The 57,671-nt window shown below is 37.4% G+C and carries 50 protein-coding genes and 2 tRNA genes (1 of these 52 running past the window's edge); 35 read left to right on the forward strand and 17 right to left on the reverse strand.

All coding sequences use genetic code 11. The annotated features are described in order from the left end of the window. Positions 1 to 125: 125 nt before the first annotated feature. From H4J62_RS05845 to H4J62_RS05870, 6 genes are all read right to left on the reverse strand, one after another. Positions 126 to 806 (reverse strand): sugar transferase, encoded by a 681-nt coding sequence (locus H4J62_RS05845; RefSeq protein ID WP_182231046.1) that lies wholly within the window; start codon positions 804 to 806, stop codon positions 126 to 128. Further along, the gene (locus H4J62_RS05850) at positions 806 to 2,101 is read right to left on the reverse strand and encodes a WecB/TagA/CpsF family glycosyltransferase (RefSeq protein WP_182217048.1); all 1,296 of its coding nucleotides are present in this window, start codon (positions 2,099 to 2,101) and stop codon (positions 806 to 808) included. The genes H4J62_RS05845 and H4J62_RS05850 overlap by 1 nt, the downstream gene beginning before the upstream one ends. Before the next feature lie 186 nt (positions 2,102 to 2,287). Then, positions 2,288 to 3,019: a hypothetical protein gene (locus tag H4J62_RS05855; RefSeq protein WP_182217050.1), complete on the reverse strand. Its 732-nt coding sequence runs from the start codon at positions 3,017 to 3,019 to the stop codon at positions 2,288 to 2,290. 297 nt (positions 3,020 to 3,316) lie between these two features. Next, positions 3,317 to 4,267, reverse strand: coding sequence for an ATP-binding protein (locus H4J62_RS20640; protein ID WP_182217051.1), 951 nt, complete (start codon positions 4,265 to 4,267; stop codon positions 3,317 to 3,319). 1 nt (position 4,268) lies between these two features. Continuing rightward, positions 4,269 to 4,814, reverse strand: a complete 546-nt coding sequence (locus H4J62_RS05865) for a heme NO-binding domain-containing protein (RefSeq protein WP_182217053.1) — start codon at positions 4,812 to 4,814, stop codon at positions 4,269 to 4,271. A 15-nt stretch (positions 4,815 to 4,829) separates the two neighbouring features. Then, positions 4,830 to 6,122 (reverse strand): response regulator, encoded by a 1,293-nt coding sequence (locus H4J62_RS05870; protein WP_182217055.1) that lies wholly within the window; start codon positions 6,120 to 6,122, stop codon positions 4,830 to 4,832. Positions 6,123 to 6,428: 306 nt separating this feature from the next. Between H4J62_RS05870 and H4J62_RS05875 the strand changes: the two genes are divergently transcribed. The 4 genes from H4J62_RS05875 to H4J62_RS05890 all read left to right on the forward strand — a co-directional run bounded on the left by H4J62_RS05875 (position 6,429) and on the right by H4J62_RS05890 (position 10,854). Then, on the forward strand, positions 6,429 to 7,895 hold the full coding sequence (locus H4J62_RS05875; RefSeq protein WP_182231315.1) for a sigma-54 dependent transcriptional regulator: 1,467 nt from the start codon (positions 6,429 to 6,431) through the stop codon (positions 7,893 to 7,895). A 192-nt stretch (positions 7,896 to 8,087) separates the two neighbouring features. Continuing rightward, a complete protein-coding gene (locus tag H4J62_RS05880) occupies positions 8,088 to 9,368 on the forward strand; it encodes an oligosaccharide flippase family protein (protein WP_259364827.1) in 1,281 nt (426 codons plus the stop codon). Continuing rightward, positions 9,358 to 10,371: a glycosyltransferase family 2 protein gene (locus H4J62_RS05885; protein ID WP_182217060.1), complete on the forward strand. Its 1,014-nt coding sequence runs from the start codon at positions 9,358 to 9,360 to the stop codon at positions 10,369 to 10,371. Before H4J62_RS05880 ends, H4J62_RS05885 begins: the two co-directional genes overlap by 11 nt. Before the next feature lie 72 nt (positions 10,372 to 10,443). After that, positions 10,444 to 10,854, forward strand: coding sequence for a hypothetical protein (locus H4J62_RS05890; protein WP_182217062.1), 411 nt, complete (start codon positions 10,444 to 10,446; stop codon positions 10,852 to 10,854). A 122-nt stretch (positions 10,855 to 10,976) separates the two neighbouring features. Here H4J62_RS05890 and H4J62_RS05895 read toward each other — a convergent pair whose 3' ends face one another. From H4J62_RS05895 to H4J62_RS05905, 3 genes are all read right to left on the reverse strand, one after another. After that, a complete protein-coding gene (locus tag H4J62_RS05895) occupies positions 10,977 to 11,213 on the reverse strand; it encodes a thioredoxin family protein (protein WP_182217063.1) in 237 nt (78 codons plus the stop codon). A gap of 23 nt (positions 11,214 to 11,236) precedes the next feature. Then, the gene (locus tag H4J62_RS05900; protein ID WP_182217065.1) at positions 11,237 to 12,226 is read right to left on the reverse strand and encodes a permease; all 990 of its coding nucleotides are present in this window, start codon (positions 12,224 to 12,226) and stop codon (positions 11,237 to 11,239) included. Between the two features lie 305 nt (positions 12,227 to 12,531). Further along, positions 12,532 to 13,431, reverse strand: a complete 900-nt coding sequence (locus H4J62_RS05905) for a LysR family transcriptional regulator (protein ID WP_182173488.1) — start codon at positions 13,429 to 13,431, stop codon at positions 12,532 to 12,534. Positions 13,432 to 13,744: 313 nt separating this feature from the next. On the opposite strand from H4J62_RS05905, the gene H4J62_RS05910 reads away from it, so the two are divergent. From H4J62_RS05910 to H4J62_RS06000, 19 genes are all read left to right on the forward strand, one after another. Continuing rightward, a complete protein-coding gene (locus tag H4J62_RS05910) occupies positions 13,745 to 14,470 on the forward strand; it encodes a histidine phosphatase family protein (RefSeq protein ID WP_182217067.1) in 726 nt (241 codons plus the stop codon). A gap of 36 nt (positions 14,471 to 14,506) precedes the next feature. After that, positions 14,507 to 15,277: an SDR family oxidoreductase gene (locus H4J62_RS05915; RefSeq protein WP_070376874.1), complete on the forward strand. Its 771-nt coding sequence runs from the start codon at positions 14,507 to 14,509 to the stop codon at positions 15,275 to 15,277. Positions 15,278 to 15,365: 88 nt separating this feature from the next. Beyond that, positions 15,366 to 16,481, forward strand: coding sequence for an NADH:flavin oxidoreductase (locus H4J62_RS05920; protein ID WP_182217068.1), 1,116 nt, complete (start codon positions 15,366 to 15,368; stop codon positions 16,479 to 16,481). 126 nt (positions 16,482 to 16,607) lie between these two features. Beyond that, the gene (locus H4J62_RS05925; RefSeq protein WP_182217070.1) at positions 16,608 to 17,816 is read left to right on the forward strand and encodes an acyl-CoA dehydrogenase family protein; all 1,209 of its coding nucleotides are present in this window, start codon (positions 16,608 to 16,610) and stop codon (positions 17,814 to 17,816) included. 52 nt (positions 17,817 to 17,868) lie between these two features. Then, positions 17,869 to 18,912: a phosphotransferase family protein gene (locus H4J62_RS05930; RefSeq protein ID WP_182217071.1), complete on the forward strand. Its 1,044-nt coding sequence runs from the start codon at positions 17,869 to 17,871 to the stop codon at positions 18,910 to 18,912. Positions 18,913 to 18,977: 65 nt separating this feature from the next. Next, positions 18,978 to 19,739: an SDR family NAD(P)-dependent oxidoreductase gene (locus H4J62_RS05935; protein ID WP_182217073.1), complete on the forward strand. Its 762-nt coding sequence runs from the start codon at positions 18,978 to 18,980 to the stop codon at positions 19,737 to 19,739. Between the two features lie 49 nt (positions 19,740 to 19,788). Next, positions 19,789 to 21,594: an acyl-CoA dehydrogenase gene (locus H4J62_RS05940; protein ID WP_182217075.1), complete on the forward strand. Its 1,806-nt coding sequence runs from the start codon at positions 19,789 to 19,791 to the stop codon at positions 21,592 to 21,594. Positions 21,595 to 21,638: 44 nt separating this feature from the next. Further along, entirely contained in the window at positions 21,639 to 22,100 is a 462-nt protein-coding gene (locus tag H4J62_RS05945) for a MaoC family dehydratase (protein ID WP_182217076.1), read from the forward strand. Between the two features lie 41 nt (positions 22,101 to 22,141). Continuing rightward, positions 22,142 to 23,065, forward strand: coding sequence for an SDR family NAD(P)-dependent oxidoreductase (locus H4J62_RS05950; RefSeq protein WP_182217078.1), 924 nt, complete (start codon positions 22,142 to 22,144; stop codon positions 23,063 to 23,065). A 48-nt stretch (positions 23,066 to 23,113) separates the two neighbouring features. Next, a complete protein-coding gene (locus H4J62_RS05955; RefSeq protein ID WP_182217080.1) occupies positions 23,114 to 24,295 on the forward strand; it encodes an acetyl-CoA C-acyltransferase in 1,182 nt (393 codons plus the stop codon). Positions 24,296 to 24,377: 82 nt separating this feature from the next. Then, positions 24,378 to 26,045: an AMP-binding protein gene (locus H4J62_RS05960; protein WP_182217082.1), complete on the forward strand. Its 1,668-nt coding sequence runs from the start codon at positions 24,378 to 24,380 to the stop codon at positions 26,043 to 26,045. 135 nt (positions 26,046 to 26,180) lie between these two features. Further along, positions 26,181 to 26,606 carry a DoxX family protein gene (locus H4J62_RS05965; RefSeq protein WP_182217083.1) on the forward strand — a complete coding sequence of 142 codons (426 nt, stop codon included), beginning with the start codon at positions 26,181 to 26,183 and terminating at the stop codon, positions 26,604 to 26,606. A gap of 106 nt (positions 26,607 to 26,712) precedes the next feature. Beyond that, positions 26,713 to 27,834, forward strand: coding sequence for a zinc-binding dehydrogenase (locus tag H4J62_RS05970; protein ID WP_182217085.1), 1,122 nt, complete (start codon positions 26,713 to 26,715; stop codon positions 27,832 to 27,834). 223 nt (positions 27,835 to 28,057) lie between these two features. Next, positions 28,058 to 29,116, forward strand: coding sequence for a patatin-like phospholipase family protein (locus tag H4J62_RS05975; RefSeq protein WP_182217111.1), 1,059 nt, complete (start codon positions 28,058 to 28,060; stop codon positions 29,114 to 29,116). A 54-nt stretch (positions 29,117 to 29,170) separates the two neighbouring features. Next, a complete protein-coding gene (locus H4J62_RS05980) occupies positions 29,171 to 30,169 on the forward strand; it encodes an NADP-dependent oxidoreductase (RefSeq protein ID WP_070377274.1) in 999 nt (332 codons plus the stop codon). Positions 30,170 to 30,259: 90 nt separating this feature from the next. Beyond that, positions 30,260 to 30,931 (forward strand): hypothetical protein, encoded by a 672-nt coding sequence (locus tag H4J62_RS05985; protein WP_259364825.1) that lies wholly within the window; start codon positions 30,260 to 30,262, stop codon positions 30,929 to 30,931. Between the two features lie 87 nt (positions 30,932 to 31,018). After that, on the forward strand, positions 31,019 to 33,121 hold the full coding sequence (locus H4J62_RS05990) for a molybdopterin-dependent oxidoreductase (RefSeq protein WP_182217087.1): 2,103 nt from the start codon (positions 31,019 to 31,021) through the stop codon (positions 33,119 to 33,121). Positions 33,122 to 33,168: 47 nt separating this feature from the next. Then, positions 33,169 to 34,002, forward strand: coding sequence for a MoxR family ATPase (locus H4J62_RS05995; protein WP_182217088.1), 834 nt, complete (start codon positions 33,169 to 33,171; stop codon positions 34,000 to 34,002). A gap of 5 nt (positions 34,003 to 34,007) precedes the next feature. Continuing rightward, the gene (locus tag H4J62_RS06000; protein WP_182217090.1) at positions 34,008 to 35,180 is read left to right on the forward strand and encodes a VWA domain-containing protein; all 1,173 of its coding nucleotides are present in this window, start codon (positions 34,008 to 34,010) and stop codon (positions 35,178 to 35,180) included. Between the two features lie 109 nt (positions 35,181 to 35,289). On the opposite strand, the gene H4J62_RS06005 is transcribed toward H4J62_RS06000, so the two are convergent. From H4J62_RS06005 to H4J62_RS06025, 5 genes are all read right to left on the reverse strand, one after another. After that, positions 35,290 to 36,075 carry an alpha/beta fold hydrolase gene (locus H4J62_RS06005; protein WP_182217092.1) on the reverse strand — a complete coding sequence of 262 codons (786 nt, stop codon included), beginning with the start codon at positions 36,073 to 36,075 and terminating at the stop codon, positions 35,290 to 35,292. 91 nt (positions 36,076 to 36,166) lie between these two features. Beyond that, complete coding sequence (locus H4J62_RS06010) at positions 36,167 to 37,060, reverse strand: alpha/beta hydrolase (protein ID WP_182217094.1); 894 nt, start codon at positions 37,058 to 37,060, stop codon at positions 36,167 to 36,169. A 79-nt stretch (positions 37,061 to 37,139) separates the two neighbouring features. Further along, positions 37,140 to 37,832, reverse strand: a complete 693-nt coding sequence (locus H4J62_RS06015; RefSeq protein ID WP_182217095.1) for a crotonase/enoyl-CoA hydratase family protein — start codon at positions 37,830 to 37,832, stop codon at positions 37,140 to 37,142. Between the two features lie 39 nt (positions 37,833 to 37,871). Beyond that, positions 37,872 to 38,480, reverse strand: coding sequence for a glutathione S-transferase family protein (locus H4J62_RS06020; protein ID WP_182217097.1), 609 nt, complete (start codon positions 38,478 to 38,480; stop codon positions 37,872 to 37,874). Positions 38,481 to 38,957: 477 nt separating this feature from the next. Continuing rightward, positions 38,958 to 39,620: a nitroreductase gene (locus H4J62_RS06025; protein ID WP_182217099.1), complete on the reverse strand. Its 663-nt coding sequence runs from the start codon at positions 39,618 to 39,620 to the stop codon at positions 38,958 to 38,960. A gap of 463 nt (positions 39,621 to 40,083) precedes the next feature. Here H4J62_RS06025 and H4J62_RS06030 point away from each other — a divergent pair, with 463 nt between their 5' ends. The 3 genes from H4J62_RS06030 (at position 40,084) to H4J62_RS06040 (ending at position 43,367) form a co-directional block, all read left to right on the forward strand. Continuing rightward, positions 40,084 to 41,880, forward strand: a complete 1,797-nt coding sequence (locus H4J62_RS06030; RefSeq protein WP_070376895.1) for an acyl-CoA dehydrogenase C-terminal domain-containing protein — start codon at positions 40,084 to 40,086, stop codon at positions 41,878 to 41,880. 487 nt (positions 41,881 to 42,367) lie between these two features. Then, positions 42,368 to 42,637 carry a hypothetical protein gene (locus tag H4J62_RS06035; RefSeq protein ID WP_070376896.1) on the forward strand — a complete coding sequence of 90 codons (270 nt, stop codon included), beginning with the start codon at positions 42,368 to 42,370 and terminating at the stop codon, positions 42,635 to 42,637. Positions 42,638 to 42,839: 202 nt separating this feature from the next. Continuing rightward, positions 42,840 to 43,367: a DUF3750 domain-containing protein gene (locus H4J62_RS06040; RefSeq protein WP_182217101.1), complete on the forward strand. Its 528-nt coding sequence runs from the start codon at positions 42,840 to 42,842 to the stop codon at positions 43,365 to 43,367. A 56-nt stretch (positions 43,368 to 43,423) separates the two neighbouring features. Here the strand turns inward: H4J62_RS06040 and H4J62_RS06045 are convergent, their stop codons facing one another. After that, positions 43,424 to 44,659: an HD domain-containing phosphohydrolase gene (locus H4J62_RS06045; RefSeq protein ID WP_182217103.1), complete on the reverse strand. Its 1,236-nt coding sequence runs from the start codon at positions 44,657 to 44,659 to the stop codon at positions 43,424 to 43,426. Between the two features lie 284 nt (positions 44,660 to 44,943). Between H4J62_RS06045 and H4J62_RS06050 the strand changes: the two genes are divergently transcribed. The 5 genes from H4J62_RS06050 (at position 44,944) to H4J62_RS06070 (ending at position 51,420) form a co-directional block, all read left to right on the forward strand. Next, a complete protein-coding gene (locus H4J62_RS06050) occupies positions 44,944 to 45,621 on the forward strand; it encodes a 2OG-Fe(II) oxygenase (RefSeq protein WP_070376899.1) in 678 nt (225 codons plus the stop codon). A gap of 35 nt (positions 45,622 to 45,656) precedes the next feature. Then, positions 45,657 to 46,130 carry a hypothetical protein gene (locus H4J62_RS06055; protein ID WP_182217106.1) on the forward strand — a complete coding sequence of 158 codons (474 nt, stop codon included), beginning with the start codon at positions 45,657 to 45,659 and terminating at the stop codon, positions 46,128 to 46,130. A gap of 254 nt (positions 46,131 to 46,384) precedes the next feature. Next, positions 46,385 to 48,892: a hypothetical protein gene (locus H4J62_RS06060; RefSeq protein WP_182217107.1), complete on the forward strand. Its 2,508-nt coding sequence runs from the start codon at positions 46,385 to 46,387 to the stop codon at positions 48,890 to 48,892. A gap of 302 nt (positions 48,893 to 49,194) precedes the next feature. Beyond that, positions 49,195 to 50,022 (forward strand): prohibitin family protein, encoded by an 828-nt coding sequence (locus H4J62_RS06065; protein ID WP_395881227.1) that lies wholly within the window; start codon positions 49,195 to 49,197, stop codon positions 50,020 to 50,022. A gap of 333 nt (positions 50,023 to 50,355) precedes the next feature. Next, a complete protein-coding gene (locus H4J62_RS06070; RefSeq protein ID WP_182231316.1) occupies positions 50,356 to 51,420 on the forward strand; it encodes a metal-dependent hydrolase in 1,065 nt (354 codons plus the stop codon). 374 nt (positions 51,421 to 51,794) lie between these two features. Here H4J62_RS06070 and H4J62_RS06075 read toward each other — a convergent pair. Further along, positions 51,795 to 51,871, reverse strand: a tRNA-Met gene (locus tag H4J62_RS06075). A gap of 150 nt (positions 51,872 to 52,021) precedes the next feature. Continuing rightward, positions 52,022 to 52,098 (reverse strand) — tRNA-Met (locus H4J62_RS06080). A 362-nt stretch (positions 52,099 to 52,460) separates the two neighbouring features. Between H4J62_RS06080 and rlmKL the strand changes: the two genes are divergently transcribed. The 4 genes in view from rlmKL to H4J62_RS06100 are tightly spaced (at most 24 nt apart) and all read left to right on the forward strand, a layout consistent with a single transcriptional unit that may run on beyond the window. Further along, positions 52,461 to 54,596, forward strand: a complete 2,136-nt coding sequence (rlmKL, locus tag H4J62_RS06085; RefSeq protein WP_182231317.1) for a bifunctional 23S rRNA (guanine(2069)-N(7))-methyltransferase RlmK/23S rRNA (guanine(2445)-N(2))-methyltransferase RlmL — start codon at positions 52,461 to 52,463, stop codon at positions 54,594 to 54,596. Beyond that, positions 54,596 to 54,841: a glutaredoxin family protein gene (locus H4J62_RS06090; RefSeq protein ID WP_182173404.1), complete on the forward strand. Its 246-nt coding sequence runs from the start codon at positions 54,596 to 54,598 to the stop codon at positions 54,839 to 54,841. Before rlmKL ends, H4J62_RS06090 begins: the two co-directional genes overlap by 1 nt. Before the next feature lie 3 nt (positions 54,842 to 54,844). Further along, a complete protein-coding gene (locus H4J62_RS06095; RefSeq protein WP_182215263.1) occupies positions 54,845 to 56,752 on the forward strand; it encodes an ABC transporter ATP-binding protein in 1,908 nt (635 codons plus the stop codon). Between the two features lie 24 nt (positions 56,753 to 56,776). Next, on the forward strand, positions 56,777 to 57,671 hold the 5' portion of the coding sequence (locus H4J62_RS06100) for a DUF3466 family protein (RefSeq protein ID WP_182215262.1). 902 nt of this gene lie beyond the right edge of the window; 895 of the gene's 1,797 nt are visible here — the first part of the coding sequence; it begins with the start codon at positions 56,777 to 56,779; the stop codon falls past the right edge of the window.

A 57,671-nucleotide genomic window follows, 5' to 3' on the forward strand; every position in this document is an offset into this window, starting at 1 on the left:
AAAAATAAAAAATAAAAAATAAAAAATAAAAAATAAAAAAGTGAATTGATTATGCGTTAATCAATTCACTTTAATGTTATTTTTAAGCCATTTATACTTTAGCTAAATGTTATAGGTTGTTTAAACTAATAAGCACCTTTGGCCATTAATACAGCGGGAATGGTCAAGGCTATTATTTTACAGTCCATTAAAAAACTTTGTTGCTTAATGTAAGATTTGTCTAACTGTAATTGTTCTTCAAAATTAGTGTCTGCGCGGCCAGATACTTGCCATAAACCGGTTAATCCAGGCTTAGTAAATAATCTTGGTTGGATAAAGTTATCATATTCATAAGTTTCAATTGATAATGCGGGTCTTGGACCGACTAAACACATATCCCCTCTAACAATATTAAATAATTGTGGTAACTCATCAATAGAATACTTTCTAATAAATTGGCCAATTTTGGTAATTCTAGGGTCATTAATGTACTTCTTACAAACACCTTCACGCGAGCTTTGCGATGGGTCTGGTTCTTTAAAATGTGGGTCAGATTTTAAATACATTGATCTAAATTTATACATTTTAAAATGTCGACCATTTTCACCCACTCTAGTTTGAGAAAACAATGCACCACCCAGACTTTCTGTTTTAATTAAAATCATCACAATTAGAAGTACTGGGCTAATCAGTATTAAGGCAAGTAGCGCAATACTTTGCTGTAAAATAACTGGAATGCCTTTGTGTTGGTAATTTATAACAATAGCTTTGCGCGTTTTAGTCAATAACGCCTGATTTTTAATTTTATTTAATATTTGAATAGTCATTATTTTGCTCCGGTATTTACTAAGCCAAGTAAAAAGGTTCTATATAAAAAAAGTGGGTTACCAATAACATAACGATTAAATTTTTCACGAGGTTCTTGCATTAAGCGCCAAATCCACTCCATCCCCATTTCTCTTAACCACATCGGTGAACGTGAAATATTGCCAGAATAAAAATCAAATAGCCCACCTACGGCTAATGCTGTTTTACATCGTAATTGGTCTCTGTGCTCGAGTAACCATTGTTCTTGTATAGGTGAACCCATGGCAACTAATAAAACATCACAACCACTATCATTTATTGCGGTGATAATTTTTTGGGTACTCTCAGTGCCGTTATAACCATGTTCGGTACCTGCAATTTGTAGTCCTGGAAATTGAGCGCTTAATTCATTTGCTGCTTGATCTGCAATCCCTGGCTTAGCACCAAAGAAATATAAAGATTGACTACTTTCAACACAGTTTTTACAAAGATGAGGTAACATATCTGTTCCGTTATTGTTGCCATTAAGCAAGAATCCTGCTTTTTTTGCTGCTAATCTCATACCAGAGCCATCAGCGAACAATGCATCGGCTTTTGTTAGCTGATTAAAGAAGGCTGGATTGCTAATCGACAAATTAATGGAGTGCGCATTAATAAAAAAACCTATTTTTGTTTTACTTGCAGGTATATCACTAGATGTTATCCATTCAACAGCTTCCGCCATTGAAGTATTGTTAACATCTAAACCAAATAAAGATAAGTACTTAGATTCTTTAAGTCTTTTAATTTTTTGGCCATAAATAATAATCGAGATAAAACTTTTGCTCATCAGCGCTAGATAATCAGCTAAATTACCATTGAGTTGTTGTTCAAGTAGTTGTTCGGGCGTCATCACCGTTAAACCTGTTTTAAGGTGCAAGTCATAAAGACTAAAAATTCCTGCTTTACAGTTAGTTTTGTTAAGCACACAAAACTGTATGTCGGGTGAAAGTCGATGAGTCAAGGGAATACCGCAAAAAGAAATCTTACCTAAACAAATATCAAACAAAACTGCAGTTTTTACCCAAAGACCACAACTAAAGCGGTGTAATGTTAGCTTTCTGCTTAAGGCATCAGTCTTATATTGTTTTGAAAATAAGTTTCTTCTTGTCGTTATCGCCAAGGTTATATTTAACAGGAAACAGGGAAGCAGTATTAAGATAAGGATCAGGGCTATAGGCTTATCGACAATGTTGCCAGAGTATTGATGCTTAGTAGCATCGTAGTCTGTAGACGATTGAGTTATTGTTTGTAGTGAAAATTTAGTTTTTATCATTTCAGCTAACCTAAATTATTATCAGTTAACGTGTACAGTGCTTAAGTTGTGCCAACTTGGATTTTTATTTTATCTTGCTGTTTTATAATGATTTTATTGTGTCGCGGGCTGTTTGTTCAAAAAAAGAGAAGTACTAAATTGCAAAATAAAAAATTAAATTATCATTTTGCAATATATCTTAAAATACTAACAACAGACTAATTTGGGATAAAGCGATAAGATAATATTTGTTTCACGCGACAGGTCGTCTTCATTACATGCTTTAACTGACGTTAGTTGTTTTCTATTAACAAAGGCTAGTATGCGGGCAGAGAGAGAGAAAACAATTTTATGAAATAGATTATTAATAATGCTGGTGCGCATAGGACCACAATTGCTGTGTCTAATATAGTCACTTAAGTCATAGTCAAAGGTATTATTCCATTTTTGTTCGAGCTCTTTTATAAAATCCACCCCTTTACTTAATTCTATGACATGACCGTTTTCACCCCAGCCAACCTTGTTTATTTTTTGTATGCGAGCAAGTCTGGAATCAATAATACTGGTCAGCCATTCAATGGTTTGTTTATTATTCAAGGCAATGAGAACTCCTGAATTAAAGCGATTAGAATATCCTTTTGCCATATAAATATATTTTTTATCTTCTACTATTGTTTTTAAAGCGGGGCAATTGTCATTTACCACTGTATCAGCATCTAAAAATAAAACGGTGTCATATCCTGAGAGTAAAGCTGTTCGTATTAGCGTTAATTTAAGCCAACAGCACTCTACGCCTAATTTAGAAATATAAGGCCGAGTTACCGCTTGATGGTAGTATCCTTGCTTTATTGCATAGTTTTTGTGTGTTGCTAGTTCTTTGTTATACATTAACTGGTAACCATTTAGGGCAATGCTGAGTACTAATGTTTTATTGGACATAAATGTCCCCTTACTGCAAATGGGTTAATCAACTTCTCTACCTATGAAAAGTACTTAACTAAGTAACCTGCAATAACTACTCCATTATTGATAACCCCCTCTACCAATAGGCTAGCAGCGAGTAAAAGGTTTTATATAGGTATAAATGATGATTTTTTTTTGGTTTTTTTGCAAAATGCGAACTGACGTTGATAAATATTATAAGATACAAAGATTCATGTTTAGGTTAGTAAATAAAGTAAACTAAACCAACGCCTTATAGTTAAAGAGTTGGTTTAGGTAAAAAAGTTTCGCGTGTTAGTTAATCGGTGGGTTTGCAAGCGGTAGGCGTATTTTAAAACATGTACCAACACCTACCTCACTCGTAACTGTAATTGTACCGTGATGCTTTTCAATGATGCCATGTGAAATAGGCAAACCTAAACCCGTACCTTCACCAACAGGTTTGCTGGTATAAAAAGGATCAAATATTTTTAAGATATTTTCTTCACTTATTCCTCTACCATTATCTTGCACGTAAATAATGACGTTATCTTGCTCTTGGGTTGTTGTAATAGTCAATATCCCATTGGTTGAGCAAGCATGTGAAGCATTCATAAATAAGTTAATAAAGACCTGATTTAAATCATATGGCTGCCCCATAACGTCACCACAATCGGAAAGCTCAAGATTAATGGTCATAGAGTATTTTATTTCATTAGCAGATACTTTTATGCATTCTTTAATACAGTCATTAATACTAAAAGCGGTAAAGGCTTCATCTCCTTTATAAGATATTTTCTTTAAATTTTTAACTATCTTTTTTACGCGCTCTACTCCTTCAATGGTATCGGCTAAAAGAGAAGGGATGTCAGTTATTAAATAGTCAGCATCAATTTCTTTACGCATACTTTGATATTGTTGCAACATTGAGTCAACGTTATCTTTGAGAGGTAAATTATCTTGTATAATTTTGTCGAGTTTAAAAAATTCAGTAATGTTTTCAGATAAATAAAAGAGGTTGCTGTATGAGTAAGCAATAGGATTATTAATTTCATGCGCAATACCAGCCGTAAGTTGTCCCAGTGAAGACATCTTTTCTGACTGGATAAGTTGTGCTTGAGTTGTTTTTAATTCAGCAACAACCCCTTCAAGATTTAAAACATTATCGTATAATTGTCGTGTTTTATCTTCAAGTAGCTTTTCTGCCAACTGTCGTGCCTTTTTTTCGCGGATATAGGCTGTTTTATACGCGTCTTCTTCAGTCATATTAATCCTTGAAAGATATTACTAATTTACATTTTTCGGCTCCATCATGCATGCATTCAGGGTGTTCAATTACAATAGCTTGTTCAAAGTGTTGAGCAGCACCCGCAATCAATCCTTCAGAAAGATGGCACAACTTGCGCTTAGATTGATAAAACATAATTAAATCGCCATTAGGTTTTTCATCGTATTTAAAACTGGGTAAGTAAGAATCAGGATAAACACGCTTGACTTCCTTGTGAATAACACCGTCAATACAAATGAGAAAATCTTTTAAATTATCAATATGTGATAAGTTAGCAGGGCTACTATTAAATAAATGAATAAATAAATATTCACCAAAGGTGCGAACTAACGTGGGCGGATCAACTTGGGTTAATGTCGATAGTTCAGCAACAAAAGCCATTATTTCGGAGTCTTCATACTGCATACCGTTAGTATAAATACCTTCAGAATTTGGTTTTACTTTATCTAACAACTCATTCCATACCGACATGCCCATTTTTTCAATGACCATTTCGGAAAATGTGGTGAATATAGAACCTTGCATGTTAATTTCCTTAAATTATGATAATGATAACGGTTCAATAACAATCGTAAATTGGTGTTTTTGATTAATCTCGTATTCAATCAACTTATTAATTGTGTGTTCGGTAAATTCATGACCTTCAGCTAGAATAAGTAAGTTATTTGCAGAAAATAAACCATGTTTTAATACCATGTCGGGTAAAAGTTGTCGTGTCGTTAAGCCCTGTTCAGAAATATTATCTATAACTAATTCGGGGTTGGCCATTAATATATCTAAAACTTCTTTGGCATATTTCATACCTTTCGATTTATTTAACGCGACCAGTACTTGCTTATGATCTAGCCTTTTAACATCAATCTTACCGCAAGAAAATCGCCAATAATCTCTTGCAACACTTATTATTTTACAGGCAAGCAATGTTTTACTATTAACTTTATTTTTTAGTTCTGCTAGTGAATGAAATTGATAGGTTAGTATTGCTTTTACACCATTTAAACGTTGCGCTGGTGAAAGTATTTGTTGAGCAATATCTCCCTGAGTCAAAAAAATCTTTTTTTGTTCGAAATTGAGTAAATCAAAGGGGGTACAAACAATGGTTGAATCAAACCCTAACAATCCAATTTCGTTGAGAAAACCTGATAAGCGAATATCATGCAATGCTTCTTTATCTAGACAGAGCTTTTCTCCTAATCGGCCGGCTAATTGTGCTACATTTTTCGCAAAATCAGCATTAAGATCAGGACTGATCGCAATGAAGTTAAATAACATTTTCTCACAGGCTTTATTGTCTTGTTCATTTCTTGTTAATGACGTTCTAATTTGTTTGGTGCGTAAATTTACTTTTCCTTCTAAGTCATGATTTAAACTTTTAAGTAATTTATTTTTCTTTTCAATTTTACGTTTTAAATTATGGTTTTCCTTTTTTAAATGGGTGATCTCCAAACCTTCTTCAACAGCATTAATTAGCTCATCATTATTCCAGGGTTTATTAATAAAACGATTGATTTTACCTAAATTAATTGCTGCCACGGTTGATTCAAAATCAGCATAACCACTTAATACTATTCGATAAGTATCTGGGTGTGAATTAGCCAGTATTTCTAATAACGCTGCGCCGTCCATTTCAGGCATTCTCATATCAGAAACAACGATGTCTACGGGCGTTTTCTCTAAAATCTCTAGTGCGTTTATAGCACTATTAGCAATAATGACATTATATGACTTGCGGTGAAATAAACGTTGCAAAGTCCTGAGTATAATTCGTTCATCATCAACACATAAAACAGTCATATCTGAATACAAAGCATTTTGGGTACTACTATCTGACATAATCTTTCCCTACAAATTTTACAACTGAAATAAATAGTTTTAATGATGTTAATTATAACGACCACTATATTATCTATTTTTTACTTTATAGTGATAAATAACAAACATATATTATAGTTATAACGGTTATTTATTCAAAAATTATTGATATTATTATAATTAATAAGTCAATTTACCTTAACAACATTTGTAATTGTTAAGGCGATACATTAAGTTTTACATGTGGAATAAAAAATAGTTATAGCTAAATGCAACACTGTTTTATAGAAAATTTATTGGGCTTTAGTGCTTATTTTAAGGGAAGAAATGCAAAATTTGAATAAATCGGTCATTTTATTTGTTGACGATGAACCCGCTATTTTAAGATCGCTTCAACGTATTGCGAGCAAAGTGGATGCTACTATTTTAACGGCTGCTAGCGGCGGTGAAGCACTTGAGGTGATTAAAGAATGTCATGTTGATGTCATTGTTTCTGATATCAACATGCCCAATATGAACGGTAATCAATTACTTGAACAAGTTGCTCAAATTTCACCTGAAACTGTTCGTATTGTTTTAACCGGATGTGACAACATGGATACGGTACTTAATGCGGTTAATTCAGGGCACATTTGGGGGTTTTTACATAAACCTTGGGATAACTTCGAACTTATTGTTAAGTTAAAGCAAGCATTACAGCTCCAGAATATACTTGCTGAACGTACCTTAATGCGAAGAACGATTGATCAATACCAAAAATATCACAAAGCAAAATTTGAAGGCTTTATTGGCGATTCAATTCCGATGCAATTTGTTTATTCTTGTATCGAACAAAGCGCACCTAGCAGTGCCTCTGTATTTATTACTGGGCCTAGTGGCTCAGGAAAAGAAGTTGCTGCACAGGCTATTCATCGTTTAAGTAAAAGAAAAAATGGGCCTTTTATTGCGCTCAACTGTGCCGCTATACCCTCAGAATTGATGGAATCAGAAATTTTTGGTCACATCAAAGGAGCATTTTCTGGTGCTGTTTCTAATCGTGACGGTGCAGCATCATTGGCCAACGGCGGCAGCTTATTTCTTGATGAAATTGGTGAGATGGATATCAGTTTACAGGCTAAATTATTACGTTTTATTCAAACAGGTTGTTTTCAAAAGGTCGGTAGCGGTAAAGAAGAAAAAGTAGACATTCGTTTTATCAGTGCAACCAATCGAGACCCTCAAGTTGCCATTGATGAAAAGAAACTACGTGAAGATCTCTTTTATCGGCTCAATGTTATTTCTATTGCGTTACCCGCACTAAATGAACGTGGTAGTGATATTGTGAAGTTAGCCGAATATTTCTTAAGCCACTTTAGCAAAATGGAAGAAAAAGTTTTTGCGGGTTTCTCAACTAATGCTGAGGCATTAATTACATCGTACTCTTGGCCAGGTAATGTTAGGCAACTGCAAAATATTATTCATAGTGCAACAATTATGTCTGAAGGACCCTTAATTTCTGAACAAGTGATTGTTCAGCAACTTGGTCGGCAGTTTAAGCAAGCTGTTCTTGCAACACCCCCTGCGCAAAAAGCGGTTGTCTCGGCACAAGATGATATTAATATGCAGACACCTATGCCCAATACAGCTAATTTAACACCTTCAATAATTACCTTAGCTGATGTCGAAAAGCATGCCATTGAACAAGCGGTTTCATTGTGTGAAGATAACATCGTCAAAGCGGCCAGAGAACTAGGTGTGAGTCCATCAACGCTTTATCGAAAAATTCAGCAATGGCAAGTACCAGCGCTAGATTAATACCATTTTTAATTTGCAAAAAGTGCTGGTGTTTTTTTTCAAAGTGCAAATTATTATCAGTTCAACACCTAAGTGTAAAATAAAACTTATAATAATCAGTTGATTAAAATAACTTAAATATTGGAACGAAACTTGAAGGTATCATTGTTAACGATTTAACAATGATAATTCAGGAGTGTTCTAGTGCAGTTAATGTCTTTATTAAGAACGCAATTTAATTCGGTAATTGAGCTGTTATCAAATGCTATTTGGTTACTGAGTGCCGAGTTTGTTGCTAAAGTCTCCAGAATTTTCACTATTGTTGTACTTGCCGCGCAATTATCGCCAATCTCTTATGGTACCGCTATGTTAGCGCTGGCCTTTCATGATGTCTTTGCATTAATATTACGAGCCGGTGTAGGTAGTCAAATTATTAACTGCAAACAAGCGCAAGTCGCTAGTTTTGCAAAAAGTGGTATCGTCATCCAATGGGCTATCTGTCTCACTATCGCTGTAGGTCAGTGGAGCTCTGCAGACTTTCTATCGTCACTTTATGACAATGATGACATTGCCTCATTACTCAAAATAATGGCTGTTATTTATCTGCTTTATCCTTGGGTGAGTGTAAAAATATTTTTGTTGCAGCGCGATAATAAAATGCGCTGGTTTAGTATCAGAAATGGTGTTTGTGTCATCATCGAAAATGTATCTATAGCGTTAGCGGCTTTGCTTGGAGCTGACATCTTTGCTGTTGCTTTGGGTAAAATCGCCTTTTCGCTATTTTGGTTGTTGTTATTTTCATTCGCACCGGTTCAATCATATGGCATTGGTTTTGATAAAACTGTAATCAAGCAGATGTTAAGAACATCAGGTAAGCTTTTTAATACAGAATTTTTACGAGGGATTCGAGTTCATGCCGATACTTTTATTGCCGGTAAGTTACTAACCCCCGAGCTTTTTGGTTTTTATAGTTTTGCAAAAAATGCTGGGGTAGGTTTAAGTCAGTCAATTAATCAAGTTTATATGGCTGCTTTATATCCTTATATTTGCAAGTTAGCTCGACAAGGGCAGCTATTAGCACAACAAAAGAAAATATTTGCTCTTTCATTATCTATTGGTTTTTTATTCGTTTTTCAGGCTTTAATCGCTCCTATTTATGTACCGATTCTGTTCGACGATAAATGGTCGTCTGCTGTACCTATCATCACAATATTATGCTTAGTGGCATTACCAAACTTAATTATTGATATTGCTTGTTGTTTTCAACGGGCAACAGAGCAATACCACCTTGAAACCTTTACTCGTTTAGTTTGCCTGTTAGTTTCTTTACTCACGCTCATTATTATGGTGCCAAAAGAGCCAATGGAATTTGCTGTTGTTATCTTTTTTAGCAGTCTATTTTGCTTGATCCCGCTTTACTTAATTAATGTTCTTAAACCCTTAAATTATAACCTACGTACTTTATTTAATAGGAAAAAATCACATGAAATCTAACGCAGTTCCAATAGTATCAGTTATTATTCCAATGTATAACGTTGGAAAATATATTGAACAAAGTATCAATAGCGTTCTTAAGCAAACCTATCATCATTTTGAAATTATTTTAGTGGATGATGGTTGTACTGATGATACCTTAAATAAAGTGAATCAATTTACAGACCCTAGAATTAGAATAATTCATCAAACTAATCGAGGTTTGTCTGGCGCAAGAAATACCGGTATAGATGCGGCTCGTGGTTTATATGTTGCTTTACTCGATGCTGACGATTACTGGGCTAAAGATAAATTAGCTAAGCATATTAAACACCTATCAGCGAACCCTAAGGTAGGAGTAAGTTACTGTCCGTCATTATTTATTAATGAAGAAGGCGTACTTTTAGGCGTTGGTCAATTTCCTAAGCTTAGCAATATAACTAAACAACATGTTTTTTGTCGTAATCCAGTAGGTAATGGCTCATCGCCAGTGATTAGAAGAGCGTTATTAGCAGAAATTGGCTATTTTGGTGTTAAAAGAGATAAATATCGAAAAATGTATTTTGATGAAAGTTTGAGACAATCTGAAGATATCGAATTATGGACTCGAATAGCATTAACCACTACATGGAAATTTGCTGGTATTGCCAAACCTTTAACTTATTATCGTGTTAACGATACTGGCCTTTCAGCAGATGTTGATAAGCAGTATTCAAGTTGGCAACATGCCGTTATGCTAAACCAAGCTTCTGATCCAACTTTTTTCAAACAGTTTTATAGCTTAGCAAGGGCATACCAGCTTCGTTATTTAGCCAGACGGGCGATACAGTCTGAAAGTAAACTGACAGCTTTTAAGCTTATCCATCAAGCAATATTTTGTAATTACAGGATCCTTTTTCAAGAGCCTAGTCGCACGATAATGACGTTAGGCTGTGCTTGGTTAAAGTTTTTACCGAGCAAGCTATATCGACGAATTGAGAAGTTTGCCATGTTAAATTTCGGCAATAGTTCAATTAAACAATAAGGCTAAAATGTAATGAAGACCTATAATCTATATCAGTTCTTGTACTACTCATAATAGTTATTTAGAGGCACTATGGCGCGTATTAATAAATCAGATGATAACTCAAAAGTTAATCAGTTATTAAGTGGCATGGATAAATCTGTTGCAGAAAGTTTCACTTATAAACAACGTAAAGCATTACAAAAAAGCATTAGTACCCAAGACTGGCGAAGTCACAATGTAGATTTTAGACCTACATTAGCATTGCCTTTTCTCCCTTGGAGTTTCTATATTGTTTTTCTAGTGGGTATTAATAGAAGGGGGCTTACACACACTGAACGTTTTATTGCTTTTGCTATGTTTTTATTATTTATATTCGTCTTTGGTTTAGCCATGATTGGTTGTGTGTTTTTGTTAATTTATTTATTAAAATCATGGTTAGGAATAGATTTGTTTCCCAATGAATCTTTAGGTATTTGGGATGCCTTCAAAAGTCTTTTCTAGCGAATTTCAGGCAAAGTAAATGCTTTATCAGGCATAATGAAAGATTTTTAAATAACATTGCTTACAGCTTGATAACGCTATCTGTTAGTTATCAAGCTGTAAGTATCACTTGCCAGATACTCTTAGTTGATTAACCATGACTGAATAGTATCTCTGTCTGGGATCGAGCCGCTATGCACATTAACATCATTAATTAAAACTGCTGGGGTAGTCATTACGCCATATTCCATAATAACTTCAGGGTCTGTTTCTTTTATTACCTGAACATTAATATTCAATTCTTTGGCTATTTTAGAAATTTTTTCAACAGTCTTTATACATTTAGTACAGCCAGTACCCAGTACCTTTATTTCTTTCATAATATTTTCTCTTTAGTTAAGTATTAAATAAATGGGCTTAAAAAATTAAATGTCCAACCAATTAAAGTAAATGCACTAAGCAATAGAATAAAAAGTATCGCCAATAACCGCCACTGCATGACTTGCTTTAATAAGATAAATTCAGGAAAACTTGCAGCTACAGTACTCATACAAAAAGCCAGTGTGGTACCTACAGGAAGACCTTGTTTAAGTAAACTTTCCATGACAGGAATAACACCAGTCGCATTAGAATATAAAGGTATGCCAAGTAAAACTGCAGAAGGGACTGACCACCATTGCCCATCGCCTAAATGCGCTTGAATCCAACCGTCGGGAACAAAACCATGTAAAGCTGAGCCTAACCCTACACCTACGATGACCCATTTCCATACTCGTCCAAAAATTTCGCTGAGCTCTTCCTTTGCAAAAGTATGCCTTTGTTTTAACGATAATATTGCAGATTGTTTAGCTTTAACTCTTACCGTGTTTTGACCGCGTTGTAACGCTTTGGCGGCAAAAGATTGCAACCAACGTTCAGCTTTTATGGCATCAAGAAAAATACCGCCTAATATGCCAACAGACATCCCAACCACAATGTAAAGCAGGGTAAATTTCCATCCCAATAAACTAAGTAACAGCAATACTGCTACTTCATTTATCAGTGGTGATGTAATGAGAAATGACATCGTTATACCCACAGGGATCCCTGCTGATGTAAAACCCAAAAATACCGGAATACTCGAGCAAGAACAAAACGGCGTTATTGCGCCAAAACTTGAGCCAAGTAAATAACCAACCCCTGAATGTTTACCGGCTAAGTAATCACGAATACCTTCAACATTCATTGACGCTCTTAATAAAGCAATAGCGTAGATCATTATCAATAACAAAAAGAATATCTTAGTGGTGTCTTCGATAAAAAAATGAAGGGCATCGCCTAGTTTTGTTGTTCTAGATAAGCCAAATATATCAACAACTAACCATGTGGCTAAATCGGTAAATATCTCAAACATAAGCTGTCCTATCGAGGTGGATAATAAGTAATAAAATAAGTTCGCTAAGGTAGTATAGATTTTGTAACACGGTTTTAAACAGCCTTGACGGTAAAATTTAAACCGATAAAAGACAATAATAAGCGATTGATATACTCATTATTATAATAGTACAGCGTTGTTATACTTTGACTTAAGTCAGGTTGTCGCTAATTACTGCCGATAAAAAGACGGTAGTATTAGTAGGTGAGTTCGTTGAGGATCGATATTTTCCCTTTGCGCTATTTTAGGCGTTAGGCAAAGGGTATATCTAACAATAAGTGACTTTAAACGCCGGGTGTTGCTTGAATCACTTTATTTCTAAGCCATTTATTAGCGGGTTCAAAGTCGAGGTTTGTATGCCAATAAAGATGCATATCAATATCAGGTAGTGTTACAGGTAATGGGTATATAACCAAATCGAGCAATTGCGCGTACATTTTAGCGGTTGTTTCTGTTGCGGTGAGTAACATATCGTTACCTGCTATAACCCGACATGCTGAAAATGTATGCTGACAACGCAAACCTATTTTACGTTGTAATCCAAGACGAGCTAATTCGAAATCCTCAATGCTTGGTCCTGTAGAACGCGACGACACTAAAATATGGTCCATCGCCAAGTAGCTTTCTAAATCGAGTATTGCGTTAATTTGTGGATTATTTTTACGTGCAATAACGACTAATTTATCTTTTTCTAATTGGGTGTGTAATATATTGTCGCTAACGGGTAATAAAGTATCTATGGCTAAATCAATGTCGCCACTGGCGAGTTTATTTTCCAGTTCATGGCGATTAACTCGGCGGCTACTTTGTATATTTACCCAGGGCGCTTCTTTATGAATTCTCTGTATCAAAGGCGGCAAGTAAGAAGCTTCTAAGGCAACGTGCAACGAAATGGTAAAACTTTTGCGCGAGGTCATTGGTTGAAATTGTTTTGACTGTGCTAAACATATTTGTAATTGACGTAAAGCTTCACGAACATCTGCAACTACATTATTAGCCACTACAGTAGGTCGCATTTCATTGCCTTGTCGCACAAAAAGTGGATCGTCAAAATGTGCGCGTAATTTACTCAAAGAGTGACTCACTGCTGGCTGTGACAAATTCAGTGCTGATGCTGCTTTGGTAATATTGCCTTCGCAGTAAATGGCTTCGAAGACCACAAATAAATTTAAGTCGACTTTCATCGTTATATTTCAACCTAATTCGTAAAATAAGAAATTAATATTGCCATTCTATTCATAAAATGAATAGTTAATCGTTAAGTTTATTATTTAATTTAATTAGGGTCATATATTTAATCAATCGTTATTATATTTCGGCTTCTTTATTTGTAAGATGAATAGTAGGTCATAATAACTATTCATTTGTTTAATTGTTGACTGGCAATTAATATCAATATATCGAAAAAACAGATATTTAAAGAACCTCAATTAATGATGAAGATGATAATAAGCCCGCTATTAAAATCGCAACCTATTTCTGTGAAAGGGTAAACGCATGACGGCCATCTATCTTATACGTCACGGGCAAGCCTCTTTTGGTAAAGCCGACTACGACCTCTTGTCTGAAAAAGGCAGTGAACAATCGCGCTTATTGGGTAAGTATTGGCAAGCCATATCTGCACCAGAAAAGATTTACTCGGGTGATTTGCTGCGACACGGACAAACCCTAGAACATTTCTTACTGGGTTATGAAAGTGAACCATCACCTGTGATACTGCATTCAGGGTTTAATGAGTTTAATCATCAAGAATTGTTAACTTGTTATGATGCGCAATGGAAAGATTTTTCAAAAATGGCTACGATAATGAGTAAACAGCCGAGCGCAAATAAAGCTTTTCAAAAAGAGTTTGCTAATGCACTGCTTCGGTGGACAGGTGGCAACCACGACAATGAGTATAAAGAAAGTTGGAGTCAATTTAAAAAACGTTGTATTAGCGCATTACAAGATGTCATTAAGCAAGAGCTAACGGCAAGAAAAACTATTACACAAAAGAATCAACATACAAACAATATTTGTATATTTACTTCAAGTGGCACCATAGCTGTCATTATTCAGCATGTTTTAGGCTTATCTGATGAAAAAACATTAATCATCAATCAACAGTCACGCAATACTGGTGTTACTAAATTACTCTTTTCAGAAAAGAATTTAAGCATTGATTATTTTAACAATTATAGTCATTTGACCCTAGCAGGTGAAGACTGGGTGACGTTTAGATAATCGATAATATATTAGCAATTAAGAAGGAGACTTAACATGAACAAGATTAACTTATTCGATCTAACAGGAAAAATCGCTTTGGTTACTGGCGCAAGTCGTGGCATTGGTGAGCAAATAGCTAAATTACTGGCGCAAAGTGGCGCCCATGTCATTGTTTCTAGCCGTAAAGTTGAAGGTTGCCAAACTGTTGTTGACGATATTATTGCCGCGGGTGGCAGCGCTCAAGCTATACCTTGTCATATTGGCGAAATGGACCAAATCGAAAACATTTTTTCTTTGATTAAAGAACAACATGGCAAGCTTGATATTTTAGTTAATAACGCCGCGGCTAATCCCTATTTTGGCCATGTGTTAGATACTGATTTAAGTGCTTTTCAAAAAACAGTCGACGTCAATATTCGCGGATATTTTTTCATGTCTGTTATTGGGGCAAAGCTAATGAAAGAAAATAATGGTGGCGCTATTGTCAATGTGGCTTCTATTAACGGTGTTATTCCTGGTGACTTTCAGGGGATTTATTCCATTACCAAGGCCGCGGTTATCTCTATGACTAAGACCTTTGCCAAAGAGTGTGCTCAATTTAATATTCGAGTTAATGCTTTATTACCCGGCGGCACCGATACAAAATTTGCGTCAACATTAGTCAATAATCCCAAGATACTTGAACAAATGTTGCATCACGTGCCGATGAAGCGTATTGCGCAGCCTGAAGAAATGGCTGGCACTGTACTTTACTTGGTTTCAAATGCATCAAGTTACACGACAGGTACTGCGATTAACGTTGATGGTGGTTATTTAATTGGCTAGACAATAAAGTGATTAACAAGGCTCTAGCAACCGTTGGCATTAATTTGTCTGCTGCAATATTTAGTATTAATAAATTTCAGGAAACACAATGAGTAATAGTAATTCAGCCAAACTTTTTGAATCATTTTCATCAGGTGCACTCACGTTAAAAAATCGTACGGTTATGGCTCCGATGACTCGGACCTTTTCGCCTAACTATATTGCCAATAACGATGTTGCAAAATATTATCGACGCAGAGCAGAAGGTAATGTCGGTTTAATTATCACCGAAGGTACTTTTATTTCGCATAAAGCGGCTAATGGCTATGAGCGAGTTCCTGCTATTTTTGGTGAAGAAGCTTTAGCTGGCTGGAAACATGTTGTCGATGAGGTACATGCGGCTGGAGGTAAAATCGTGCCACAAATTTGGCATGTTGGTTCAGTGAGAAAAGAAGGTATTGGCCCCGATAAATCAGTACCTGCCTATAGTCCATCTGGCTTATATAAACCCGGTGCCCCCAATGGTATTGAAATGAGCCAAGCCGATATTGACGAAGTTGTTGCTTCTTTTGCGCAAGCTGCTCTCGATGCTAAAAATATTGGCTTTGATGGCGTTGAAGTTCATGGTGCTCATGGTTACTTGGTTGATCAGTTCTTCTGGGAAGGCACAAATCAACGTAATGATGGCTACGGTGGTTCATTAGAAAATCGTACCCGTTTTGGTGTTGAAATTGTTCAAGCAATTCGCGCCGCTGTTGGTGAAGATTTTCCTATTATCTTTAGATTTTCTCAATGGAAGCAACAAGACTACAATGCAAAACTTTGCCAAACACCCGCAGAGTTAACGACTTTTTTAACACTATTAAGTGATGCTGGGGTCGATATATTTCATGCGAGCACCCGCCGTTTTTGGTTACCAGAATTTGAAGGCTCGACGCTGAATTTAGCCGGATGGACGAAAAAAATAACCCATAAACCGGTAATAACCGTGGGCAGTGTTGGGCTCGACAGTGACTTCACCGGTGAAGGTAGTATGGACCTGGGCGGTGCTTCTAACCCAACCGGAATTGATGGTTTATTAACGCGGCTAAATAATGATGAATTTGATTTGGTTGCTATTGGTCGAGCGTTATTAGTCGATCCAGAGTGGGTTAATAAAATACGAGATAAAAAAGAAGACCAAATAGCCCCGTTTAATAAAGAAGCGTTAATGAAGTTAAGTTAAATAAATTAAGTCAGTTGTCGGTTGATTAATCAACTTTCAATCGACAATGATTTTTGAATATCGTGACAAAAAAATTCTCACTGCACTCGTTAGTAAACGGGCGCTATTAAATTATAGGGATCTCTCATGGATTTTGAATACAGTGACAAAGTTAACGCATTAATAAATCGTGTAAATTTATTTATGGATAAATATGTTTATCCTGCTGAACAGAAAATGCATGAACAAGTTGCACAAGAGCCTTGGTCAACACCGCCGTTAATGGAAGAGCTAAAAGCGAAAGCAAAAGCAGAAGGGCTATGGAATTTATTTTTACCTTTGAGTTATGGCAAATATAGTGCGGGTTTAACTAACTTAGAATATGCACCTTTAGCTGAAATTATGGGTAAAGTGATGTGGGCGCCAGAAGTGTTTAATTGTGCGGCTCCTGATACAGGCAATATGGAAGTTCTCGCTAAATATGGTAGTGAAGCCCAGAAAAAACATTGGCTAGAGCCGTTACTTGAAGGAAAAATCCGTTCCGCTTTTGCCATGACAGAGCCTGAAGTTGCTTCAAGTGATGCGACCAATATTGAATTACGTATCGAACGTGACGGTGATGAATATGTCATTAACGGTAAAAAGTTTTACATCAGTGGCGCGTGCCGTAAACAATGTGAAATTATGATCGTTATGGGTAAAACCGACCCCGACAATGAAAATCGTTATATTCAACAATCGCAAGTGCTAGTGCCAATGAGAACACCCGGTGTCACTATGGTTCGCCCAATGAAAGTGTTTGGCTATGATGATTCGCCAGAAGGGCATGCTGAAATTATTTTTGAAAATGTTCGAGTGCCTATCGACAATATTATTGTTGCTGAAGGTAAAGGGTTTGAAATCGCGCAAGGGCGTTTAGGTCCTGGTCGTATTCATCATTGTATGCGTTCGATTGGTATTGCTCAACGTGCGTTAGATTTAATGTGTAAGCGTGTTAATGAACGAATTGTCTTTGGTCGTCCGATGATAAAACAACAATCAATACGCGAAGATATTGCTATTTCAGCTTGTCAAATTGAACAAGCGCGTTTGATGACGTTAAAAGCGGCGCAAAAAATGGACCTTGAAGGTAATAAAGCGGCCAAAGATATTATTGCCATGATAAAAATAGTTGCACCGAATATGTCGCTTGACGTTATTGACCGAGCTATTCAATGTCACGGTGCGGTAGGGGTTAGTCAGGATACTTTTTTAGCGCATGCTTATGCGGCTCAAAGAACATTGCGTTTAGCAGATGGTCCTGATCAAGTTCACATGATGCAACTTGGACGAGATTTAGTAAAGAAATCGACATAACATTAAATGATTATTGAAATTAATCGTCTTAAATCTGAAAGAGAATAAATACATGGCAGCAAACGTACCTTTTGATGTTGAAAAACTCACCGCTTACCTAGCACTTCATCTTGATGGTTTTATCGGTCCCATTACGCTTGATAAATTTTCAGGCGGACAATCTAATCCAACCTATAAAGTGATAGCGCAGTCCGGAATATTTGTCTTGCGCAGCCAACCGCCAGGAAAACTCCTAAAATCAGCACATGCGGTTGACCGTGAATATAAAGTGCTAGCCGCGTTAAAATTTTCAGATGTTCCTGTCGCCGAGGTTTATCACCTTTGCGAAGATACTAGTATTATTGGCTCGATGTTTTATCTGATGGAATATTGTGATGGTAGCGTTTATTGGAGTGCCTCATTAGCTGAAGTCAAAACTAATGAATATCGCAGTAAAATGTATGACGCAATGAACAATGCTTTGGTTGCTTTACATCGCATTAATGTTGAAAGTGTTGGCTTAAGTGAGTACGGAAAAGCAGGTAATTATTTTCAACGTCAATATGATCGTTGGTCTGCACAATATCGTGCCTCAGAACTCAAAAAAATAATAGCGATGGACAAGTTAAACCAATGGCTTGTAGTTAATTTGCCCGCAGATGATGGCAAAGTTTGTTTAGTCCATGGCGACTTTCGCTTAGACAACATGATGTTTGCTAAAGACAAACCAGAAATTATAGCCATTCTTGACTGGGAGCTCTCAACCTTAGGACATCCGTTTTCTGATTTAGCCTATCAATGTATGGGATTACGTATGCCCCAAGGTATTGGCAGTATCGATGGCTTAAAAGGGGTAGATAGAGCCAGTCTGGGCATTCCAACGGAAGAAGAATATGTGGCAACCTATTGTCAGCGTATGGGCATTGAAAAGATAGATAACTGGACATTTTATCTCGCCTTTAGTTTTTTCAGGTTAGCCGCCATTGTTCAAGGTGTTGCCAAAAGAGCGTCACAGGGCAATGCGTCGAATGAAAATGCCAGTAAAATTGGTCAGTTTGTCGAACCTCTAGCACTGATGGCTCTTGAGATAATAGCGCAAGAAAAGGTCAAAAAATAGCCGCTAGCTATTCAATTTAGCACCATGACAATAAACACGTTCAAATAATATTTTAAGGAAAAAAAATGGATCCATTATTAGATTTTACCGGAAAAGTTGCTGTTATTACGGGTGCTGCTCAGGGGTTTGGTATGTTATTAGCCCAAGAATTAGCTCAGCGTGGTGCTAAGTTAGTGATCAGTGATATTAACGAAGCAGGTGTTAACAAGGTAGCCAACGATATTGCAGCTTCAGGCGCTGAGGTGTTCGCACTTCAATGCGATGTTGCTAAAAATGCAGATTGTAAAGCTATGGTCGACTTAGCCATTGAAAAATTTGGCCGTGTTGACATTGGTGTTAATAATGCAGGTGTTGCTCATGATTTTCATGCCTTACACGAAATTGACGAAGCCCTGATGGATAGACAATTTGCCGTTAATGTTAAAGGTGTGCAGTTTGGCATGAGTCATCAAATTAAGCAGATGTTAACGCAACAAGGTGGCGCCATTTTAAACGTTAGCTCAATGGCAGGTCTTGGCGGTGCGGCAAAAGTTGCGGCTTACTCTATGGCAAAGCATGCCGTTATTGGTTTGACAAAAACGGGCGCTGTTGAATATGGTCGCCATAATATTCGTATCAATGCGATATGTCCTTTTTTTACCTTAACTAAAATGGTCACTGACATGGCCGATGAAAGTATGCAAAGTAAAATGAGTTTAGGTGCGCCAATGAAGCGTTTAGCCGAGCCTAAAGAAGTTGTTGCCGTGATGCTAATGATGCTGTCACCCGCGAACACTTATATGACCGGGCAATGTATCGCGATTGATGGCGGTGTATCAGCGCAGTAAACAATAATCTTGTGTTACTTTTTTAAATAGTTAATAAGAAGAGACCCGAATGGCCAGTGAATTAATGAATCAACGAGATATTGAATTTATGCTGTATGAATTCTTTGATAGTGAGTCTCTTTTAAAAAGAGAGCGTTATCAAGATCATGACCGTCATACATTTAACGAAGTTATTGCTACGGCTAAAACTATAGCAGAAAAACACTTCTTACCTATTCGTCAAAAACTTGATACTCACCAACCGACGTTTGATGGTAAAAAGGTACATTTAATTCCTGAGCTCAAACCCGCTATTGATGCTGTTATTGCCTCGGGTTTATCTTCAGCGACCGCAGATTATGAAACCAGTGGTATGCAACTGCCGCCAATCATTGCCAGCATCGCTACTTCATATTTAACTGTCGCTGGTGGTGTCGGTTTAGGTTACAACATGTTAACCACCGCGAATGCTAATTTACTTAGCGCGCATGGCAGTGAAGACCTCATCGAAAAGTGGGTAAAACCGATGCGAGCGGGTCGTTTTATGGGCACAATGGCGATGACAGAGCCGGGCAGTGGTTCAGGCTTAGGTGATTTAATCACTAAAGCGACTAAGGCTGAAGACGGTAGCTATCGCATTAGTGGTAATAAAATTTATATATCGGGTGGTGATCATGATCTCAGTGAAAATATTGTTCACTTAGTGCTTGCGAGATTAACCGGCGCGCCAAAAGGGATAAGAGGTATTTCGCTTTTTGTTGTGCCAAAATTTTTGCTTAATGACGATGGCTCAATTGGCGATGACAATGAAGTCGCCTTATCCGGACTATTTCATAAAATGGGCGGGCGGGCTCAAACTTCCACTGCGTTGAGTTTTGGAGAAAAGAACGGTGCTGTTGGTTACTTAGTGGGGGAAGAAAACCAAGGGCTCAAATATATGTTTCATATGATGAATGAAGCACGCATTATGGTTGGAACCAGTGCCGCGGTTATCGGTATAGCAGGTTACTTGTACTCATTAGATTATGCTAAAAATCGGCCACAAGGTCGTTTACCCTCGAGTAAAGATCCACTATCACCTATGGTTAATATTATCGAACATGCCGATGTACGAAGAATGCTTCTCGCACAAAAAGCTTACGCAGAGGGCGCATTTTCATTAGTACTTTATGGCACACAATTGAGTGACGATGAGAAAACAGCAGCTAGTGCTGAAGAAAAAGAGCACGCGCATCTCTTATTAGACTTTCTTACCCCTATTATTAAAACATGGCCCTCTGAATATGGCACTAAAGCCAATGACCTAGCCATTCAAGTACTCGGTGGTCATGGCTATATTAATGAACACCCCGTGGAACTATTTTATCGTGATAATCGTTTAAACGCTATTCATGAAGGTACAACGGGTATTCAGTCGTTGGACTTATTAACGCGAAAGGTGCCAATGAATAAGATGGCAGGATACTTAGCAACATTAACTGAAATAAATATAACGATAGAACAAGCCAAAAATTATCAAAGTTTAACTGAATTTAGCCAACAACTAACGGCAGCGGTAAAAAGTTTACAGCTAACTACCGAAGCACTATTAACCGCCATGACCAGCAAAAATATTGATTTAGCTTTAGCTAATTCGGTTAAATACCTCGAGTTGTTTGGACATGTGATCGTCGCTTGGTTATGGCTCAAACAAGGCCTTGTTGCCACGAAAGCGCTTGAAAATAAACCACACCAAAGTGATGAAAATTTCTATCAAGGAAAACTGCAAACCTTACAGTATTTCTACAGGTTTGAATTACCGCAAATAGCGTTATGGTCAGCGCTGTTAATAGACAGTGATGACAGCACTTATCAGATGAAAGCTGAATGGTTTTAAAGAGTCATTAAAAATAGCAGTTAAATAAATAATAGAGACACCTTATGCCAACTATAATTAACAAAGAAGAATTAGCAAATTATATAGGTTTTCAAGCTAAACCAACGCCTTGGCACTTAGTTACTCAGCAACAAATTGATCAATTTGCTGATTGTACACTCGATCATCAGTTTATCCATGTTGATGAAGAAAAGGCAAAAGCGACACCCTTTGGCGGTACTATTGCTCATGGTTTCTTATCGCTATCAATGCTCTCTCATTTTGCTGAAGACTTTAGCGTTATCATTGACGGATTTTACATGGGCTTAAATGCCGGTTTTGACAAGGTGAGATTTTTGCAACCCGTTGCGGTCAATAGTCGTATTCGAGCACATGCAACAACGTTGGCGATTGAAGAAAAAAAACCAGGACAATATCGTTTGTCTACCCAAGTAAGTGTTGAAATTGAAGGCAGTGAAACACCTGCGCTAGTCGCACAGTGGATTTCAGTACAAATGGTAAAATAACATGGCTAAAAAGTAATTTTAAAGTATTTTAAGGAAATATCATGACAATCAGTTTTATAGGAAAAGTCGCTATAGTTACCGGCGCAGGTAATGGATTAGGTCGCTCACATGCCTTAGCGCTTGCTGCGCGTGGCGCAAAAGTCGTTGTTAATGATTTAGGAGGTGCGCGCGATGGTAGCGGGGCGTCTTCACAAGCATCACAAGATGTTGTGCGTTTAATTAAAGAAAAGGGTGGAGAAGCCATCAGCCATGGCGCAAATGTTGCGAACTTTGATGAAGTAAAAGACATGGTTAATCAAGCCATGGAAAAATGGGGTCGTGTTGATATATTAATCAACAATGCCGGTATTTTAAGAGATAAATCCTTTACTAAAATGACCTTAGCAGACTTTTCCTTGGTGATGGATGTTCATGTGATGGGCAGCGTTAATTGTACTAAAGCTGTTTGGGATATCATGCGTGAACAAAACTATGGCCGTATTGTGATGACAACCTCATCCAGTGGCATGTATGGTAATTTTGGCCAAGCTAACTACGGCGCAGCTAAAATGGCAGTTTTAGGGTTAATGAATACGTTATCGATTGAAGGATTTAAAAATAACATTAGGATTAACGCGCTTGCCCCAACTGCTGGCACACGTATGACTGAGGACCTAATGCCTGAAGACATTGTAAAAGCATTTACTCCTGAAGCGGTAACGGCTGGTTTGCTAACCCTTTGCGATGACGATGCGCCGACCCGCTTTATTTTATGTGCAGGTGCGGGCGGTTACTCAAGTGCAAGCATGTTTGAAACTCAAGGTTGTTTTATCCCACAGTCGTCACAAACACCAGAATCTGTGCGCGGACAGTGGTCACAGTTAACTGATGAAACAGGCCAAGCAGCTTTATCTTCTGGATCAAAACAAGGTGAGAAATTTGTCAGCAAAGCTATGGCTTATATGAAGTCACAGCAGCAAAAGTAAATATGACAACTTGTTTGTCGTTCACATAATAATTAAAAAGGAATACTGATGAGAGAAGCCGTAATAGTATCTGCCGCACGTACCCCGATAGGTAAAGCATACCGAGGTGCCTTTAATGATTTATCGGCGCCAACTTTAGCGGCTATTGCGGTTAAAGCCGCCGTTGAAAGAGCAGGAATCGATGCCAATGAAATTGAAGACTGTATTTTTGGTGCCGCTCTAACGCAAGGTAATCAAGGGATGAACTTTGGTCGGCAAGTGGCAATGGCGGCTGAGTTGCCGGTTTCTGTACCTGGCATGACTGTCGATCGTCAATGTTCGTCAGGCTTAATGTCTATTGCTATTGCGGCCAATCATATTGTTTGTGATGGCGCACAAGTGGTGCTTGCAGGCGGTTGCGATTCCATTAGTTTGGTACAAAACGATAAAATGAATATGTATAGAGCTGTTGACCCAAGTGTTAAAGCCTATCGACCAGCTACTTATATGCCGATGCTTGATACGGCCGAAATTGTTGCCAATCGCTATAGTATTTCTCGAGCAGAGCAAGATGCCTATGCACTTAAATCTCAACAACGCACCGCCGCAGCGCAACAAGTGGGTAGGTTTGATGATGAAATTGTGCCAGTGACCTGTACTAAACTGGTTATGGACAAGGCGACGGGTGATATCAGTAAAGAAACGGTCACTTTAACTAAAGACGAAGGTAACCGTCCATCAACAACGTTAGCGGGACTGTCAGCTTTAAAGGCGGTCAAAGATAATGGCGCTATTACGGGCGGTAATGCTTCGCAGTTATCCGATGGCGCTGCAGCCGTTGTTCTAATGGAACGAGGTTTAGCTGAGCAGAGAGGCCTTAAGCCTTTAGGTGTCTATCGTGGCATGGTCGTTGCCGGTTGTGAACCCGATGAAATGGGTATTGGGCCGATTTATGCGATACCCAAATTGTTAGCGCGTAATAACTTAACGATTGACGATATCGGTTTATGGGAAATCAATGAAGCTTTTGCGGTACAAGTTTTATATTGTGCGACTAAATTAGGCATTCCTGAAGATCGTCTTAATGTAAATGGTGGTGCAATTTCTATTGGCCATCCTTATGGTATGAGTGGCACACGTATGGTGATGCACGCACTGATTGAGGGAAAACGTCGTGGAATTAAATATGTTGTGATCAGCATGTGTATTGGTGGTGGACAGGGCGCAGCGGGTCTGTTTGAAGTACTTTAAGCGTTTTAATTAAAACATTTACCGTGGCGTAACTATAATAATAATGCCACGTAAACAATTTGTGATTGGGGAGATAAATATAATGGAAAAGATTTGGCTTGAAAAGAGTTACCCACCTGGTGTTGATTTCGAAATAGACCCAGATAAATATAACTCATTAGCAGATTTATTTACTAAATATACCAAGTTATATCAAGATAACACCGCTTTTATTAATATGGGAGCAAGCATTAGTTATCAAGAACTTGGTCAACAAGCTCATGACTTTGCGGCTTACTTACAACAAGATTTAGGATTAGTTAAAGGTGATAGATTCGCGATTATGATCCCCAATCTTCTTCAATACCCTATCGCATTATTTGGTGCCTTATTAGCTGGACTTACCGTGGTGAATGTTAACCCGTTATACACAGCACGTGAATTAGAGCATCAGTTAAAAGACTCAGGCACTAAAGCTATTCTCATCCTCGAGAATTTTGCCCATGTCCTTGAAAAAGTTATTGATAAAACCGATGTTAAACATATTGTTCTTACGGCTGTAGGTGACAGGTTAGGGGCAGTTAAAGGGTTACTTATTAACAGTGTACTCAGGCATGTTAAAAAGCAGGTGCCTGCTTTTAATTTTCCTGGAGCAGTCAGATTTAATCAAGCGATGACAAAAGGAGCTAAATTAACCTTTAGTCCTGTCAAAGTGGTTGGTTCAGATCTAGCCTTCTTACAATATACCGGTGGCACGACGGGCCCATCAAAAGGAGCCATGCTTACCCATCGCAATATGGTAGCTAACCTCGAACAATCAAATGCGGCGACTAAAAATATATATGAAGTAGGCAAAGAAATTATGGTGACAGCCTTACCGCTTTATCATGTCTATGCGCTAACGTCTAATTGCTTATGTTTTATGCCTTTTGGCGGTACTAATATTTTAATTACCAATCCAAGAGATATGAAAGGCTTTGTTAAAGAGCTCGCTAAATACCCTTTTACTATTATCACGGGTGTAAATACTTTGTTTAATGCTTTATTACATACCCCTGGGTTTGACCAACTTGATTTTAGCCCATTAAAACTTGGTTTTGGTGGCGGAATGTCAGTACAACGTCCGGTAGCCGAGCTTTGGGAAAAAGTCACTAAAACAAGATTGTTAGAAGGTTATGGTTTAACAGAGTGTGCGCCATTAGTGACGATGAGCCCTTTTAATCAACAAAGCTATAACGGCTCTATTGGCTTACCTGTTTCTTCGACCGATATTCGCTTAATTGGCGATAATGGTGAGGAAGTTGCGCTAGGTGAGCCCGGTGAGATGTGGGTTAAAGGTCCTCAGGTGATGAAAGGTTATCACAACCGACCCGATGCAACCGAAGAAGTGCTCAAAGATGGTTGGCTAGCTACCGGCGATATTGCCACCATGGATGAAAATGGCTTTTTTAAAATTGTTGACCGAAAAAAAGACATGATCAACGTCTCAGGCTTTAATGTTTTTCCTAATGAAATTGAAGAAGTACTCGTTATGCATGATGGTGTACTTGAAGCCGCTGCTATTGGTATTCCACACGACACAACGGGAGAAGCGGTTAAGGTTTTTATTGTCAGGAAAAATCCTAATTTAGCAGAGCAAGATATATTTGATCATTGTCATGAAATGCTAACAAACTATAAACGTCCTAAGTTGATAGAGTTCATCGATGAGCTACCCAAAAGTAATGTCGGAAAAGTTTTACGAAAAGAGTTACGTAAGGACGTTGCATAAATAGACTAGGTTAACTTTTTTCTAGAACTAAATCGATTGGATATATACGCCTACGGCTAGTGTTATGCTAGTCCTTAGGCGTTTTTTATTCTGCTAGGAAGCTAAAAAACTCATTAACACGATAAGGATTTACCCTTGAATATTTTAGAAAATAGCTGTCTTTTGTTGGGACGTTTACTGATGGGGTTTTACTTTATTATCCCTGCGATAAGTAAAATTAACAAATTTGAGGGCACCAGTGTCTACATGGAGCAGCACAATGTTCCTATGGTATCGTTATTATTAGTGTTAACCATTATTATTCAATTGGTTTGTGGAGTGGCTATCATTGTTGGTTCTAAAGGTAAAGTGTCTGCTTTTATATTAGCGGGTCTAACCTTGTTGATCAGCCTATTTATGCATGACTTTTGGGGAATGACAGAAGGTGTGGCGCGGAGTCACGAATTACAAAACTTCTTTAAAAATATGGGCATAATAGCCGGTTTATTAATAATAACTGGCCTAGGAACCGGCAAATTTAGTCTTGAGGGTCGTAAAGTGACTGAGCCTGAAAGGCGCTAATGGAAGTAATCGTTATTGTAGCCAAGACAACACGCAAGGTAGCACCTAACGCTATCAAAATTACCACGTCATAAAACGACAACAAACAGCTGGAGAATATCTTATCATGACAAGCTCAAAACAATTATTTACTCATATTTCTGCAAGCGGAACACTTGAACTATCTTTAAAAGAGGTCGAGGTAGCGACACCTAAATCCCATGAAGTGATCGTTCGCATTGAAGCCGCTCCCATCAACCCATCTGATATGTGGCCGATGTTTGGACCTGCTAATTTAGCCGAGGCGGTATTAAGTGCAGATAAATTAACGCTCAGTGCACCCGTGCATAGCAGTATACTACCTCGAATTAAATCTCGTTTAGATCAAGTATTACCTATTGGTAATGAAGGCGCAGGTACCGTGATTGCTGCCGGTGATAGTGACGCTGCTCAGTCGTTAATGGGGAAAACAGTCGCGGTTTTAACCGGAGGCGCCTATGCCCAATATTGTTGCGTACCCGCACAAGCTTGTATTGTTCACCATGAGGGGACTACAGCTAAGCATGCTGCTTCTTCTTTTGTAAATCCTTTAACTGCTTTAGGTATGGTAGAAACCATGCGTATGGAGGGGCACAGTGCATTAGTGCATACCGCTGCAGCGTCAAGTCTAGGACAAATGCTGAATAAAATATGTTTGGCACAAGACATTCCTTTGGTCAATATTGTTAGAAGTCAGCAACAAGCCGATATACTTAAAGCAATTGGTGCTCAATATATTTGTGATTCATCGAGTAAAACCTTCAAGGCTGATTTGTATAAAGCGATTGATGAAACAGGGGCAACTTTAGCCTTTGACGCAATAGGTGGTGGAGAAATTGTCAGTGATATCCTGAACGCTATGGAGCAGTCTGGCAGTAAAGACGCTGTTGGCTTTAATACTTATGGTTCAGAGACAAATAAACAAGTTTATATTTATGGGGGGTTAGACTTCACCCCAAGTATCTTAAATCGCGCTTACGGAATGACATGGGGCATAGGCGGTTGGTTATTGATGAGCTTTTTGAGCAAGTTGCAACCACAACAAATCGCAAAATTACAAAAGCAAGTGGCCGATGAGATAAAAACCACTTTTGCTTGTGCGTTTATTGACGAATTAAGTTTTGAACAAGCGATGACCCCAACGATTGTTTTACAATACAATGCTAAGAAAACAGGCGAAAAATATCTGATTAATCCCAATAAAAAATAGTTCACCTCTGTTAGGAGACTGAACGCTTTGGGTTTAGTCTCCTCATTTGTGCTTTTCACTATCTTAAGCTTGGTTATATTTCTCGTTTTCGTTAACTCGAATTCATTTGGTGAATAATGAACCATAAGTACTATTCATTTGTTTAATTTATTTCTAACGTTTACCATAGCTTAGAGATTATAATGATTTATTATTGTCACCAAAAAGTGAACAACAAAATAATATGTTAGAAATATATGCTGGCGATTCAGCCATGAAGACGATTAAAGAAAATGGATTTTCACCTGACTTATTTAGCTCTTTTTTAGCGGCGAGTGGTGGACCTAAATGGTTTACTTTATATGGTTTAGATAAATACCTCTTTAGTGAGTTTTTTAAAGATAGAGAACAAGCATTAAACCTTATTGGCTCAAGTGTTGGTGCTTTTAGAAATGCATGTTTTGCTCAAAAAGATCCCATCGCTGCAATAGGGCGTCTCGCAAAAAATTATCATGAAACTACCTACACGGCTAAAGCCAAGCCCGCAGAGGTTAGCGAAAAAGCACTAGAAATGATGGATGCTATTTTTGGTGAATCAGGCGAGCAAGAAATTGTTGATAACCTCCATTTTAAAGCGCATATCATCGTTGCTAAATGTAACGGTTTTGTTGCTTATGAAAATAAATTTATTCAGGGACTTGGCCTAGCAAAAAGCTATGTTAATAATCGCATCAGCCGCCCACGCTTAAATAGCCAATATGAGCGTTATATTTTTCAGTCGAGCCATAGTAACCTTGAGCTTAGCGATCCTGATAACATACCCACATCCCGTCTACCTTTTTCAACAGGTAATATTCGTAACGCGTTACTAGCTTCAGGTTCAATACCCTTAGTGATGCGGGGTATTAGCGATATTGAAAACAGTCCAAAAGGTATGTATCGAGATGGTGGTATTGTTGATTATCATTTTGATTTTGAGATTAAAAATCCAGGATTAACACTTTACCCCCATTTTAGCTCATCACTTAAGGCGGGTTGGTTTGATAAAAGTTTAACAAGAAAAGTAAGATTAAAAAACTACGACAATACGGTGTTGATTTGTCCTTCTGCTAAATTTATTGACGCATTACCTCATCATAAAATTCCTGACAGAAACGACTTCGTTACCATGAGCCGCAAACAGCGAATGTGGTATTGGCAAAAAGTGATGAATGACAGCGAAAAATTAGCGGAGTCATTTGATCAGATTTATAAAAATCAACAGTTAAACCACATAAAGAGTATAAATCAGTTATTGGCATAGTCTCTTAATAAAGAGTCGTCAATTACATACTATAAACGCATAGAGATAATAATGATTACAACGTATAAAGCGATAAATTTAATTGCACGTCCTTCTGGTGGTCCAATAGGACCTGATTTGTTTGATGTTGTAGAAAAGAATATTCCTGAAGTGGCAAAAAACCAATTTCTTGTGAAACAATCACATATGTCATTAGATCCGGCAATGTTCGGTTGGATGAGTGCAGATACAGAAAGTTATATTCCACCCGTTGCCCTTGGCGATGTTATGCGCAGTTCAGGTATCGGTGAAATCGTTGAAAGTAATCATGCTAACTTCAACGTTGGTGATCGCGTTATGGGCATGATGGGTTGGCAAGAATACTACTTAAGTGATGGTACGGGTTTAAATAAAGTAACAGCACCCTTACCAGATGAAGCTATCTTATCGGTTTTTGCCTTGCCGGGGTTAACCGCAACACAAGGATTATACAGCATAGGTAAGCCTCAAAAAGGGGAAACACTTGTTGTTTCTGGAGCGGCTGGTTCGGTTGGTTCAATTGTTGGGCAACTTGCTAAAGCCGACGGACTTACTGTCATTGGTGTTGTAGGTAGTGATGAAAAAGCCGATTGGGTGGTAAATGAATTAGGCTTTGATGGCGCGATAAATTATAAAACTGATGATATAGCGACTACATTAGCGCAATTAACGCCAAAGGGTATTGACGTCTATTTTGAAAATACCGGTGGACCCATCCAACACCATGTTATTGCCCGGATGAATGCTCATGGTCGAATTGTCGTTTGTGGAATGATTGCTGATTACCCAAAAGCAGAACCAGACTTAGCACCTAGTTGGATCCCTATCATTAAGAAACGCTTAACAATACAGGGCTTTACTATGCCAGATCATTTTGGCGAAGTCCCAGCCCTATTAGAAAAGCTAACACCCTATGTAATGCAAGGTAAAATTAAGTATCGTGCTCATATCTTAGATGGTTTTGATGAAGCGATGACTGGCTTGAACTTATTTTTTACCGGTGAAAATAAAGGCAAACTTATCGTTAAACTCTGATGGTCAGCTTAATGTTACGCGGTTATAGGTGTTTTTTTATCAATAAAACTCAAATTTACTTTACGATACTTAATTAAAATGGAAATGAATATGTCCCAGAAACTTGTTAATAACCTGATGTGCTCCTTAGTGTTTGCATGTTTAACATCCTTGTCTGCTAGCGCAGACACATCCGTTAAGACACCAGACCCTGATCAAAGTGTCGCTGACGCTGTTACAGCAATAACAGAGGTTAATGTCGATGAGAACAGCTTTAACTGCATAAGAGATATGACACCGGTCAGGCATTTTTATGTTGATAATCTTTTAGGAGATATAACAAGCACTTTAGCCGCAGCCAATGCACCAGAAGGTGCTAAGTACCCCGTGGGTTCGGTTGTACAACTTGTACCAACAGAAGCCATGGTTAAACGTGAATCGGGTACTTTTCCCGCGACGGGTGACTGGGAGTTTTTTGAACTAGAAGTTAATGAACAAGGGTCAAAAATCGGTAAGCGTGGTTTTGTCGATGTTGTTAATCGTTTTGGCGGCAACTGTTTTGCTTGTCATGCTCCGGCTCGAGAGCCTTGGGATTTCATTTGTGAATCAGATCATGGCTGTGAAACTATACCTATAGATCATAAAATGACGGGCGCGCTGCAACGTTCAGATCCCCGTTGCGGCGATGCTGTTCCTCAAGATGGTGATTGGATGGCATTGTTTAAGCTTAAAAGTATGGTCAGTATTGGCCTGACAAAACAGTGGATTGAAGAAAAATTTTAACGTCAATAGTTAATATGTTTTAAGCCACAAGTAAGCCGCTAACCAAGAAGGTTTTCATTTTTTAATGGGTCAAATTAGGAGATAACTATGAGTGATATCAAAACGCACTACCGTAACTGTAATATTTGTGAAGCGATGTGCGGCTTAGAAATCAAGTATCAAGATAAGCATATTTTATCGATTAAAGGCGACCCAAAAGACCCTTTCAGTAAAGGTTATAATTGTCCTAAAGCAACGGCGTTAGAAGATTTTTATAATGATGAAGACCGTTTAAAAACACCGATTAGACGGACAGCTAATGGCTGGGAAGATATTTCATGGGATCAAGCTTTTACCGAGATAGCCGAAAAACTTAAAGGCACTCAAAAAGAACATGGCCGTGACGCTTTGGCTGTTTACTTAGGAAACCCTAACGCGCACAACTTAGGTAATGCACTTTTTCTAAAACCATTTATGAAAGCGTTAGGGACGATAAACCGTTTTAGTTCTGCTTCAACCGATCAAATGCCACATCATGTTGCCGCTAATTTTATGTTTGGTGCGGGTATGTTAATCCCTGTGCCCGATATAGACCGCACTGATTTTATGTTGATTATTGGCGGTAACCCTGTGGTCTCTAATGGTAGTATGATGACAGCACCCAATGTTATCGGCCGAATGAAAGCTATTCAAAAACGAGGAGGTAAAATTGTTGTTGTTGATCCTCGCCGTACCCGAACCGCTAAAATTGCCGATCAACATTTGTTTATCAGACCAGAAAAAGACGCACTCTTGTTATTGGCGATGATCCACTGTGTTTTTACAACCAATAACGTTAATCTTCGCCATCTAGCAGATAGGGTTGATGGACTAGATGCGTTGGAAAATATCGCTAATGACTATTCACCCGAATCAGTGGCTAAGCATGTCGGCATACCGGCAAGTGATATTAGAACGTTAACCAATGATATGACAACTGCAGACTCAGCGGTGTGTTACAGCCGTATGGGTGCATCTACTCAAACGTTCGGTGGTTTATGCCAATGGCTAACCAATGTGCTGAATATTATAACCGGCAATTTTGACCGTGCAGGCGGTGCTATGTTTCCACAGCCCGCTTTTGATTTATTAAGAAATCATAAGAAGGGTTATAAAAGCTCGTTTGGGAAATATAAGAGTCGTGTCAGAAAGTTACCTTTTTTCAATGGTGAGTTTCCGGTTGCAACATTAGCTGAAGAGATATTAACCCCCGGTGAAGGTCAAATAAAAAGCTTAATTACTGTTGCAGGTAACCCTGTGCTTTCATCACCGAGTGGACATAAATTAGCTGATGCGTTTTCAGGATTAGATTATATGGTCGCCATCGACATTTATCTTAATGAAACCACTAAACACGCTAATATTATTTTACCGGCAACAACCGGTCTTGAAAATTCGCATTTTGATATTTTCTTCAATTCATTTTCAGTAAGAAATACCGTCAAATATTCTAAGCCATTGTTTGAACCAGCAGACTATCAACGCACCGATTGGCAAATACTGAAGGAGCTAGCGGCACGAATGACAGATACAGACCTTGATGAATACACACCAGAAATGATCTTAGATATGGAATTGCAAAAGGGTCCTTATGGTAAACAAGGTATGAGCTTAGAAAAATTAATCGACAATCCTCATGGTATCGATATTGGACCGTTAATGCCGTGTATCGAAGCGCGGATAAAAACCGAGCAAGGTAGCGTAAACTTAGTGCCGCAACTCTATATTAATGATTTACCGCGTTTGCAAAATGTTATTATTCATCCTGCTCGTGATATCAATTATCCGTTCGATTTAATTGGTCGCCGTTTAGTGAAAAGTCATAATACCTGGACACAGAATTCCGAGCGCTTAATTAAAGGCAAAAATCCTTGTACCTTAGAGGTTCATCCAGATGATGCTAAGGTATTAGGCATTAGCAATGGTCAATCTGTTATGGTGAGCTCAATGGTAGGTGAAGTGAAAATAGAGGTAGTGATCACCGACGATATTCAACGTGGGGTGGTCAGTATGCCGCAAGGCTGGGGACATAATCAACAAGGCACCCAGATGTCGGTTGCAGCCAAGCAACCAGGTGTTAGTATTAATGATTTAACCGATGCAAGTCGAGTAGATACTTTAACCGGTAATGCTGCTTTAAATGGTACACCGGTCGCAATTAACGTTGCGTAGATGTTAGTCGAATTAGACTATAATTAAGCCCTAAAATAGGTAAAAACATGTTTAACAGTACAGAGAGTTATATTGCATCAGACGAACTTCGCTTAGCGGTAAACGCAGCGATCACCCTAGAAAAGCCACTATTGATTAAAGGTGAGCCAGGAACGGGTAAAACGCAATTAGCTGAAGAATTAGCAAAGTCGCTTAATTGTAAGCTATATCAATGGCATATTAAATCAACAACTAAAGCACAACAAGGCTTATACGAATACGATGCCGTATCAAGATTACGAGATAGCCAGCTAGGCGACGAACGTGTGCATGATATTGCTAACTACATCGTTAAAGGTAAACTTTGGCAGGCGTTTGAAGAAGAGCAACGTCCGATATTATTAATTGATGAAATAGATAAAGCCGATATAGAGTTCCCTAATGATTTACTGCAAGAGCTTGATAAGATGGAGTTTTATGTTTATGAAACGCAACAAGTTATTAAAGCAAAACAACGTCCAATCATTATTATAACGTCTAATAATGAAAAAGAGCTACCCGATGCATTCTTACGTCGTTGTTTCTTTCATTACATCAAGTTTCCAACAAAAATAGAAATGGAGCAGATTATTGCTGTTCACCACCCTGATGTAAAAAAAGAGTTATTAGCGCATACCTTAGAAGTGTTTTTTGAACTGAGAGACTTACAAGGTATTAAGAAAAAGCCTTCAACATCAGAGTTAATCGATTGGTTGAAACTACTGGTCGCAGACGATGTTGCTCAAGAGGTGTTAATCGATAAGCAGTCCGGTATTATTCCTTTATTTGGTGCGCTATTAAAAAATGAACAAGATGTCTCACTACTTGAAAAACTCGCCTTTATTAGTCGCAGAAACAGGTAGTTGTTGTGTTTATAGATTTATTTATAACGTTAAGAAAACATAAAGTTCCTTGTAGTTTGCGTGAGTTATTAGACTTAATTGCGCTATTAAAAAAGGGGGTTGTTTTTGCTAATGTGGAAGAGTTTTATCACCTAGCTAAAATTGTTATGGTTAAAGATGAAATTCATTATGATAAATTCGATAGTGCATTTGCTGAATATTTTGAAGGTATCCAAGCAATTGATATATTTGATAAAATATTACCTGAGGATTGGCTAAGAAAAGAATTTGAAAAACACCTAAGCCAAGAAGAAAAAGACAAGTTAAAGGCATTAGGTGGTTTAGACGAGCTAATGAAAGCGTTAAAAGAACGTCTTGAAGAACAAAAGAAACGCCATGCTGGCGGCAATAAATGGGTGGGTACTGGTGGTACATCTCCCTTTGGCGCTTATGGTTATAACCCCGAAGGTATTAGGGTAGGGCAAGATGCAAATCGCAATAATAGTGCGGTTAAAGTGTGGGATAAACGAGAATTTAAAAACTTTGATCAAGACAGAGAATTAGGCACTAGAAATATAAAATTAGCGCTAAAAAAACTCAGGAAATTTGCCCGTACCGGTGCAAGTGAAAAGCTTGATATTAACACTACTATTACCTCAACGGCGAAAAATGGCGGTATGCTCGATGTACATATGGAGCCTGAACGTCATAATGCGGTAAAAGTATTGATGTTTTTTGATATCGGCGGTTCTATGGACGATTACATACATACGTGTGAAGAACTTTTTTCAGCGGCACATACCGAGTTTAAACACCTTGAATTTTTCTATTTTCATAATTGTGTTTATGAAAGATTATGGAAAGACAATAGCCGACGCCGTACTGATACTATTGATTTAGAAGAAATTATTAGAACATTTGGTTCGGACTACAAAGTTATATTTGTCGGTGATGCCACTATGGGGCCTTATGAAGTAACAGCACCTGGCGGCAGTGTTGAACACTGGAATGAAAAACCAGGTACCTTTCATATGCACAAAATTCTTGGTCATTTTAATAAGGTCGCTTGGTTAAACCCACAGCCAGAGACTCATTGGGATTATCATCACTCAATCTCAATTATTAGGCAGTTAATAACGGATAGAATGTACCCTTTAACGGTCGATGGCATAGGTCGAGCGATAAAAGCGCTCAGCTAAATATCCCACTAGTAAATTAAAACCAAGGACGGTTGCAGCTTTACCTGTCTGTAATGAATGAAGGGCTAATAAAAGCCGTTTTATAGCAGCTTCTCTTTTATTACATTACTTACCAATCTTTTATAATGTTAGTAATTATAGACGCGGTTGCTTCTGGTTGTTCAAGCGGAAACATATGTCCGCCATTAGCTAATTTAGTCAGTGGTATGTTATTCATTTTAGCAAATCGATTAAAGTAACTTACCGGCAATACGTCTGTTTTATCACCATAAATCAATGCAGATGGCACCGTCAGTTTATTTTTATATGTTGTCAAATTGCAAGGTAGGTGTCTAAATATATCGGCTTCAACGTCAGGTGAAAACATTAACTCCCATCTTTTATTTTTTAATGTCACGGCACTGTCTACGTAATCTTGTAAACAACGGGCATCAAAGTTTTTAAAAAGTTTCTTTTGAGCAAAATTATTAACTAATTGTGTTTCAGACGGCCAATGTTTCTGCCTGTTTTTAGCTCGACCCGCTGGAGATATTTTATCAATAAAAGGTGTTTTTTTAGCGAGTTTCAAAAACCAAGATAATGGCCCAGAAAATACTGGAGGGTCTAACATGACGACACCACGAAAAAGTTCAGGATGCTGACAAGCGGCCATAAAAGAAATGACACCACCAAAAGAATGGCCAACACAAATGACCTTTTGGTCTTGCTTTTTAATGAAGTTAACCAGCTCATTGACCAAAAATTGCCAATTATTATGAATGGGGTAACAATCATCGTGACCATATTGTTCTAAAGCAATGGTTGAATAATCGTTTGAAAACAATGACAGAAAAGTACGGTAACTTCCTGCTGGAAAACCATTGGCATGGACAAAGTTGATTACAGGTTTTGACATATACGTTTATAAACACCTATGATAAAAATTATATAAAAGATTATTACCCTTGAATTTATTATTAAAGGGTTAAGACTAAACTGAAGAGCTTTTAAAGGTAGCGATTAAAAAAATCAACGACACTATTTTCAGCCTTTTCAGGGTTGAGTTGCCATAGTTTAGTGTGCTCGCCACCTTCAGCTTGCCAAAATTGCTTCGGCTCATTGGCGGCACTAAATAAACGTTGTCCGTGTTTAAAATCTACGGTTTTATCGGCTGTGCCATGCATAATGTAAACAGGTCGAGGCGAGATGTTCGCGATGTACTTCTCGGGATTAATTTCATCAATTTCTAAATCGCCGCGCCAAGCAAAAAATTTTGCTACCATTGGCATTAATGGATAACGAGGAAGACCGTAGAGTACTTTTGCCTGTTCAGCGAGTACGTCCATCGAATTAGCATAGCTACCACTAAAGACACCCGCTTTTATACGAGAGTCTTTTGCCATAACTATGATGCTAGTTGCTGCGCCCATAGAAAATCCCATCACACCAATCGAGTTAATATTTTTCTCATCAACTAAATAATTTAAAGCAGCTGTGACGTCTTTCTTCTCGTGATAGCCCATGGTTGAAATAATAGCAGGGTCTTGACGGGGATGACGCAGATCAATAGCTAAAACATTATAACCGGCAGCAACAATTGCTTTAGCGTAGCGCATACCTTCAGTTCGGTTTGCTGTTCTACCATGTACTAATAATATCGCTTTATGGGTGTCATTATCTGCAGGCATATACCAAGCCGGCAGTGTTAGCCCATCATCTGTGTTAAAAAAAACTTCTTCAAAACTGAGGCCTTGTTCACTTGGCTCTCCACAAAAGACAAAACGGGCTTGTGTACACTCAGTAATTGGCAGTATTAATATTTTTGAAGAAAAATACCATGCACCACTAAAGTAAACACACAGAAATAATAAAACAGAAAACAGGGTGAATTTTTTTATCATAAGTTAACGGCCTAATATATTGTGAGCGATCTTGTTGTGTAGCGCTAAGAAAATACTTTAGTGAGTCATGGTAGATTTACTATAGGCTCAAGGTCATCGTTGAATCTATTGCTATCGCCGCATCTAATGCCGTTAGTATGTCTTTTCTTTCTCTTAGTTTAGTACCATGGTGTGCTGTCATATTTAGGGTTAACAGTTGGGTAGCCGCAGCTTTTGCCGTTGCCATTAATTGGTCGGGTTCAACTAATGTGTCAAGAAATCCAGCTAATACAGCTGTTTCTGGATCAAACAATTCAGCGTTTATTACCGAGCGCGTTAAATAGTTAATCGGTACTCGGTTTCTAGCGAGTTCAAGGCCAGCTTGATGCATGGTCATACCAATAGCCACTTCATTGAGTCCAATTTTAAATGAACCTAGAGTGCCGATACGATAATCGCAACTGAGTAATAAAAATGCGCCCTTGGCAATTGCATGGCCGGTACAGGCGCCAACAATAGGAAAGGGGAAAGATAACATACGGCGAGTAAGCGTTGAGCCTGCTGTCACTAGTGATACGGCAGAGTCAGAACTTTCTTTCATCGTTTTTAAATCATAGCCACCTGAAAATATTCCCGGTTGACTTGTTAAAATAACGGCCGCTTTTGCTGCTTCTGCTTGATCTAAAGCGCTGTTTATTTCTGTTATTACTTGATGAGAAATAGCGTTAACCTTGCCATTTTTTAAGGTGATCGTTGCAATGTTTTCATTGAGTTCAAAATCTATTAATTCCATGTTCTTTCCTATAGTTGTTAAAATTGATATCACTGGCTGTTAGCCAAATTGAGCCGCTTTTTGATATGCGGGTCTTTTTCTGATATTGACGAGATAGTCTTTAGTTTTGTCTTTGCTTTCTAACAAACCAATACTTTCTGCAATTTCGAGTATCACTGCCATCATAATATCAGCAGCACTAAAAGAATCACCAGCAAAATAACGTCTTACGGTTAAAGTATTTTCGATATATGAGAAATCGAGATGATTTTCTTTAGCAATATAACCGTCAAGAGGCTGAGTGCCTTCACGAGTTTCCATTGACATCAGCAAGGTCGTTATCACAGGTAAACTTAAGGACCCTTCTGCGAAGTGTAACCACTCTAAATAATGGTAATATTCATTAGAATCAATGCTTGGCCTTAAATTACTTGCTGTTGCATGGTTAAGAATATATTCCATAACCGCGCCAGACTCACACAAAGTAACCTCACCATCTACGATAATAGGTGCTTTTGCTAGCGGATGAATTAATTTTAAACTTTCAGGCGCTAAATTTGTGAGTGGGTCACGTTGATGTTTAACAATGTTATAAGGCATATTAAGCTCTTCTAACAACCAGATAACACGTTTAGAACGTGATTTGTTAAGATGATGTACAGTAATCATGTTTACATTTTTTCCTTAAAATTCATTGTTATCAACTTAATGAATAGGCGTCGCTTGGTAGTAAGGTTAAATTTTTACCTTTTTTATAGGTACGTTAGCTTACCATATATTGAGTTAAGGCTTTTTTGTGTTAAATGATATTTGAACGTAACAACCTAAGCAGAATATCGACGGTATATTCAAGCGTTAATAACATAAAATGTGTCAAACTAGAGCCAATAATAGGTAATAACAGTCAAGGATTAATTAGACCAATGGAAAAGGTTAGTCCCATGCCCATCATAATTTAAAATATACCAATAGGTACACCTTTTGTCTTATAAATGTAACTAATTCAGTAATATCCATGCCGACTCTCAGTATTCTTTATTATCTGCTGGGTAAATATTTTGTATTAGTTTTCAATATGATTATTCAACATTGTCTTGAACAAAACATGATTGCTAATAACGACTCATTAATTGTTATTGTGAGTCTTTATTTAAAGAAGCTAACCGCATTGGTAATATCTTCGCGATCAGTAAGAGTTTTATTTATCGGCGCATTTATATCAGCGTAACCAAATGACATACCAAACAAAATACCTCTTTGCTCTGGTAAGTTTAAGGATTTTTTGATTGGATCTGGGAACTGCCCCAATGCCCCTTGCATACAATTTGATATACCGTGCTCAGCCATAATTAGCGAAAGAGTTTGCGCATAAATACCCAAATCAACCGCACCCATAATATCGAGATATTTATCCATAGTAAAAAATACTACATGGGGAGCATCAAAAAAACTCCAATTTCGGATCATCGCTTTTTGACGACCCAGTTTGTCTTCGCGAGTAACACCAATAGCACTGTAAAGTGCATTAGCTGAACCAAATTGGCGATCTCTATGGATACCCTCGTATTTAGGTAGCCAGTTAAAGTCTGGGTTTGGTGGTTTGCCACTCATAACTGCTGAGAGTAAATCATTTTTAAGGGATTCTTTTTTAGCGCCAGACACCACGCAAGTTTGCCAAGGTTGTACGTTGCAATTTGAAGGGGCGCGTTGTGCTTGTGTAAAAATAGCTTCTAATAATGCTTGTTCGACGGGTGTTTCCAAATAAGCACGCACTGAATTACGCTTTTCTAAGAGGGTGGTTAAAGACATTGAGACTCCTTTATAATTTTAAAATAGTCTCATATTAAGGGTAATTATAGATGAGACTTAGCTTTGTGCGATTAAATTTGTGGTAACGTTTAATCCACTATTAACCAATATAAATCGCTTAAAAAAGTGATCTATACTTGTTACAAGAGGGTATAAATAGCCACTGTAATAAGGTTAACAGAGATTAAAGCGCATTTTCTGATGGTAGAGCGGTTATATTAATAAAACCAATGAATAATTATTATCACGCTCTATTCTAAAATCATATAGTAAGTGGCTATTTTCACTGGGTATGTCAGAAGCGCATTAACTTTTATTATATGGATACTGAATAGTTAGGGATAAATTAAATTCATTTGACTAATTTATCTCATATCGATAATATCAGTGGTATGACCACTTGGTTAAAGCAATGTTGAATAGTGAAGTCAACGGTTAATAATAAATTTTTGGAGTCAATAGAATGCCTGAATATAAAGCCCCAGTTCGTGATATTAAGTTTGTAATGCAAGAATTATTAGACTGCGACAAACACTATAAACAATTAGGTTACGATGATGCTAGTGAAGATATGGTTGACGCTATTATCTCAGAAGCAGCCAAGTTTACTGAACAAGTTATTGCACCCTTAAATCAAATCGGTGACGAGCAAGGTTGTACGTGGACAGACGGTGTAGTAACTACGCCAGATGGTTTTAAAGATGCTTATCAACAATACGTTGAGGGTGGCTGGCCAACATTATCTCAGAGTGAAGAGTTTGGTGGGCAAGGATTACCTTACTCTCTTAATGCGTCTATTAGTGAAATGATGTCGTCTGCTAATCATAGTTTTGCTATGTATCCTGGTCTAAGTCATGGGGCACAAGCAACAATTGAAGCTCATGGCACCAGTGAACAAAAACAACAGTATATGCCTAAATTAGTTGAAGGTAGCTGGACAGGCACTATGTGTTTAACTGAATCACATTGTGGTACTGATCTTGGCATGTTGCGCACCAAAGCTATATTAAACGATGATGGTAGCTATGCGATTACCGGCACAAAGATATTTATCTCAGCCGGAGAGCATGACTTATCAGAGAATATTGTACATATTGTTATCGCACGCCTACCAGGTGCTCCTGAAGGTAGTAAAGGTATCTCTTTGTTTATTGTTCCTAAGTTTAATGTCAATGATGATGGCACAAAAGCAGACCGAAATGCTGTGAGTTGTGGTTCAATTGAACATAAAATGGGTATCAATGCTAACGCCACTTGTGTTATCAACTTTGATAGCGCTAAAGGGTTTTTAATTGGACAGGAGAACCGTGGCCTACACTGCATGTTTACTTTTATGAATGCTGCTCGTTTAGGTGTAGCAATGGAAGGTTCTGCAGCAGCTGAAGCGGCATTTCAAGGTTCATTAGCTTATGCAAAAGATCGTTTGCAAATGCGTTCTATTAGCGGCGTAAAAAATCCAGATGGACCAGCTGATCCTATTATTGTGCACCCTGATGTTCGTCGTATGCTACTTACGCAAAAGTCTATTTCTGAGGGCGGTAGAGCACTAATTGGCTATTTGTCGCAATTAGTTGATATAACCCACGCATCAGATGACGCTGATGTTAAAGCCGATGCAGAAAACAAATTAGCCTTACTAACACCTATTGCAAAAGCATTTTTAACAGAGTTAGGTTTCGAATGTACAAGTCATGGTGTTCAAGTTTTTGGTGGACATGGTTTTATAAAAGAATGGGGCATGGAACAGCTTCTGCGTGACACTAAAATTAGTTGTATTTATGAAGGCACAACGGGTATTCAAGCGTTAGATTTATTAGCCCGTAAAATTTTGGGCAGTAAAGGTCAAATTTTGAAGCCGTTTATGACAGATATCGCTATTTTTTCGAAAGACAATGCCGATAATCCAGCCATGAGTGAATATGTTAGTACGCTAAACTCATACGCTAAACAGTGGCAAATGATCACGGGTGATATTGGTCAAAAGGCGATGAAGAACGCGGATGAGATTGGTGGTGCTTCGGTTGATTACTTGATGTTTGCCGGTTATGTAACATTAGGCTACTTCTGGGCAAAAATGGCCTCTGTAGCGCAAAGTAAACTAAAAGACGCTGGTGAAGATGAAGCGTTTTATCAAGCTAAAATTAAAACAGCAGCATTTTACTTTCATCGTATACTTCCTAGAGCTCAAGGACATGCAGCTTGTATTGAAGGTGGTGTAGACTCGATGATGGCTCTAGCCAGTGAAGACTTTGCATTTTAAATAAGCACTAGCTTTACCAATAATTTTTGAAAATTAATTATTGGTAAACAGATAAATATCTACCCTCTTTACACGGCTAAGATATTTATAACGGGCTGCTAACTCATGCCTAATATTGAGATTTAAATCTTAATATTAGGCATTTTTTATTTTACAGTAACGTAAAATAACCCATTCACGAATGGCGCCTCGCCAAATGACTGCTTAGGCAATTAACGAGAGTTAATTTAAGTACTTGGCTGCACAAATAAGTTGGGGTGCTAGGCTTCGTCATTCAAGTTGACTTGACGGTATACATTATTGCTGAATATTTATGATGTGTTTTAATTATTTTTGTTTTATATCATCTTAATGGTATTTAGCCATTTCCAGCTAGAGATAATTATTTGATCTTATCTAATATTAGTATAAATTAATTACTAGTTACAATGAGGGCATCGTTGAGATGTACCGATAACATATTGTTATAAAGATTAAGGAATTGGCGATGCCAACAAATAAACATAAACGAAAAGCTTCATCACATACTAAATCCCATAAAGGGAAAAATACCGAATCTACGGGTCTAATTATTTCACACCCTCAGGTCTTTATTTATGTTGGTTTATTCTGTGTTGTGTTGGGGGTATATCTATTAGCCTTTGAATCTCAAGATAACGCATTATTTGGCTTAGCGATGCTTTCTCTTGTCGCGGGTGTAGTGACAACTTTTTATGCAAATTTTACACTATCAAAGAAAAAAGCTCAGCTTAAGTGAAGCTTTAAAGTGGCGTAAATATTCATCTGAAACTTATTCTATGGTTCTAATTGGGCCAACAGATTGGTTTTATTTGAAAAAAGAAGTGTATTCTGATTTTAAAGTAATAGGGATTTTATTGCCAATAAGAATATAGGTTAAATTTATCAAACCCAGCCTAAGCAATATAATCTAGGCTTAAACCGGTGTAATAATAGCGCATATGAGATTTTGGACGATTATCTGCATTGTACTCCTACTGAGTGCTTGTACCCATAACAACTGGCGAACCGCGAGCAGAGAGCCTGCTGGTATTGCAACGTTACCCAATGACGATAGTAGGGCTGTTGTAGAGTTTTATGCCGCAGATGCTTTTAGTTGGCGTGGTTGGTTTGCTGTTCACCCTTGGCTTGCAATCAAAGAAGAAAAAGCAGCAGAGTATAGTGTTTATGAAGTTACTGGTTGGCAAGTAAATCAAGGGTTATCAGCAATAAGACAGTACCAAACATTAACACCAGATAGGTATTGGTATGGCTCAAAGCCGGTATTATTACTTTCTATTAAAGGTGATAAAGCGGTTAAACTAATTCCTAAGATTAAGGCCGCAATTGCCCGCTATCCTTGGGTGAATGAATATAGTATCTTCCCAGGCCCTAATAGTAATACTTTTGTCGCCTGGATAGGTTTACAAGTCCCTGAGCTCGAACTTGAGCTGCCATTTACTGCTATTGGCAGTGGGTATGCAAACTAACTGCTATTTAACCAAAGAATTCAGCGAGAATCGATATTAAGTCATTGTTAAGCCAGTTAAATTATTGGATTGATTAACTTTAAAAAATATTCTTTATTGGTTGATATATTATCAATTTTAATCGGGTAATGGAGTATCTGATTGAAATAATTGGCAAATTGTGAAATTTGCAGTACTAATCTTCGAGCGTCATTGATAAACATTTTACAAACTTGATTATCTTTAAGCTCTTCTCTTTTTATTTGGAATGGCTGCTGTGATGATTCTGACACCCATAATGTGCTCCTAAGTTTAGCTTGAATAAAATTCATTTCTGGGTTGTTAGTATTTAAGGTGTTTGTCCATTTAATGACTTTTGATAATTGGTCATATAAATGGTTTCCGTAGGCTTGTCGATGGGTATCTGTTTGTATACTTTCTTGCATTATTGCTAATAGGGGCCTTTGTAAGTGATAAGAATAAATAGCCTGCGTTTTTTGACTGGTCCTAAAGTCAAATCCTTCGGCTAATAAATAGAGTTCTCCGATGGCCGTGTTAATATTTTTACTTTTTCTAGTGATCTGAGAATATTGATTCGCTATTTGTGAGATTTGAGCGTACTCATGAATTTGTGTTAACTTTTTTGGGTAACCAGAGCCATCCAATTTCTCTTCATGTTGTTCTATCGATTCTAAGACTAACTTACTCTCTAAGCCCGCAAGTCTCACTATTTCTTTACTCAAGATAGGGTGAACTAACTTTGCATCTTTCATTGTATTGTTAAGTCTTGCGTAACCAATATTTTCAAAAAACAAAACAGAGATAAGTTCCGTTAATTCGGTTGGAGAATAGTTGTTTGCTTTACCGATATGGGTGCCAAATACCAAATTGATTAAAGTATTTTGGTATGCAGAGGGGTTGATGTGTGAAAATATACTGAGGTGATCAATAATCTTCTTTGGAATTGAGCCGCCTTTTATAAAGTCGCCAATGGTTACCAGTGTTTCATTTAGCTGAAAGTTATTTATTACAGGATTTGTTTTAGCTAAGTCTAGGATCGGCGCTAATATATCTTCATTACTGGTATCTTCTGTAAGAGAAATTACATCTTCATGGCCGATGATCCCCTCTTGTTGTAAGTTAGTTAATTTTAAACGGATTTTTTCCGTAATTTCAGTACCTGCTTTTAAAAAAACTCTTTTTCCTTGTGGGTCGGTAATATCTTGACTGATGCCGCATTCCATTCCTGAATTTAAAATATGAGTCGAAAACTGTTTGGATGTTTCTTTAATAAGTTTATTAGTTACTTGCACATTCGTTCCTTGAATTAACTGTCTACTGGCAGTTCTATGCGTTAACTGTAGGAATGATTTTAGCTATTAGCAAAGTGTCTTACTATTTTATCTGATTTGACCTTACGCTATCCGCCTGTAACGTTTTCACTTTCTAACTAATCACATCTACTGTCGACAAAAGTTTAAATCATTTATTAAAACGAATGCTCACACTAATATATTCAAAGTGCTAATATAGACCATTCATTATTTTATTAGATTATCAAGAAAATGTTAGTTTTACTTCCTAAGATAGGATGTAGTTGAACCTAGCTCAAATAACTTACTCTGGTGGTGACTCATCACTGTTCGAGTCAATATCCAATGATATTGTTGAAAAGGGCTATAGTATTCGTCCTTATGCTCTGCCTGAAGAATTAACCCATCTGTTATTAAATCATATTATTGAGTTACCTACTGAAAAATTCAAACGTGCTGGAATAGGTCGTGCCAAAGATCATATGATTAATGATTTTATACGGACAGATGAAATAAGCTGGATAACCAGTAACAACCAAGCCAGTTGTGCTTGGATAACGTGGGCCGAGTCACTGCAAGCTTATCTTAATCGCCGGTTGTTTCTCGGATTATTTTCTTTTGAAAGTCATTTTGCTCATTATGCCAAAGGCGACTTTTATAAGAAGCACAAAGATGCTTTTAAAGGTGAGGGTAATCGGGTGCTATCTGTTGTTGTCTACCTTAATCAGCATTGGTCCGCTGATGATGGAGGCGAGTTAGTGATTTATGATAAAAAAATACCAGCCTCCGCTGTCGTTGATAACAGTAAAATTAAAGTATTGCCCAGCTTTGGTACGATAGTTGTTTTTTTAAGCGAAGAGTTTCCGCATGAAGTATTACCTGCTAAGCGCGATAGATTCTCAATAGCAGGGTGGTTCCGCTTAAACAACAGCATTGACAATAATATAGATCCGCCAAATTAATGAGAAATCAATGAGTATTTATAAGAGCGTAGGCATTGTCTAAATTACCTATAAAATTGCATGTCATCAGTGAATTAGATGAAATTAATCAGCTAATTATCCCATTAAAAGCACTTGCTGATAGAGAGCGAGCCGCTATTTATGGTCTAACGGGCATGGTTTATACTCCTCATATAGATGATTACATGCAGGTAAGTATAAAAAAAGCGGCGATATTAGCTTGTTTAAAAGAACAAGGTATATTGGCCTTATCAAAGGTCGAACTCATTAGTACGGCATTAGATAGCTTACATAAAAGAGCAAGAAATAACGCAATTGTTGAGTATGATGGCAACCGATACCAGCGTCGGTTTTCGCCATTAAAATTAAGTAAGTCAGGTAAAGTTGTCAGTAAATGGGCGAGGTATTGGTTTTTACAATCACCTAATGGCAAAGTGGATACTGAGTGGGAGTATCAGGTACGCGAAATTTGGCCTACTTATTTTTTAATTAGAACTATCGACCTCTAGCGAAAAGGAGCAAGCAATAAATGCGCGCTCCCTATCATGCCTGTTGATTATATCCACATAGGCAGTTAATAAAGTCTAAAGTATAATGGCGGTTGTGCCGATAACGACAGACCAATAAAACAACTAACCAACATGGCAACATTTATTTAGTCTTATTTATGAATATGCACTAGGATTAAACCATCAACGTTAATGGTTTATGAATTGAATACCTTCCAATGTGTTTAGCTTCAAAATACGAGGTACCACGATTAATGAGCAGTGTCATCAGTCCTCACTTACAAAAGTTTGAAAAACAAATCTTAAGTTTGGTCCCCTATGCCAGCAATGATAGATTGGAATATTTAGTTAAAAAACTTCTACCTGATGAAAACTCTGGTCAACACCTTGCTGTTAAAAATGAAATCAAAAAACTTGCCCAACAAGCTAATAAACCAATAGATTTACGGCTGATCTTTGCTGATTGTCAAATAGTTACACACAATAAAGTTAATCATTATTTGGATATAGCGGGTAAAAAGCTATTCAATGAAAAACTTGTTGAATATCAAAATCTTTATACAACAGCACTTTACTATGAAGTTTATGAAGACGCTCAAAAGAGAGCGGCTAATAAAGATAAAGGTGTCAGCAAATATAATATTGAAAACGAAAACGAAAACGAAAATGACAGCGAATTTTCAGAATTTAAAATAGATAAAACCGAACCTAAACCCTTAGTAAATAAAAATAGAATAATTAACGAACTTAAAAAACTTAACTCTGCTTGTAAAGTCTTTATCAACCCTATTATGGGGATGACCGCGCAAGGGAAAAAAGAGGTAGGTATTACGGCTAACATTGAGAAGATGAATAATCAAAAAGTTGTTATTCAGACCTCTCACGAAATAGCAGGTGTTATAGCAAATAAAGTGTACCTGTGGCTATATGACCATCATACCGAAATAGATTTCACTGAAGAGCTTGAACTCGGATTTGTTATTATTGATAGTCAAAAATCTTCTGCAAATAAGTTTGAATACTTATTGAAATTTTCAAGTCCATTAACAGATCAGCAAATGCGGGTTTTGTTCGCTCATTACCTAAGACAAAAAAAATTAGCTATTATTGGTCCTACAGAACGATTTATCACCCCTTTGTTTGATTCTGTTACCTCTAAAGGTTACGAGCAACTGTATCTAAATAAAACTCACGACATTCCGTTACTATGTTATAAAAATAATAATGCATGGCATGCGAAAGTTGCGATGAAAACATCGGGTAATGATGAGTTTTGGCGGTTTTTTAGTGATACAGATGAAAATTTTCACTTACCCGTACTACTGGGTAACGAAGATATACAAAAGGCGTTAAATGAGAGGAATACGGTTGATAAATATGCTTTTATATTAAAATCTAAATATAAAGATACCTTCATTTATTCCCTTATTTGGTATGACGATTTTGTTAATAATAGAAGCGTCAAAGCTGTTTTTAATAATTATTTCAAAAATAGCCTTTTTCGAGTAGTCAAAATATCCTCATCGTTTATTAATTCTGTAGAAGATGCTTATGTTCCGTCTGCCTTGCCTTGTCATGTACATCCTAAGATGGCTGTGTTAAATAGGGCAATCCCGAAAGCGGCGCTAGATATGATCAGTAATTGCGATCATATGATCACCTTATCAGATATTACTAGCTTGTATGAAACAATACATCGGCCGGTCAGCGAAGACATCATTGAATTAGAAAATTTATTACCAAAACGTTTTCAACTGAGTGCGATTGACTCACTTGATGAAACCGAAATTGTAACGGCAGAAAATGATGATTCTAGAGGTGAAGACCGCTTTGTATTATCTTTTAAAATGGCAATTACACGCAGTAATAATGTTGTTACTCATATCCCCGGTATAACTAAAAATATCTCTATACAAGGTTTGTTAGTTAGCCTAGTAAAAGAAACTAAATTTAAAGCCGGTGAAGAAATTGAAATTGAATTAACCGTACCTTTTTCTGAACAAGATAGAACACTACAAAAACAGAAATATATTGTTTTAGGTTATGACAGCCATGGGGCTGTTCGATTATTAATGAATACAATTGAAAGTAAACATTTAGCTTGCAGGGCGATAAGAAAATATATTTATCAACATGTTGATACCCTTGAAGCCTGCGGAAAACGCGGTAGTCGTATTTATGGTCTGCAGAAAGCGATGAGGAATATATATGCACACAATCATTTCTCTATTCCATTCTACTTAAAAGCAACTAAGCACCAACAATATATTAATGCGGCGAGCTTTAGTGGTAACTCTGCACTTAAGCACCTTGTCTATAAAAATGAAAATAGTGAAGAAATTATTCTTAATCTATTAAGCAATCAAAAGTTTAGAGATTCTTGCTTATCAATTATTGCGGTACTTGCTTATAAAGAATTACCTGCTCGTGCATTTTATATTCTTGTTTTACCTAAAGATAAAGATGATAAAGAAGAGTATTCCTTTTGGTATCGTGACTTATCGGTATTGAAAAAATCTGCCCAATTGAAAGAATATACCCAGAAAGTATCTAATCATGGTAAACCGGCAATTTTAAAAGTTGAATTGAAAAAAAGTGATAAAGTGCAAAACATGTATTACCGTGACGAAATCAGTTATTTAAAAAGTCTAGATAAAGACTTAGCGGATGATCTGGAAACTCAGTTAGAAAGTACTATCGGCATCGGAGAAGTGACCGATTTAACTGATATTGCTATTAAGATGATTGCTAATGCCACATAAATGACAACAGACCCATTAACTTTTGTCGAATGGCCGACAGAAAAAATATTAATACAACACTTTTGAGTTCACCTAACTGATAAGGTGAACTTACTAATGGTTAATTTTATCGATTGTTTAGACTTGCAGAGCTGGTTCACTCGGGTGTAAGTTTGACGTTATGTCACTTAAAAGGTTATGGTCTCTGCATAGCGAATAACATGCTGTAATATTTAACGAATGTGTCTTTAAATATGGGCACCTAATTAAGCCTCTGAGGTAGAAAAGTGAATATAGAAAAATTAAATATCCCAACTAAATCAATAATAACAGTGGCGATTGCTGTTACCCTATTTTTCAGCTCTGTTTACACCGTCAATGAAGGGCACATCGGCATTGTCAAACGCTTCAGTGAAGCCAAAGAGCAGGTTAACCCTGGTTTACACTTTAAAGTGCCTTTTATTGATAGCGTTGAAGAGATAGAAGTCAGAACACGAAAAAATGAAGAAAAAATGGCATCAAGTACTAAAGAGCAAATGCCAGTAACTGTTATTGTTTCAGTTAACTGGACGGTAGACAAGACAGCTGCGCTAGAACTTTTTCGCCAATACGGTGGTTTAAAGCAATTTGAAAATAGAATTCTTGATCCTCGTTTTAGATCTGCTACAAAAGATGTTATCCCACAGTATGATGCAGAAAAATTAATACAAGATAGAGCAAGTGCCATTCAAGCGATTGAAGCAAGCTTTATCGAAGAAATGAAAGACTTTCCTGTTACTGTTGATAACATTCAAATTGAAAACATTCAATTACCGGCTAAGTACTTAACCTCTATTGAGACTAAGCAAACAGAAAAAAATCTAGCTGATGCGGAGAAACATAAACTCGCACGTCAAAATTTAGAAGCGCAACGTGACGTAAATACGGCAAAAGCAAAAGCAGATGGTATTAAGCTCGTTGCTATAGCAGAAGCTGAATCTATTCGAATTAAAGGCTTAGCTGAAGCTGAAGCGATTACGGCTAAAGCTAAAGCACTAGGTAACAACCCTTTAATTGTTAAGCTAACAGAAGCTCAAAACTGGGATGGTAAGCTTCCAGCAACAATTTTAGGTAGTAGTAATATGCCAATATTAGATATGAGAGCAAAATAAGTCTACTAGCATCATAATATAAGCCGCTTAATTGCGGTTTTTTTATCTTGGAATAATGAAACTTTGATCGTCGAACAAGATGTTAATCATTACCTTAGTTATTCTATCTCTGTCATGAGTATATTATATGAGTTAAATGCCATAGAAAGTTTATGTCATGTCACGCTCTATGAACAACAAGCTTCTTGTTAAAATTGTCAGTAAACTCAATGAATATAGTTTATTAACCATTTAAACAGTATGAAAAACCAAAGAAAATTTGCTGTCTCAATTGATCTAGAATTGTAGATAAAGGCGTATTAGAAGAATAATTGTTAAATCAGCAAGGTCATTATGGATTCATTAACACAAGCTGTCTTGGGCGGCGCTGTCGGCTATGCGGTATTAGGAAATAAAGTTGGTCCTAAAGCAGCTATTTATGGTGCCGTTTTAGGAACATTGCCTGACTTAGATGTATTCTTACCCTATAGCGGTGATGTTGAAGCTTTTACCTACCATCGAGGATTTAGCCACTCGTTATTAGTACATTTGCTCATTAGCCCTTTAATTGCCTGGTTAATAACCAAATGTCATCAAGCTACAGCCATTTATAAGAAACACTGGTTTGTGTTGGTATTTTTGTGCTTGTCTACTCATGGGATTTTGGACAGCTTCACTGTTTACGGTACGCAATTGCTGTGGCCTATTACTGAATATCCGTTTGCGGTCTCTAATTTGTTTATCATTGACCCCATGTATACCTTACCGCTATTGTTTGCGTTTATTGTTATTTTTCTGCCCAGAGTTAAACCGGCAAGTGCTTTAAAAATCAATAATTTTGCATTGGCGATAAGCACACTTTATATCTGTTGGTCTTTGGTGGCAAAGCTTTACATAGACGATAAAGTCACAACAGCGTTAAACGATCGACAGATAAAAACACATCATTATTTGAGTACACCTGCGCCTTTTTCTACGCTACTTTGGCGGGTATTGGTTATGTCTGATGGTCAATATTACGAGGGCTATGTCTCTGTGTTTGACTCAGTATCTGAGGTAAGTCTAGAAGCATATCATTCGTCAGACTCTCTGCTTACTAATATTAAAGATGAATGGGATGTGCAACGACTACAATGGTTCACGAAAGGCTTTTATTCAGTAAAACAAGCAGAGCAGTATATTGTTTTATCCGATTTACGCATGGGTGTGGAGTGTAGTTATGTGTTTAATTTTATTGTTGGCGAGCAAACGAGTATGGGGATTGTTAAGAGTCATACTGAAAAGGTAAGTGCTAGGCCTGATTTTAGTATGCTTGGAGGTGTTTGGCAGCGGATATGGGATCCATCAGTTTCTTTGTCACCTCTTAAAGAAAACGGTGTTTGTGTTAACAGTAAAAATTTATTTTCTAAGAAAGCTTAATAAGATGAGTACACTTCATGTGTATGGTTAGCTCGTTACTTATACCAGACGTTAGCTTATTAGCGGTTATTTCTAATTAAAGCGAATAATGAAGAATATTATTAAATTTTAACAGTATAGACAGCAAATAATGTTAAATTTAATATGATGATTTTTTTGTACTAAATAAATATGTATTAGAAAATATTTTAGTTATAGAGTGACTAAATATTATTTAACAATGAAATTTGGATTTTGTATCGGAGAATGTTTTTAAATAAGGAAGTGACGACTTTCAGTACAGACACTCTTTATACTTGAGTTAAAGTTTGTTGTGAGAGCCCATATCTTTCGAGAGGGAACTGACGACCTGCTTTTTATACTTAAGCTTAAGTTGGTTGCGGGAGCCAGATTTGAACTGACGACCTTCGGGTTATGAGCCCGACGAGCTACCAGACTGCTCCATCCCGCGTCCGAATGTCCTAATACCTTCTTAGGAAAGCCAAGTTGTTTTAATTCAAACTTAAGAATTTGCTTTTTATACTTAAGCGTAAGTTGGTTATCGGAGCCCATATCTTTCGAGAGGGAACTGACGACCTGCTTTTTATACTTAAGCGTAAGTTGGTTGCGGGAGCCAGATTTGAACTGACGACCTTCGGGTTATGAGCCCGACGAGCTACCAGACTGCTCCATCCCGCGTCCGAATGGTTTAAGTATTCCCATTAAAGGTACACATAAACAAGCCATAACTGTTTTAATTCTTGTTATTAACGAATGCATTTCAAAAGCCTCAGCCCTTGAAAGCGATGCGTATCTTAAGGATAGTTACATCACATTGCAAGGCGTTTCTTTAACATTTTTACATCTATTAAAAAAAGGCAGTTAATTGCCCTAATTGTAGTCTAAGTGGTGGTTTTGTGACCTTTAAGGTCTGTTGATACGGTTATTAAAAATATTTTAAAATATATATCAGTGAATATTGGTGTTTTATGCACGTCTCTATATAAGTAGTTAGCGTCTTTGTTTATAATTGCGGGCATAAATCGGTCTGGAAAACACTCATGCAGCAATTTTTAGCATTAACATCTCCTGGTATAGAAATTTTATTAGCTCAAGAGCTAAAAGATTTAAAAGCATCACAAGTCGTGCAAAAGCCTGAAGGCGTATATTTTACGGCAACAATTGAAGAGGCCTATAAAATCTGTCTCTATTGTCGCTTATCAACGCGAATTTTATTAAAACTTGCTGAAGGTGATGCTGAAAATAAAGTTAAACTTTTTGCAACCGCGCAAAGTGTTAATTGGTCTGAACAATTTTTGAGTAACCATACCTTTGCTATCGACTTTGTCGGGTCAAGTGATGAAATCAGAAATACCCAGTTTGGTGCACTTACCATAAAAGATGCGCTAGTTGATCATTTTCGTGATCAAGGTATGGATAGACCTTCTGTTGACAAAAGTACGCCAGACATCAGTTTTCAAGCGCGTTTGTTAAGAGAAAAGGTTGTTATTTATCTTGATTTCTCTGGTCGTAGTTTATTTAAGCGTGGCTATCGCGAGCACTCGGGTGCTGCGCCATTAAAAGAGCATCTAGCGGCGGCTATTATTACTCGTTCGGGCTGGTTAGATGATACCACTAAACCGCTTGTTGATCCTATGTGTGGTTCTGGCACGATTTTAATTGAAGCTATAATGATGGCCGCAGGTTACGCGCCGGGTATCGACAGAGTAAAATGGGGATTTGATTGTTGGCTTGGTCATCAATTATACCCGTGGCAAGCACAATTAACTCAAGCTAAACAAAAATCACATCTTGGTCTTGAAGAATTAAAAGCGAAAGTTTTTGGTATTGATATTGATAGCCGAGTAATAAATACCGCACAAGTAAATGCTCGTAATGCCGGTGTACAAAAGTTTATTGAATTTTCATGTAAAGATATCAATAATTTAAATAATGGTTTTGGCCACAATGGTACCTTTTTACTTAACCCTCCTTATGGGGAGCGTATTGGTGAATTACCAGAACTTGTTGAAAATTTTGTTTTATTAGGTCGAAAACTAAAAGCACAATTTGTGGACTGGCGTATTGCTATTTTAACAGCGAATGTTGAATTGCTTTCGATGATGAAGCTAGCAAGCCACAAACGCTATAAATTTAAGAATGGTCCATTAGATTGTCAACTTGCTCTTTATAACGTCGATGAAAAACAAGCTTCAGGGCAAAACAATGATGCAGAATTCGAAGATAAAGATTCGGATTTTGGTAATCGCTTATTAAAAAATAAGAAAAATTTAAAAAGCTGGCTGAAAAAAGAAAATATTGAATGTTATCGTTTATACGATGCAGATATTCCAGAATATAATGTCGCGGTTGACGTTTATGGTGAGTATTTGGTTATTCAAGAGTATTCAGCACCTAAAATTATCGAAGAAAGTAAAGTAGCAAAACGTTTGCAAGAAGTTATTTATTTTGCTCCTAAGGTACTAGGTGTTCCTACCGATAAGGTGATATTAAAAACCCGTGCCAAGCAAAAGGGCAGTGACCAATATCAACGTGTTGATCAAAGTAAACAGTCGATGATTATTAACGAACATGGTGCAAAATTAAAAATTAATTTATGGGACTACCTTGATACAGGCTTATTTTTAGATCACCGTAAAACCAGGCAAATTGTTGCACAGAAAGCTAAAAACAAATCATTGCTTAATTTATTTGCATATACCGGTTCTGTTTCATTGCAAGCCGCACTGCATGGCGCAACAAGTATTACTACTGTTGATATGTCGAATACTTACTTGAACTGGGCACAGGAAAACTTTGCCTTGAATAAATTGTCAGGTCATAAATACCAATTTGTACAAGCCGATTGTTTAACTTGGTTAAAAGAGCATAGGGGCACTTATGATGTTGTTTTTGTTGATCCGCCAACGTTCTCAAATTCTAAGCGTATGGAAGACAGTTTTGATGTGCAAAGCGATCACGTGGCGTTAATTACTGATGCAATGAAGTGTGTTGCTGAAAACGGTGAGCTTATTTTCACGAATAATAAACGAAACTTCAAAATGGACTTTGATGCTGTTGCTGCTTTAAATTTTGAGGTGAAGTCAATTTCAGAGTTAACCCGCGATAAAGATTTTCAGCGTAATAAGCACATCCATAACAGTTGGTTAATTACCCGTAAAAAAGTTACGGCTTAATGAGTGTTTTATTTCACTTATATAGTAGTGCCGGTTGCCACCTTTGTGAGCAAGCTGCAGAGTTAATTGTTGATATAATACCCGATCACCAAATTAAGGTGGTTGATATTATTGATGATGACACCAGTAGTGAAAATAATTTAGTAAATTTATACGGTGTTCATATTCCCGTATTAGAGCGCTTGAGTGATAACACATTATTATTCTGGCCTTTCGAACAATCACAAGTAGTAGAGTTGATATAAACCATGGAATTAATCCGAATAGCTCAAGGCGAATTAGCCTTCGGTGAAGACAGTATTTTAGATAAGACAGACTTAACGGTAAAAACGGGCGAACGCGTCTGTTTAGTTGGTAAAAATGGCGCAGGTAAGTCTTCATTAATGAAAGTGTTGATGGGTAAACAGAACCTAGACGATGGTCAGATCTTGATGTCGAGCAACATTAAGTTAGCGATGTTAGAGCAAGATCCACCTGAGTCATCTGAAATGAGCGTTTTTGATTATGTTGCTCAAGGTGTTGCTGAAAATGCAGAATTGATTAAGCAATATCACCATATAATTCATATTATTGGTGAAGACCCTTCAGAGAAGAATCTTAATAAATTATCAAACGTTCAACAACAACTTGACCAAGCCAATGCTTGGCAAGATGAACAACGTATCGATAAAGTATTAACCACGCTAGCGCTAGAAGCAGACAAAATGATTTGCGATCTCTCTGGTGGTTGGTTACGTAAACTGGCATTAGCGAAAGCATTAGTCAGCGAGCCTGACGTGCTATTACTTGATGAGCCTACTAACCATTTAGATATTAGTAGTGTGTTGTGGTTAGAGCAATTTCTAAAAGACTTTAAAGGCACTATCATATTTATTAGTCATGATAGAGCATTTATTCGTGGTTTAGCGACCCGTATTTTAGACTTAGACCGTGGTCAGCTTGTTAGCTATCCTGGTAACTATGATCTTTATATCGAACAAAAAGCTCACGACTTAGAAGTTGAGTCCACACAAAATGCGCTTTTTGATAAGCGTCTAGCTGAAGAAGAAGTATGGATAAGACAAGGGGTTAAGGCTCGCAGAACTCGTAACGAAGGCAGAGTTCGTTCACTTGAAAAGTTACGAGTCGAACGCCAAGAAAGACGTGAAGTTAAGAAGCAGGGCGATATTAATATATCAACCGGAGATCGCTCAGGTAAGTTAGTCTTTGAGTGTGAAAACTTGCATATGGCGTTTGGTGATAAAACCATTTTTAATGGTTTAGATTTACTTATAACGCGTGGCGACCGTTTAGCCCTTATTGGTGCCAACGGCACGGGTAAGTCAACGTTAATCAAATTAATCATGGAACAACAACAACCCACCTCAGGAAAGATGCGTGTTGGTGTTAATTTAGATGTGGCTTATTTTGATCAACATCGCGATGCTTTAGACTTGAGTATGACCGTTCAGGACACCGTTGCCGAAGGTAAGCAAGAAGTCACTGTTAATGGGGTAACACGCCATGTATTGGGATATTTGCAAGATTTCTTATTCAGTCCTAAACGTGCTAGAACTCCTGTACGTGCGCTTTCAGGTGGTGAAAAAAATCGCTTGTTATTAGCACGTCTATTTTTAAGACCCAGCAACTTACTTATTCTTGATGAGCCAACTAACGATCTAGATATAGAAACTTTAGAATTATTAGAAGAAGTCGTTGCAAATTATGCAGGAACCGTTATTTTAGTAAGCCATGATCGCGATTTTGTTAATAATTGTGTAAATAGTTGTCTTTACTTTGATGGTAGTGGTGAAATAACAAATATTGTTGGCGGTTATGATGATGTTGATAGTTATTTAGCATACAAAGCTGAACAGCGTAAGCAGTTAGCTGAAGGTATAAAAGCCCCTGTTAATTCAGTGAGTGAGAGTAAATCTGCAGTTAATGTGCCTACTAAAAAAAAATTATCGTTCAAAGATAATCGTGAATTAGAAGCGCTACCTGGACAGGTCGATGAACTTGAAGCATTAATAAATTCATTGCAAGAACAAGTCAACGACGCTAACTTTTTTGCTCAAGATAGTGATAAAACAAAAAATATATTGAACCAGCTTGAAGAAAGTGAGTCAAAACTCGAAATCGCTTTCGCAAGATGGCAAGAGCTAGATGAATTATAACAAGAAATGAGAGTTAAGTAGTATATGAACAAATTTGTAAAATCTGTATTAGTTTTAGGAATTAGCAGTGCGTTAAGTTTATCAATGGCACAGGCAGCTAAATATGAAGTTATCGATAAAGGTGGCATTGATATAGTTAAATATAGTTATGCTCAGCAAGAAAACAACCAAAATCAAATGGCTATTTCTGGCTCAGATATTTATAATTTTCCCGTTCAATTTCAGTACTTTGATACTAATGATTTTGATAGTATTGTTAGATTTGCCAATTTACAATATGAAGATGTTGATGGCTTAGTCGATATTGAAAACGAAAACGACTTAAGGTTAGGTAATCCAACCGCTAATGATTTAGCTTGGGCTGTCCTGTATTTGACTAGTCAAAACAGCAGTAGCTCAGCTAGGTTTTATCAAAAAATTGGTAATATCTTGGCTATGCGTAACTTAACAGGTAAAGCGGGTGATACTGAAAGCTTTGCTGTATTTGACCAATATTTCCCAGATACCACAACATTGACGCGTTCAACGGTTGATTATGTAAACGGTATTACTAATGATGGCTGGATTTATGGTAACGGCTCAGCTCCATATACTGCATTGCCATTTACGGGCACTGATAATAACCCTGTTGTCTATTGGGTTCGTGATTTTACCTCAAGAGCCTTTTATTCTCCTGATGCAGGCAATACCATTATTGAATTAAAGCCACCGACTGAAGGTGACGATGTTGCCGAGAATCTTCGCTTAGGCGGTGATTCTGCTATTTTAGACATGAGTGAATCTTTATTTGCTGTCGGTTATGCCAGTACGAGTATCGATCAAGAAGCGCTTGATTTTATTTTTGATGAAACGGGTGGCTGTGCAGACCCTGCTATTTTAGCAAATGCTCCGTTCGAAATTTGTATTCAAAATGCAGTGT

Source organism: Colwellia sp. BRX8-5, assembly GCF_014077325.1.
In the GTDB taxonomy this organism is placed as follows: domain Bacteria; phylum Pseudomonadota; class Gammaproteobacteria; order Enterobacterales; family Alteromonadaceae; genus Colwellia_A.

Coding starts and splice junctions, on each gene's coding strand:
- H4J62_RS05930 (WP_182217071.1), top strand. CDS start 17,869: ATGGCAGCAAACGTACCTTTTGATGTTGAAAAACTCACCGCTTACCTA.
- H4J62_RS05985 (WP_259364825.1), top strand. CDS start 30,260: ATGTCCCAGAAACTTGTTAATAACCTGATGTGCTCCTTAGTGTTTGCA.
- H4J62_RS05945 (WP_182217076.1), top strand. CDS start 21,639: ATGCCAACTATAATTAACAAAGAAGAATTAGCAAATTATATAGGTTTT.
- H4J62_RS06095 (WP_182215263.1), top strand. CDS start 54,845: ATGGAATTAATCCGAATAGCTCAAGGCGAATTAGCCTTCGGTGAAGAC.
- H4J62_RS05970 (WP_182217085.1), top strand. CDS start 26,713: ATGACAAGCTCAAAACAATTATTTACTCATATTTCTGCAAGCGGAACA.
- H4J62_RS05880 (WP_259364827.1), top strand. CDS start 8,088: ATGTCTTTATTAAGAACGCAATTTAATTCGGTAATTGAGCTGTTATCA.
- H4J62_RS06020 (WP_182217097.1), bottom strand. CDS start 38,480: ATGATTACTGTACATCATCTTAACAAATCACGTTCTAAACGTGTTATC.
- H4J62_RS20640 (WP_182217051.1), bottom strand. CDS start 4,267: ATGACTGAAGAAGACGCGTATAAAACAGCCTATATCCGCGAAAAAAAG.
- H4J62_RS05845 (WP_182231046.1), bottom strand. CDS start 806: ATGACTATTCAAATATTAAATAAAATTAAAAATCAGGCGTTATTGACT.
- H4J62_RS06035 (WP_070376896.1), top strand. CDS start 42,368: ATGCCAACAAATAAACATAAACGAAAAGCTTCATCACATACTAAATCC.
- H4J62_RS05920 (WP_182217068.1), top strand. CDS start 15,366: ATGAGTAATAGTAATTCAGCCAAACTTTTTGAATCATTTTCATCAGGT.
- H4J62_RS05885 (WP_182217060.1), top strand. CDS start 9,358: ATGAAATCTAACGCAGTTCCAATAGTATCAGTTATTATTCCAATGTAT.
- H4J62_RS05995 (WP_182217088.1), top strand. CDS start 33,169: ATGTTTAACAGTACAGAGAGTTATATTGCATCAGACGAACTTCGCTTA.
- H4J62_RS06060 (WP_182217107.1), top strand. CDS start 46,385: ATGAGCAGTGTCATCAGTCCTCACTTACAAAAGTTTGAAAAACAAATC.
- rlmKL (WP_182231317.1), top strand. CDS start 52,461: ATGCAGCAATTTTTAGCATTAACATCTCCTGGTATAGAAATTTTATTA.
- H4J62_RS05890 (WP_182217062.1), top strand. CDS start 10,444: ATGGCGCGTATTAATAAATCAGATGATAACTCAAAAGTTAATCAGTTA.
- H4J62_RS06025 (WP_182217099.1), bottom strand. CDS start 39,620: ATGTCTTTAACCACCCTCTTAGAAAAGCGTAATTCAGTGCGTGCTTAT.
- H4J62_RS06090 (WP_182173404.1), top strand. CDS start 54,596: ATGAGTGTTTTATTTCACTTATATAGTAGTGCCGGTTGCCACCTTTGT.
- H4J62_RS05915 (WP_070376874.1), top strand. CDS start 14,507: ATGAACAAGATTAACTTATTCGATCTAACAGGAAAAATCGCTTTGGTT.
- H4J62_RS05940 (WP_182217075.1), top strand. CDS start 19,789: ATGGCCAGTGAATTAATGAATCAACGAGATATTGAATTTATGCTGTAT.
- H4J62_RS05990 (WP_182217087.1), top strand. CDS start 31,019: ATGAGTGATATCAAAACGCACTACCGTAACTGTAATATTTGTGAAGCG.
- H4J62_RS05895 (WP_182217063.1), bottom strand. CDS start 11,213: ATGAAAGAAATAAAGGTACTGGGTACTGGCTGTACTAAATGTATAAAG.
- H4J62_RS06010 (WP_182217094.1), bottom strand. CDS start 37,060: ATGATAAAAAAATTCACCCTGTTTTCTGTTTTATTATTTCTGTGTGTT.
- H4J62_RS05855 (WP_182217050.1), bottom strand. CDS start 3,019: ATGTCCAATAAAACATTAGTACTCAGCATTGCCCTAAATGGTTACCAG.
- H4J62_RS06005 (WP_182217092.1), bottom strand. CDS start 36,075: ATGTCAAAACCTGTAATCAACTTTGTCCATGCCAATGGTTTTCCAGCA.
- H4J62_RS05865 (WP_182217053.1), bottom strand. CDS start 4,814: ATGCAAGGTTCTATATTCACCACATTTTCCGAAATGGTCATTGAAAAA.
- H4J62_RS05900 (WP_182217065.1), bottom strand. CDS start 12,226: ATGTTTGAGATATTTACCGATTTAGCCACATGGTTAGTTGTTGATATA.
- H4J62_RS05955 (WP_182217080.1), top strand. CDS start 23,114: ATGAGAGAAGCCGTAATAGTATCTGCCGCACGTACCCCGATAGGTAAA.
- H4J62_RS06070 (WP_182231316.1), top strand. CDS start 50,356: ATGGATTCATTAACACAAGCTGTCTTGGGCGGCGCTGTCGGCTATGCG.
- H4J62_RS05935 (WP_182217073.1), top strand. CDS start 18,978: ATGGATCCATTATTAGATTTTACCGGAAAAGTTGCTGTTATTACGGGT.
- H4J62_RS06015 (WP_182217095.1), bottom strand. CDS start 37,832: ATGGAATTAATAGATTTTGAACTCAATGAAAACATTGCAACGATCACC.
- H4J62_RS05950 (WP_182217078.1), top strand. CDS start 22,142: ATGACAATCAGTTTTATAGGAAAAGTCGCTATAGTTACCGGCGCAGGT.
- H4J62_RS05910 (WP_182217067.1), top strand. CDS start 13,745: ATGACGGCCATCTATCTTATACGTCACGGGCAAGCCTCTTTTGGTAAA.
- H4J62_RS06030 (WP_070376895.1), top strand. CDS start 40,084: ATGCCTGAATATAAAGCCCCAGTTCGTGATATTAAGTTTGTAATGCAA.
- H4J62_RS05975 (WP_182217111.1), top strand. CDS start 28,058: ATGTTAGAAATATATGCTGGCGATTCAGCCATGAAGACGATTAAAGAA.
- H4J62_RS05960 (WP_182217082.1), top strand. CDS start 24,378: ATGGAAAAGATTTGGCTTGAAAAGAGTTACCCACCTGGTGTTGATTTC.
- H4J62_RS05870 (WP_182217055.1), bottom strand. CDS start 6,122: ATGTCAGATAGTAGTACCCAAAATGCTTTGTATTCAGATATGACTGTT.
- H4J62_RS05905 (WP_182173488.1), bottom strand. CDS start 13,431: ATGAAAGTCGACTTAAATTTATTTGTGGTCTTCGAAGCCATTTACTGC.
- H4J62_RS05850 (WP_182217048.1), bottom strand. CDS start 2,101: ATGATAAAAACTAAATTTTCACTACAAACAATAACTCAATCGTCTACA.
- H4J62_RS05925 (WP_182217070.1), top strand. CDS start 16,608: ATGGATTTTGAATACAGTGACAAAGTTAACGCATTAATAAATCGTGTA.
- H4J62_RS06040 (WP_182217101.1), top strand. CDS start 42,840: ATGAGATTTTGGACGATTATCTGCATTGTACTCCTACTGAGTGCTTGT.
- H4J62_RS05875 (WP_182231315.1), top strand. CDS start 6,429: ATGCAAAATTTGAATAAATCGGTCATTTTATTTGTTGACGATGAACCC.